The 52,431-nt window shown below is 46.3% G+C and carries 50 protein-coding genes and 1 tRNA gene; 24 read left to right on the top strand and 27 right to left on the bottom strand.

The window, feature by feature from the left end; genetic code table 11:
* Positions 1-111: 111 nt before the first annotated feature.
* The 3 genes from BMY60_RS16640 to BMY60_RS15735 are packed head-to-tail and all read right to left on the bottom strand — an operon-like array spanning position 112 to position 654.
* Positions 112-351, bottom strand: a complete 240-nt coding sequence (locus BMY60_RS16640) for a DUF2490 domain-containing protein (RefSeq protein WP_090332689.1) — start codon at positions 349-351, stop codon at positions 112-114.
* Positions 348-533 carry a DUF2490 domain-containing protein gene (locus tag BMY60_RS16635; protein ID WP_218141658.1) on the bottom strand — a complete coding sequence of 62 codons (186 nt, stop codon included), beginning with the start codon at positions 531-533 and terminating at the stop codon, positions 348-350. The genes BMY60_RS16640 and BMY60_RS16635 overlap by 4 nt, the downstream gene beginning before the upstream one ends.
* Complete coding sequence (locus BMY60_RS15735; protein WP_218141657.1) at positions 481-654, bottom strand: DUF2490 domain-containing protein; 174 nt, start codon at positions 652-654, stop codon at positions 481-483. Before BMY60_RS15735 ends, BMY60_RS16635 begins: the two co-directional genes overlap by 53 nt.
* 637 nt (positions 655-1,291) lie before the next feature.
* On the opposite strand from BMY60_RS15735, the gene BMY60_RS15730 reads away from it, so the two are divergent.
* Together BMY60_RS15730 and BMY60_RS07775 are read left to right on the top strand one after the other, a co-directional pair.
* Positions 1,292-1,453, top strand: a complete 162-nt coding sequence (locus BMY60_RS15730) for a hypothetical protein (RefSeq protein WP_177166629.1) — start codon at positions 1,292-1,294, stop codon at positions 1,451-1,453.
* 817 nt (positions 1,454-2,270) lie between these two features.
* Positions 2,271-4,694 (top strand): G8 domain-containing protein, encoded by a 2,424-nt coding sequence (locus tag BMY60_RS07775; RefSeq protein ID WP_090332683.1) that lies wholly within the window; start codon positions 2,271-2,273, stop codon positions 4,692-4,694.
* 204 nt (positions 4,695-4,898) lie between these two features.
* Here BMY60_RS07775 and BMY60_RS07770 read toward each other — a convergent pair whose 3' ends face one another.
* From BMY60_RS07770 to BMY60_RS07675, 20 genes are all read right to left on the bottom strand, one after another.
* Positions 4,899-5,426, bottom strand: a complete 528-nt coding sequence (locus BMY60_RS07770; protein ID WP_090332682.1) for a CinA family protein — start codon at positions 5,424-5,426, stop codon at positions 4,899-4,901.
* 17 nt (positions 5,427-5,443) lie between these two features.
* Positions 5,444-6,001: a phosphatidylglycerophosphatase A family protein gene (locus BMY60_RS07765; RefSeq protein ID WP_090332680.1), complete on the bottom strand. Its 558-nt coding sequence runs from the start codon at positions 5,999-6,001 to the stop codon at positions 5,444-5,446.
* Positions 5,982-6,965 (bottom strand): thiamine-phosphate kinase, encoded by a 984-nt coding sequence (gene thiL / locus BMY60_RS07760; RefSeq protein ID WP_256250756.1) that lies wholly within the window; start codon positions 6,963-6,965, stop codon positions 5,982-5,984. Before thiL ends, BMY60_RS07765 begins: the two co-directional genes overlap by 20 nt.
* A 39-nt stretch (positions 6,966-7,004) precedes the next feature.
* Positions 7,005-7,466, bottom strand: coding sequence for a transcription antitermination factor NusB (gene nusB, locus BMY60_RS07755; protein ID WP_256250755.1), 462 nt, complete (start codon positions 7,464-7,466; stop codon positions 7,005-7,007).
* 1 nt (position 7,467) lies between these two features.
* Positions 7,468-7,953 (bottom strand): 6,7-dimethyl-8-ribityllumazine synthase, encoded by a 486-nt coding sequence (ribH, locus tag BMY60_RS07750; RefSeq protein ID WP_090332677.1) that lies wholly within the window; start codon positions 7,951-7,953, stop codon positions 7,468-7,470.
* A gap of 91 nt (positions 7,954-8,044) precedes the next feature.
* Positions 8,045-9,136, bottom strand: coding sequence for a bifunctional 3,4-dihydroxy-2-butanone-4-phosphate synthase/GTP cyclohydrolase II (gene ribBA / locus BMY60_RS07745; protein ID WP_090332675.1), 1,092 nt, complete (start codon positions 9,134-9,136; stop codon positions 8,045-8,047).
* Positions 9,117-9,758, bottom strand: a complete 642-nt coding sequence (locus tag BMY60_RS07740) for a riboflavin synthase (protein ID WP_090332673.1) — start codon at positions 9,756-9,758, stop codon at positions 9,117-9,119. The genes ribBA and BMY60_RS07740 overlap by 20 nt, the downstream gene beginning before the upstream one ends.
* Positions 9,759-9,784: 26 nt before the next feature.
* Complete coding sequence (gene mltF, locus BMY60_RS07735) at positions 9,785-11,137, bottom strand: membrane-bound lytic murein transglycosylase MltF (RefSeq protein WP_090332672.1); 1,353 nt, start codon at positions 11,135-11,137, stop codon at positions 9,785-9,787.
* 88 nt (positions 11,138-11,225) lie between these two features.
* Positions 11,226-11,302 (bottom strand) — tRNA-Arg (locus tag BMY60_RS07730).
* A gap of 466 nt (positions 11,303-11,768) precedes the next feature.
* Positions 11,769-14,186, bottom strand: a complete 2,418-nt coding sequence (gene gyrB / locus BMY60_RS07725; protein WP_090332671.1) for a DNA topoisomerase (ATP-hydrolyzing) subunit B — start codon at positions 14,184-14,186, stop codon at positions 11,769-11,771.
* A gap of 39 nt (positions 14,187-14,225) precedes the next feature.
* Positions 14,226-15,341 carry a DNA polymerase III subunit beta gene (gene dnaN / locus BMY60_RS07720; protein WP_090332670.1) on the bottom strand — a complete coding sequence of 372 codons (1,116 nt, stop codon included), beginning with the start codon at positions 15,339-15,341 and terminating at the stop codon, positions 14,226-14,228.
* A gap of 229 nt (positions 15,342-15,570) precedes the next feature.
* The gene (gene dnaA, locus BMY60_RS07715; protein WP_090332668.1) at positions 15,571-16,935 is read right to left on the bottom strand and encodes a chromosomal replication initiator protein DnaA; all 1,365 of its coding nucleotides are present in this window, start codon (positions 16,933-16,935) and stop codon (positions 15,571-15,573) included.
* 82 nt (positions 16,936-17,017) lie between these two features.
* Positions 17,018-17,848 (bottom strand): pantoate--beta-alanine ligase, encoded by an 831-nt coding sequence (panC, locus tag BMY60_RS07710; protein WP_090332666.1) that lies wholly within the window; start codon positions 17,846-17,848, stop codon positions 17,018-17,020.
* 18 nt (positions 17,849-17,866) lie between these two features.
* Entirely contained in the window at positions 17,867-18,658 is a 792-nt protein-coding gene (panB, locus tag BMY60_RS07705) for a 3-methyl-2-oxobutanoate hydroxymethyltransferase (RefSeq protein ID WP_090332665.1), read from the bottom strand.
* Between the two features lie 72 nt (positions 18,659-18,730).
* The gene (gene folK, locus BMY60_RS07700; RefSeq protein ID WP_090332663.1) at positions 18,731-19,240 is read right to left on the bottom strand and encodes a 2-amino-4-hydroxy-6-hydroxymethyldihydropteridine diphosphokinase; all 510 of its coding nucleotides are present in this window, start codon (positions 19,238-19,240) and stop codon (positions 18,731-18,733) included.
* A gap of 2 nt (positions 19,241-19,242) precedes the next feature.
* The gene (pcnB, locus tag BMY60_RS07695; RefSeq protein WP_090332692.1) at positions 19,243-20,640 is read right to left on the bottom strand and encodes a polynucleotide adenylyltransferase PcnB; all 1,398 of its coding nucleotides are present in this window, start codon (positions 20,638-20,640) and stop codon (positions 19,243-19,245) included.
* A 76-nt stretch (positions 20,641-20,716) separates the two neighbouring features.
* On the bottom strand, positions 20,717-21,991 hold the full coding sequence (gene glcF, locus BMY60_RS07690; protein WP_090332661.1) for a glycolate oxidase subunit GlcF: 1,275 nt from the start codon (positions 21,989-21,991) through the stop codon (positions 20,717-20,719).
* Between the two features lie 13 nt (positions 21,992-22,004).
* Positions 22,005-23,081 (bottom strand): glycolate oxidase subunit GlcE, encoded by a 1,077-nt coding sequence (gene glcE / locus BMY60_RS07685; RefSeq protein WP_090332660.1) that lies wholly within the window; start codon positions 23,079-23,081, stop codon positions 22,005-22,007.
* 21 nt (positions 23,082-23,102) lie between these two features.
* Positions 23,103-24,554: an FAD-linked oxidase C-terminal domain-containing protein gene (locus BMY60_RS07680; protein ID WP_090332658.1), complete on the bottom strand. Its 1,452-nt coding sequence runs from the start codon at positions 24,552-24,554 to the stop codon at positions 23,103-23,105.
* Between the two features lie 19 nt (positions 24,555-24,573).
* Complete coding sequence (locus BMY60_RS07675; RefSeq protein ID WP_090332657.1) at positions 24,574-25,488, bottom strand: 2-hydroxy-3-oxopropionate reductase; 915 nt, start codon at positions 25,486-25,488, stop codon at positions 24,574-24,576.
* A 152-nt stretch (positions 25,489-25,640) separates the two neighbouring features.
* Between BMY60_RS07675 and BMY60_RS07670 the strand changes: the two genes are divergently transcribed.
* Positions 25,641-26,795: a L,D-transpeptidase family protein gene (locus BMY60_RS07670; RefSeq protein WP_256250754.1), complete on the top strand. Its 1,155-nt coding sequence runs from the start codon at positions 25,641-25,643 to the stop codon at positions 26,793-26,795.
* Positions 26,796-26,883: 88 nt separating this feature from the next.
* Positions 26,884-27,606 carry a Crp/Fnr family transcriptional regulator gene (locus BMY60_RS07665; RefSeq protein ID WP_090332654.1) on the top strand — a complete coding sequence of 241 codons (723 nt, stop codon included), beginning with the start codon at positions 26,884-26,886 and terminating at the stop codon, positions 27,604-27,606.
* A gap of 163 nt (positions 27,607-27,769) precedes the next feature.
* Here BMY60_RS07665 and BMY60_RS07660 read toward each other — a convergent pair whose 3' ends face one another.
* Genes BMY60_RS07660 through BMY60_RS07650 form a run of 3 tightly spaced genes read right to left on the bottom strand, consistent with a single transcriptional unit; the run spans position 27,770 to position 32,799 of the window.
* Positions 27,770-29,635, bottom strand: a complete 1,866-nt coding sequence (locus BMY60_RS07660; RefSeq protein ID WP_143057395.1) for a hypothetical protein — start codon at positions 29,633-29,635, stop codon at positions 27,770-27,772.
* 56 nt (positions 29,636-29,691) lie between these two features.
* Complete coding sequence (locus BMY60_RS07655; RefSeq protein WP_090332651.1) at positions 29,692-31,566, bottom strand: SLC13 family permease; 1,875 nt, start codon at positions 31,564-31,566, stop codon at positions 29,692-29,694.
* Between the two features lie 12 nt (positions 31,567-31,578).
* Positions 31,579-32,799, bottom strand: a complete 1,221-nt coding sequence (locus BMY60_RS07650; RefSeq protein ID WP_143057394.1) for a Tle-like phospholipase domain-containing protein — start codon at positions 32,797-32,799, stop codon at positions 31,579-31,581.
* Between the two features lie 104 nt (positions 32,800-32,903).
* Between BMY60_RS07650 and BMY60_RS15350 the strand changes: the two genes are divergently transcribed.
* From BMY60_RS15350 to BMY60_RS07555, 20 genes are all read left to right on the top strand, one after another.
* The gene (locus BMY60_RS15350) at positions 32,904-33,098 is read left to right on the top strand and encodes a hypothetical protein (protein ID WP_143057393.1); all 195 of its coding nucleotides are present in this window, start codon (positions 32,904-32,906) and stop codon (positions 33,096-33,098) included.
* Between the two features lie 22 nt (positions 33,099-33,120).
* Positions 33,121-34,911, top strand: coding sequence for a patatin-like phospholipase family protein (locus BMY60_RS07645; RefSeq protein ID WP_218141656.1), 1,791 nt, complete (start codon positions 33,121-33,123; stop codon positions 34,909-34,911).
* Between the two features lie 194 nt (positions 34,912-35,105).
* A complete protein-coding gene (locus BMY60_RS07640) occupies positions 35,106-35,387 on the top strand; it encodes a peptidylprolyl isomerase (protein ID WP_090332646.1) in 282 nt (93 codons plus the stop codon).
* 103 nt (positions 35,388-35,490) lie between these two features.
* Positions 35,491-37,269, top strand: a complete 1,779-nt coding sequence (locus tag BMY60_RS07635) for an ABC transporter transmembrane domain-containing protein (RefSeq protein WP_090332645.1) — start codon at positions 35,491-35,493, stop codon at positions 37,267-37,269.
* A 214-nt stretch (positions 37,270-37,483) separates the two neighbouring features.
* On the top strand, positions 37,484-37,846 hold the full coding sequence (locus BMY60_RS07630) for an ATP synthase subunit I (protein ID WP_256250753.1): 363 nt from the start codon (positions 37,484-37,486) through the stop codon (positions 37,844-37,846).
* Between the two features lie 35 nt (positions 37,847-37,881).
* Positions 37,882-38,691, top strand: a complete 810-nt coding sequence (atpB, locus tag BMY60_RS07625) for a F0F1 ATP synthase subunit A (protein WP_090332642.1) — start codon at positions 37,882-37,884, stop codon at positions 38,689-38,691.
* A gap of 318 nt (positions 38,692-39,009) precedes the next feature.
* A complete protein-coding gene (atpE, locus tag BMY60_RS07620; protein WP_090332640.1) occupies positions 39,010-39,282 on the top strand; it encodes a F0F1 ATP synthase subunit C in 273 nt (90 codons plus the stop codon).
* 33 nt (positions 39,283-39,315) lie between these two features.
* Entirely contained in the window at positions 39,316-39,789 is a 474-nt protein-coding gene (locus BMY60_RS07615) for a F0F1 ATP synthase subunit B (RefSeq protein ID WP_090332639.1), read from the top strand.
* Complete coding sequence (locus tag BMY60_RS07610) at positions 39,789-40,325, top strand: F0F1 ATP synthase subunit delta (RefSeq protein WP_090332637.1); 537 nt, start codon at positions 39,789-39,791, stop codon at positions 40,323-40,325. The genes BMY60_RS07615 and BMY60_RS07610 overlap by 1 nt, the downstream gene beginning before the upstream one ends.
* 13 nt (positions 40,326-40,338) lie before the next feature.
* A complete protein-coding gene (atpA, locus tag BMY60_RS07605; protein ID WP_090332636.1) occupies positions 40,339-41,880 on the top strand; it encodes a F0F1 ATP synthase subunit alpha in 1,542 nt (513 codons plus the stop codon).
* A gap of 3 nt (positions 41,881-41,883) precedes the next feature.
* Positions 41,884-42,771, top strand: a complete 888-nt coding sequence (gene atpG, locus BMY60_RS07600; protein WP_090332634.1) for a F0F1 ATP synthase subunit gamma — start codon at positions 41,884-41,886, stop codon at positions 42,769-42,771.
* Positions 42,772-42,795: 24 nt separating this feature from the next.
* A complete protein-coding gene (gene atpD, locus BMY60_RS07595; RefSeq protein WP_090332633.1) occupies positions 42,796-44,175 on the top strand; it encodes a F0F1 ATP synthase subunit beta in 1,380 nt (459 codons plus the stop codon).
* A 13-nt stretch (positions 44,176-44,188) separates the two neighbouring features.
* Positions 44,189-44,611, top strand: coding sequence for a F0F1 ATP synthase subunit epsilon (locus tag BMY60_RS07590; protein ID WP_090332631.1), 423 nt, complete (start codon positions 44,189-44,191; stop codon positions 44,609-44,611).
* Positions 44,612-44,839: 228 nt separating this feature from the next.
* Complete coding sequence (glmU, locus tag BMY60_RS07585) at positions 44,840-46,210, top strand: bifunctional UDP-N-acetylglucosamine diphosphorylase/glucosamine-1-phosphate N-acetyltransferase GlmU (RefSeq protein WP_218141655.1); 1,371 nt, start codon at positions 44,840-44,842, stop codon at positions 46,208-46,210.
* A 45-nt stretch (positions 46,211-46,255) separates the two neighbouring features.
* Positions 46,256-48,103, top strand: coding sequence for a glutamine--fructose-6-phosphate transaminase (isomerizing) (gene glmS, locus BMY60_RS07580; protein ID WP_090332630.1), 1,848 nt, complete (start codon positions 46,256-46,258; stop codon positions 48,101-48,103).
* Positions 48,104-48,218: 115 nt separating this feature from the next.
* A complete protein-coding gene (locus BMY60_RS07575; RefSeq protein WP_090332628.1) occupies positions 48,219-48,944 on the top strand; it encodes a YebC/PmpR family DNA-binding transcriptional regulator in 726 nt (241 codons plus the stop codon).
* Positions 48,945-48,964: 20 nt separating this feature from the next.
* Complete coding sequence (gene ruvC, locus BMY60_RS07570) at positions 48,965-49,480, top strand: crossover junction endodeoxyribonuclease RuvC (protein ID WP_090332627.1); 516 nt, start codon at positions 48,965-48,967, stop codon at positions 49,478-49,480.
* Positions 49,477-50,061 (top strand): Holliday junction branch migration protein RuvA, encoded by a 585-nt coding sequence (ruvA, locus tag BMY60_RS07565; protein WP_090332625.1) that lies wholly within the window; start codon positions 49,477-49,479, stop codon positions 50,059-50,061. The genes ruvC and ruvA overlap by 4 nt, the downstream gene beginning before the upstream one ends.
* A 12-nt stretch (positions 50,062-50,073) precedes the next feature.
* Complete coding sequence (ruvB, locus tag BMY60_RS07560) at positions 50,074-51,111, top strand: Holliday junction branch migration DNA helicase RuvB (protein ID WP_090332624.1); 1,038 nt, start codon at positions 50,074-50,076, stop codon at positions 51,109-51,111.
* A gap of 275 nt (positions 51,112-51,386) precedes the next feature.
* A complete protein-coding gene (locus BMY60_RS07555) occupies positions 51,387-51,842 on the top strand; it encodes a hypothetical protein (RefSeq protein ID WP_090332622.1) in 456 nt (151 codons plus the stop codon).
* A 158-nt stretch (positions 51,843-52,000) separates the two neighbouring features.
* On the opposite strand, the gene BMY60_RS07550 is transcribed toward BMY60_RS07555, so the two are convergent.
* Positions 52,001-52,267: a hypothetical protein gene (locus BMY60_RS07550; RefSeq protein WP_090332621.1), complete on the bottom strand. Its 267-nt coding sequence runs from the start codon at positions 52,265-52,267 to the stop codon at positions 52,001-52,003.
* Positions 52,268-52,431: the final 164 nt, after the last annotated feature.

Here is a 52,431-nt window from a genome sequence, read left to right as displayed (position 1 = left end):
GGATTACAAAAGTCCAAATCAATTTGAAGCAGAAGCAACAAAATACTCGACAAAAGTGGCTTAACTGAGGTGTCCGGTTTTACTTGACCAGGTCAGACTTATTACTGCGTATCAAAAATTCGGGAACAGATTAACAGACAAAATGTGCTGCATTGAATCCAGTCTGGATGAATTTCTTCTGTTCAAATACTGATTCAAATACCTAATCTCACCCGTGACCACCGGGCTGAACTTGTACGCAAATCCACCGAAAACACGGTTTTGATCGAAACCACTCTGAAAACCCATGTCGACATCATTGAAGTTCAGGAAGATCTCGTTTGCAATAACAAAACTGAGATTGGATACTATTGGGTACTAATCGGTATACCGAGTTTGAATAATTGGCGGAAGCAGTGCTGCACATCCGTGCTACCGGGAATATTGAAGAAGCGTTGTTCGAGACGTGTACGACTTTGAGGATTACCAAAAGAGAATTTGTCACTCCATAACAACTGCTGCCAGATACGGGCGGCCGGCAGGAATCCAACCATAACCCAGCCAGACACTGGTTTTCTCATTCAACACATAACCGATACCGGGCCTGACAATACCTTGCGCAAACCTGGAAGCGTTGGTACCGAAACACCCCAAAATTTCCTCTTGCTGTAACATTTCCCCAGGTTTGAAAATCTTCTGCATATGCTGTGGTGGCTGATGCTGTTTGCTATCAGCACAAGAATCGTTGAAACCATCATAATATTCGGTTTTTTAAGTATATATTTACTCCCATTTCCGTTCGAAGCTATTAAAGCTCGTCTTTATAAATTATGATTAAGATACGCATTATCTAAATGATTATTTATTAAATAATCATTTAGATTCATACTTCGTTACATTGCTTATTATCTACTATAAAAAACGACCGATTCCTAATTAAATCAGCCTAATAGAACCAGTAACATCTTTGACATAACACAATATTGGGCAGAGTAACGCGAAATGTTAAGGGTGCTTGTGGAAAGAACGGTCTATCCGCCTCATCCGAATTCATCCAAACTAACTATATAATTCAGATGGTTTATTTGTTCTCTTGTATGGGGGAATCATTTTCATGATATTTGAGTTTTACTGTGTTAGAATATTTTCAAGTTATGATCGAGGGAATATTTTACACGTCATATGTTGTTTATATATTCACAGATTTATTTTTTTATTCAAAGTATTAGTATATCGGATACTATAACACGATATCAGAAGCAAACGAGTGTAAATAATGGTAAGTAAATTACAGTTTCAAAAAAAGAAAAGCATGTCTCAACATGAATTTCTAGGTGATTATGGTGCGAAAAAGCAGTCAGAAGCAGTTTTGTCTGCCTCAATGATGGGGCAAGCGATAAGAATGTTCGTGCGCGATGCAAAACAGTTTTCCAGTCCTATAACGGTCACAGGCTATGAAAGCGCCAGAATCTGATTTCTATATACATCAGGTGTACCAGCTGTGCTGTTAAGTGAAAAGTCGGAATAAGCGCGCTCGGAACGTCACAAGTATAAGTGAACGCTATTTGAGGCAGAGCTAACGTATGTGCTGCAGCAGTGGTCAAATGAATGTCTGGTTTCGCCAGCATATGTGGTATCCGGCGATTTACAGTATTTCCAGGCTGTTCCACCCGCAACTGTACAGCGCTTCGAATTTCATTGCGTCAACTACACGTTACTTGACGACCTTAAAGCCGCAGCCAGCGGAAAATGTCACGTATTTGAATTTGCGAGTTATCTTGCAGAATTCTTCAACCGTTTCAATCACCGTTTTGATTTGAGATTGCTATGATATTGTTGCCATGGCCAGTAATAATAAAAAATTTGCATATAAATAAAGCAATGACATGCAACAAATAGTAAGGGTTACCATATTTAAACTGAAGCGTCTTTTGGTTAAATGTGCAAGCTCGCACTAAACTCTGGTTATTCACACGCTATCTTTTTGATTAACCCTATCAATACCGCTTTTGTATGTAACAAAATTCAAAATAACTGCCAAAAAGTTGCGTTATTAGACATTTGGTTACAGCGGATTAGTCCGTTATTGATTAAGGTATTTCTGAGGAATGATTCAATATGGCCTAGAGTTATTTGAGACTGATATCTCGCAATCTCTTTATGCAGATTATATTTTGAGATGTAAGTGTCCTTTTAAATTATTGCTGTTTATTAGTCTGCAATTTTTAACAACCTTCTAGCAAGCTGTATTAAATCTGATATTTACGGTTAATTATAGATTGGAACAACAAATGATTAAAGTTTATAAGAACATAATTATTGTAACTTTGTATGTATTATTTTTGCTTTTTTGCGGTACCCTGTCAGCACAAATTTTTACCCCCACAGACAACATTCCTGATTTTGCAGCAAATCCAACTATTCAAAGCGCCAATAGCGGCAACTGGTTTGATGCTGCTACATGGCAGCAAAACAGAGTGCCAGGTGCGGACGATGTTGTTCTGATTGAGCGGGGGCATGCTGTTCATTACAACGGTATCAATAATGCGCCTTTGGCCGTTCTTGGTGTTAAGGGAACGTTAACATTTAATACTACAATCAATACCAGAATTAAGGTTGGTACGATTTTGGTGTACCGTAAGGGCAGGTTAGATATTGGGACGTTATCAAGCCCTGTGGCTCCTAATGCCAAAGCAGAGTTAATTATTGCAGGCCGGCCTTTAGCCACTTCGCAACCCGATCCGGTGACTGGTGTTTATGATCCTGTGCAGTACGGAACCGGATTAATTGCACTTGGTGAAGTTAATATGCATGGTGACGAAATTCCGGAGACGTGGCTGAGGGTATCCCAAGAGCCTTTATTAGGACAAAATACCATCATCCTTGAATCAAGTCCTTTAGGTTGGTCGGTTGGCGATAAATTGATATTACCAGATACGCGCCAGCTTCCTATAGTCTGGCACCACTGGAGCGAACCCTTGGTTCCAGCTGAGCTGCATTTGGAAGAGGTGGAGATTGCGGGTATCAACGGAAATACGATCACGTTGACACAACCATTGCAGTACAATCATCTCGGCGGGCGTGATAGCTCGGGTACCATTGTTGGACTGCCACATGTAGGAAATCTGACAAGAAACATTGTTATACATTCGGAAAATCCAGAAGGTGTTAGGGGTCACGTAATGTTTACCGAAAGAGCAAAGGTGGACGTACGGTATGTGGCATTCGTTGATATGGGAAGGACCACCGCCGACGCGCTTGACAATACCGTCATTGAAGATGGTGTTGTAACACATATAGGTGTTAATCAGGCTGGCCGTTATTCAGTGCACATGCATCATCTCATGGGACCTGTCAACCCGGATAATACCGGCTACCAATATGTCTTTGTCGGCAATGCCATTGACAAGGGTAAAAAGTGGGGAATAGCGGTACACAATACACACTTTGGCGTGGTTGACAATAATGTTATCTACGATGTTCAGGGCGCAAGCCTCATGGCTGAGGAAGGAAACGAACGCGAGAACGAGTTCACGAATAACTTTGCAATCAAGGCAGGCACGCCTTTTACAAGCCTCCATGAGCCAAGATACGGCGGTGTGACAGGTGCAGGCAGGCCGCTTAAATTCTCTGACTACGGCTACGAGGGCTCTGCATTCTGGTATACCGGAAATGACAATATAGACACCGGTAATGTTGCAGCGAATGCAGCTTTTGCCGGCATAATGTACAACGCACGCCCACGAGGTTTTGCGAATAACCAGCCACTGGTTCCGAATGTCAGGGGTGCCGACATAAATGATTTATCTTTATGGACTGATTACAAACAAGCCTGGGCTCCATCAGTCCGGCTATCAAAAAATAATGAAGTGTACGCAAGCGCGGTGGGGCTGTGGGTCAGCTTCGCGGGTATCGTCGGCAAGATCAGCGACTATACCATGTGGAATATCAGACAGAACGGCCTATACTCTCAACGCAATGTTTCTGCTGAATACGAAAACATAACGATAGTCAGCGATCCGAATATCTCCAATCAAAACTGGAGGAGCACATACAGCAGAGGTATTGATCTCTCGGCACCAAGATATCAGGCTGGACACAACATCATACACAATTTCAGAGTTGAGGGATTTAATCTCGGCTTGGATTTACCAACTTTCCAGCAACCCGACGATCCTCAGCTCGGTGTGCTGCCGCCACATATCACAGTAATTGAAAACGGATATCTTAAAAATTTCGTAAATGTAAGAGAAAATTCGCCTATTGGGTCTACTAAAAATACGCTGCTTAGAGATATCGAGTTTTTGTTTTCTGCCGGTCCGGCGAATAAACACTTATCGGAAAATCCTGCAAATATCGTTGCCGTTTTTGGAGGCTCGTTTTCGATATCCGCTAGGACCAGGGAATCGCATCTATACATACAAAATTACAACAAACAACCAGGCGATGATTTTGAATTTTACTTTTACGAACAGGCGCCTGATTATGTCATGGACGACGTTATGGAAGATGGAAAATTCGCTAATCCGAACGATAATTGTCCTACTGTTGGTTTAACCAATCAACAGTGCTGGGATCAGCACCGAGTTGCGACGTTAAATAAAATTGCGTCATGCAGCGACACCTCCCGGTCTGAGATTCAAGGGTTTACATGTCCCATAGAAGATATTCAGTCACTTAATAATCTTTTAAATAAAATTCAACTAAACCCATAGTCTGAGAATCATATTTGCCGAAGCATTGACGAACGAATCAGATTGTAGCAATAACAAGCGGGGCAAACTTGAACGTGTCCACGTTACTAAAGTAAAAAACGTTGTTGCGCTGTTAATGATTAAAGCAGCGCAACAATACAAAACGCACTTAATTTTTATCCTGTCTGAATGTTTTTCAAATTTTGCTATGGCGCGAATCCTCTCCTACACCTTGGAGCAGGATAATAAACTTAATATTCCGTTTAACGCTTTAATAACAGATTGGCGCCGGACATATTCTCGATCACCGTTAAAACGACACGTTTCACTGGTCAAAGTGACATCTTTCAACATCCAAGCAAAACAAACGGTGCCAACCGGTTTAACCTGGCTTCCTCCATCAGGTCCCGCTATTCCGGTAATAGCGACAGTTACCTGAGCGCGGCTGTTTTTTTGCGCGCCAAGAGCCATGCCTTGTGCCGTTTCTTCTGAGACGGCGCCGTACTTTTCAAGTGTAACCAAGCTGACATTCAGTAACTCATTTTTAGAAGAATTGCTATAGGTTATAAACCCGCGCTCATACCATGCAGAACTGCCGGCTATTGCCGTAACAGATTGACCAAGCCAGCCACCTGTGCATGATTCCGCACTGGCCAGGAATAAACCTTTTTGACGGAGGCATTCTCCTACTTTCGCTGCCAAATGCGTAATAACATTTTCATTGTCACCGGATTTTGCATTGATAACGCCCATTGCCAAACCAGCATTCCTTAAAAGAAGCTTTCAAATAATACCCAGGCCTTCCACCCAGACAAGCACAATAATGTAAAAAATGCCGCTATTATATCGTCAAACATTACGCCAAAACCGCCCTTCAGACGCTGGTCGTAAAATCGAATAGGTTGCGGCTTGACGATATCAAAAAAACGGAAAAGCACAAACGCGGCAAGCTGCCAGGCCAATCCCGCTGGCGTAAAACACAATACCAGTAAAAACGCAACAGTCTCATCCCAGACAATCCCACCATGGTCAGGTACTCCCAATGCCTTACCTGTAACACCACAAGCCCAAATACCGAGAATAAAAAATACATCGATCAACAGCAACAAGTGAATAGGATCAAAATAATGATCGAGAATCCAGAATAATGGAAAAGCGATAAGCGTACCGACTGTACCCGGTGCTTTCGGGCTTAATCCGAAGCCGCCTGAAAAGGCTATAAAATAGGCTGGATGCGCACAAACAAATACGATATCTGGCTGTTCAACTGATAATTTTGTTGAGCCATCGCTTGAATTGCCATGCGTTTTAGGAAGTAAAGTGTTCATAACCTCTTTTTACCACTGTAACTTCTTTCCCTTCCGTATCAATCACTGACAGGCCGGCTCCCTGTTTGATTTCTCCAATAATTACAAGTGGAACCGGTAATGACTGTGTCATACGTTCAATTTTGCTACGGTTTTTTTTTGGTGCTGTGAAACAGAGTTCATAATCATCCCCTCCAGCAAGCAGGCATTCCAGGGCCAACGATGACGGCATATACTGCTTCATCACCGCTGAACATGGTACAGCTTCCAGATTTATTTCGGCAGCACACATTGAACTGGTCAAAACATGCCCTAGATCGGCCAGCAACCCATCAGAAATATCGATAGCACTATGTGCCAAACCAACCAGATGCTGTCCCAGATCAACACGTGCCGTTGGTGTAAGCAAAGCAGGCAAGCAAAATTCAATTTCCCGCGGAGTCAACCTTATTTCCTGCAAAAGGTGTTTGAGCGCCAGAGCAGCGTCGCCGAGATAACCCGAAACCCAGATATCATCATCCGGCTTTGCTCCGTCACGCCGTAAACAACGTTTTTTTTCAATTTCTCCGATAATCTGCACACAAATATTAAGTGCACCAGACGTAGTGTCGCCGCCAATTAGCGCAATCTGGTAAACCTGCGCCAATTCGTGAAAACCGTTTGCAAATTCATTTACCCAGGTTGCGTGCGACTCAATCAGATTCTCCGGCAGTGTTAATGAAAGCATTACCCATCGTGGCTTTGCCCCCATTGCCGCCATATCAGACAGATTGACTGCCAGTGATTTTTGACCCAGCTTATAGGGATTTGTATTTTCAAAAAAATGCCTTCCTGAAACCAGGGTATCCACCGAAACAACCAACTGCATATCCGGCGTTGGCGATATAACAGCGGCATCGTCGCCAATACCGAGCTCCACCCCCGCTACCGGACGCTTGAAATACCGCTCGATAATAGCAAATTCAGATAATTTTGATTCAGACACTTGCGCTAGCATTTGAAAATGCCGGAAAATGTATAACAATTACATCTTTGATGCGGTTTCAACAACGCGTAATTTCACTGCCAGTTTATCCAGCACACCGTTGACATATTTGTAACCGTCACTGCCACCGTAAGTCCTTGCCAGTTCGATCGCTTCGTTAATAATGGCACGATACGGCACTTCAAGAAAATGAATCAGTTCATAGGTGCTTAACAACAATATTGCATACTCAACTGGACTGAGTTCTGTTAATGATCTGTCAAGAAAAGGCTGTATTGTTTTTTCTAAATTGTTGATATCACACATGACGCCTTTGAACAGATTAGTAAAGAACAGCTCATCGGCACGGATAAACTCACCTGCCTGACGTAATTGCTCCTCAATGGAACCAGCCGAACCGCCAGCTAACCGCCACTGATAAATCCCCTGCAGTACGAATTCCCGCGCAATCCGGCGACGGCTTTTACACCTTATGGGTTTTTTCTGTACAGATGTTTGCATTTTAGTCAGCGCTGTGCTCATCCAGCTGAATCAGTAAATTACCCATTTCCACTGCTGTCCTCGCTGCATCGATACCTTTTAGACTCATGCGCTCAATTGCCTGATCCATGGTATCCGTCGTCAAAACGCCATTTGCCACAGGTATTTCCGTTTCCAATTGCACCTGTAAAATACCACGCGCCGATTCATTGGCTACCACATCAAAATGATACGTATCACCTCGTATAACAGCTCCTAGCGCTATCAAAACATCAAATTGATTTGAATATGCCAATTTTAACAACGTAGCTGGTATTTCCAGCGCGCCCGGTACCGTTAGCAGCAAAATATCCGCATCCTGTACACCAAGCTGTTTTAATTCATCTGTGCACGCACCCAGTAATCCTTCCCCTATATCTATGTTAAACCGGCTCATAACAATGCCGACACGCAAACCTTCACCATCAAGTTCCGGTTCGAATTCAAGGATATCGTCATAATAGGCCATTGCTGCTCCTTTGATTGTCTAACATTTTCTAATTTGAGAAGAATCACGCCTTGTATCAGACATCTTTCTGGTAATCCGTCTGTTAACGTGCTCAAACATCAACATAACTGGTCACTTCAAGACCGAAACCTGTTACGCTTGGCATTTTTCTGGGTGTCGCCAATAACCGCATTTTTCCAACATTCAGATCTTTCAGGATCTGCGCACCAATGCCATGATCCCGCAAATCGGACTTATTCCGATCCGAAAAACCCGACTGCCGCAATTGAATCCGTTCAATCAGCCTATCAGTACTCTCCTCGCTGCGTAATAGCACGATAACACCACTTCCGGCATCAGCTATCATACGCATGGATTCATAAATACTCCAGGAATGCGTTTTATCGCGAATATCCAGCAGATCAATAACGGACAAGGGTTCGTGCACACGCACTAATATTTCAGCATCAGGTACTATATCACCCTTTGACAAAGCAAGATGAATCATACCAACAGTCTCATCCCGGTAAGCAGTCAGAAAAAAATGACCATATACTGTTTCAATAGCGCGTTCCGCAACCCGCGTTATCAGGCTTTCCGTTAGACTACGATAATGGATTAAATCTGCGATTGTACCGATTTTTAGCTGATGTTTTTCGGCAAACGCTATTAAATCAGGTAATCTGGCCATACTGCCATCAGCCTTCAAAATTTCGCAAATAACCGATGCTGGAGTCAGACCGGCCAATCTGGCCAGATCACAACCTGCTTCAGTATGCCCTGCCCGTGCAAGTACGCCGCCTTTCTGCGCCATTAACGGAAAAATATGGCCCGGCTGAACGATATCTTTGGCTTGTGCATCCACTTTAACCGCCGCCCGTATTGTCGTTGCACGGTCAGCGGCTGAAATACCAGTCGTAACGCCGCTCGCCGCTTCAATGGACAAAGTAAAATTGGTGCCATGCGGAGAGCGATTTGCAGATACCATTAATGGCAGATTCAACTGGCGGCAGTGTTCTTCCGTTAGTGTCAAACAAATCAGTCCTCTGCCATGAGTAGCCATAAAATTAATGGCTTCTGGCGTTACAAAATCTGCTGCAAGAACCAGATCTCCTTCATTTTCTCTATCCTCCTCATCGACGAGGATAACCATCCTGCCAGACTTTAATTCAGCAATTATTTCTTCAGCGGTACTGATTTTCATTTTCCCGATTTCCTGAATGAGCTAATAAGCTTTCGACATAGCGTGCCAGCATATCCACTTCCAAATTGACCTGTAAGCCCGGTTTTAATGTATTTAAAGTCGTGTTGGACAAGGTATGCGGTATTAAATTGACGGAAAATTCATCGCTCATGACCTGGTTAACCGTTAAACTGACGCCGTTTACTGTAATTGAGCCTTTACAAGTAATATAACGCAGCAAGCGTTTTGGCGAACGAATCGTCATCAGGTAATTGCCTCCATCTTCATCTGAAGCTTCAAACCTGCAGACATCTCCGGTTGCATCGACATGCCCGCTGACAAGGTGGCCTGCCAACCGGTCAGACAAGCGCATGGCTTTTTCAAGATTTACCGGTTGGTCTATTTTGTTTAGGCCACAGGTACAACTCAATGTTTCAGGCGAAACATCTACAGTAAACAATGAATCCGGCAGTTCTGTTACAGTCAGACAAACACCGCTGACAGAAATACTGTCGCCTATCGACACATCGCTCATATCCATAGATCCTGGATAAACGACAAGACACAGACCATTTTCTCCACTCTGCTTGAGTGCATTAATCCCAATTATTTTTCCGGTTGCCTGGATAATCCCTGTAAACATCGCTTCGTTCGACAATGGCTAAATTATTAAGAATCTTCAGTTGTGACACGCTTTAGTATTTCATAGTAGGCGCGTACAGAATTGGTTAATGTCACTGCTTCATCCCCACGCGCATGACCATATTGTATTTCTTCAGCATAGTGCTGCCTGTTCAGTAACGGCAACATTTTTTTTAAATCTATCCATAAATCCGGATTTAAGTTGAAACGTTTAGCCAGTGTGCGTGCGTCGATAACTCGCCCATATCCCTGATTATAGGCGGCGAGCGCTATCCAGGTACGGTCTGGTTCCGAAACACTTTCCGGCAGCTTTTCCTTTAACAATTTTAAATAACGCGCGCCTGCAAGTATATTCCGGCGCGAGTCTGTCAGATTTTTGATACCCATTCTTCTTGCGGTTTCCCGTGTCAGCATCATGATGCCACTGACTCCGGTAGGTGACCTGGCTTTGGGGTTCCAATGCGATTCCTGATAGGCTAAAGCAGCTAACAAACGCCAGTCGATACCGGTTATGCGGGCTGCCTGAAAAAAATATTGCTTTAAGTCTGGAAGCCGTGAATGGATTTTGTTTTTGAAAAAATAAATATCGCCTGGACTGAGCTGATGATAGGGTCCATTATAACTATCCAATAACTGACCCAGCACGCCTTCTTGTTCAATTCTCTCAAAAAATTCATTGACTCTGTCAATCAGCAATTTTTCTGTGTACTTAGGAAAAATCCAGCGGCTGGCGGAGACATCCAGTTCGAAAGCGCCTCTAACCTTAGGGTAAAAATGGTTGGCTTTTTTGATATGGAAAGAATCTGCAACAGTATAGTCAATTTCACCGTTTTCCAGTTTTGTCAATAATGCCTCGCTTGACTGTGCAACAGCAGTCCATGCCAAACCAGGTACTTTCATCTTCATTTTCTGCAATTGATATTCGTGGGTCGAGCCAACCGGAACTTCAACAAGCTTCCCAACAAGCTGCTGAATGTCTCTGGGCTCAAAACGGCTTGCATTAAAGGCGATTTGATGATGCGTATGTAAATACACCGGACCTAAAATAAAGCGGGAATCTTGATTATCGGGGATATCCAAACCGATAGCAAAATGCGCCTGATGCTGTTGCAGCGCCGCTAACGCGGATTCTATTCGGGACATTATAATAAAACGAATCTCCAAGCCGATTTCTGCCGCGAACTCATTGACTAAATCATACGTAATACCAGAATAATGTCCTTCGGAGTCAATATAAAAATTATCTGTATGTACAACTGTAATAACCACTAATTCATTGGTCATTGCAAATGGCGATACCGGTTTACCGGATGGAATACACCCTGATAACAAAATGCCATAAATTGTTATCGTGGCAAACCGCTTTATCGCTGTACACATAACTTATTTAAGTACATATATATCGAATAAATAACAAATCAATCAAGCACGCAGAATAAGCAAATTTAATGTGTACAGACTAAAAAAATGGCGCGCCCAACACGATTCGAACGTGTGACCCCCGCCTTCGGAGAGCGGTACTCTATCCAACTGAGCTATGGGCGCGATATTTGACAATGGACAATGCAGCCGTGCCGATAAAGGCGAGAGCATAACCTCTTTTATTCGAGCCGTCCAATATGTATCCCATCTGTCACAGAAAATAGATTTAATTTATTCGGATCGATAAGGAATGATCAACTTGAACCAATATTACATCACTATACTTTCAAATACTTGGAATCTTTTTTGAACTGAATAGCACAATCATAACTGAGCAGTGTTTAATCTGATCTGGAGTTTTTACAAGCGTTATCTGGTTGAAACCAGGCATAAACGTGTTTTCGTTGCGGATTGACGTTTTCTCATCGGCTGGACTTGTGAAATTGGGATATTGATGATTTAGTATTCAACCCATGGCAACCTAGCTGCTCGCATCATTCATACTTGAATCTTTCATCGACTACCTACTGATACCGGCTTGACGGGCAGCAGTATGGTAAGAATTGCTATGACATAGACAGCTACATTTTTAAACGTCTATGTTGGTCGCGCGTAGCGCATTATTCTCGATAAATGCTCTACGCGGCTCAACCACATCACCCATCAATGTTGTAAAGATCTCATCCGTTAAAATACTGTCCTCAATTTGCGCGCGCAGCAGTCTTCTGTTTGCGGGATCCATCGTCGTTTCCCATAACTGTGCTGGATTCATTTCACCAAGACCTTTATAGCGTTGAATACTAACGCCTTTTTTCGCTTCGTCGAGTAACCACTCAAGTGCCTGTTTAAAGTTACTGACAAATTGTTTCTTTTCACCACGCTGAATAAATGCGCCTTCTTTTATCATTCCTGCAAACAGTTCATACGTTTTCTTAATCTGTGCATAATCACCGCTATGCAGAAATTCCTGATCCAAATGGCTAACCTGCACATTTCCGTGTGACAAACGCTCGATTCGAAGACGGTAACGCTCATTCATTTCATCATATTCTGCTTTGATTTCAGTGTCCTGAACATATTCACCAAGGCGTTTTGCACTGTTTGTCGCATTTTCTTCATTGCTTAAATCAATTTCCGGTTGATGCAGTAATGCATACATAACTAAACTATCTGTTGAACGGCTCATGCGCTCTATCACAGCCTCCGCCAGTAGATATTCTGTGGCAATCTTTTCCAATGTTTCCCCTGTTAATGGCGGCTTGTCAGTTTCCGCATAAAATTCAGCGTCAGTTAATGCCAAACTCAAAATATACTGTTTTAGTTCATAGTCATCCTTAAGATAACGTTCTTTTTTTCCGTGTTTGATTTTGTAGAGCGGCGGCTGCGCTATAAAGATATGACCCCGTTCAATCAATTCGGGCATTTGGCGGTAAAAGAATGTCAACAGCAGTGTGCGGATATGCGAACCGTCGACATCAGCATCGGTCATGATAATGATCCGATGGTATCGCAGTTTATCCGGATTATATTCATCCTTACCGATTCCCGTGCCTAATGCAGTTATCAGCGCAATAATTTCCTGTGAGGATATCAGTTTGTCAAATCGCGATTTCTCAACATTCAGAATCTTTCCCTTCAGTGGCATGATCGCCTGAAATTTCCGGTCGCGGCCCTGTTTAGCGGATCCTCCGGCTGAATCGCCTTCCACCAGGTACAGTTCACAGCGTTCCGGATTTTTCTCCTGGCAATCTGCCAGTTTTCCCGGTAAACCCATAGTATCGAGCACCCCTTTGCGGCGGGTTAACTCACGCGCTTTACGCGCGGCTTCGCGTGCTCTTGCGGCATCCAGTATTTTGTTACAGATAAGTTTGGCATCGGCCGGATTTTCTAAAAGAAATTCCGCCAGTTTCTGAGATACGATTTCTTCGACAGCAGGCCTGACTTCCGAGGAAACAAGCTTTTCTTTAGTTTGAGACGAGAATTTCGGTTCGAACAGTTTTACCGAGAGCACACATGACAAGCCTTCACGCATATCGTCACCCATTGTTTCAACCTTGGCCTTCTTCGCCAGTTCATTTTTTTCAATATAATTATTGAGCGTCCGTGTCATTGCAGCGCGCAAACCGGTCAAATGCGATCCGCCATCTTTTTGCGGAATGTTGTTGGTAAAGCACAGCACCTGTTCGCTATAGCTGTCACTCCATTGCATGGCGACTTCAACTGTAATGTTGTCTTTTAATCCCGATGTGTAAAAAATACTGGGATGCAAAACGGTTTTGGTGCGATTAATATATTCAACGAAATTTTTGATGCCGCCCGAGAAAGCAAATGTTTCTTCTTTTCCCTGGCGTTGATCGATCAACTGAATTTTTATACCGTTGTTCAGAAAGGAGAGTTCCCGCAAACGCTTGGCGAAAATATCATAGTGGTATTCGATGTTTCCAAAAATTTCCTTACTTGCCAGGAAATGTACTTCGGTACCGTGCCGCTCTGCGTCACCTACGATTTCCAGCGGCTTGACAGGTACACCCATACGAAATTCCATTTCATGAATGCCGCCGTCACGGCGTATTGTCAAATGCAGCCATTCCGACAAAGCATTGACTACGGATACACCGACCCCATGCAAACCGCCAGAAACCTTATAGGAATTATCATCAAATTTTCCACCCGCATGCAATTCAGTCATAACGATTTCTGCCGCCGAACGTTTCTGCTCGTCATCCTCTTTGATACCTGTGGGAATCCCTCTGCCATTATCATGCACGCTGACAGAATTGTCCGGATGCAGAATGACAATGATTTCATCGCAATAACCTGCTAATGCTTCATCGATAGCGTTATCGACCACTTCAAACACCATATGGTGCAAACCCGTGCCGTCACTAGTATCTCCGATATACATACCGGGACGCTTGCGTACTGCATCGAGTCCCTTCAGTATTCTGATACTGTCAGAATCATAGTCATTTTTGCTTTCAGGCAAGCTGTATTTTTCGTTATTCATGTAAGTGTATTTTTAAAGTTACATCAATGAAATAGTAGATTATATTCGCATGGGCATGATGACATACTTAAAATCATCCCGCCCAGGAATTGTGATTAAAACGCTGGATGCAGCATCGGAAAACGCAAAACGAATCGTATCCACCGATACATGATTCAAAAGATCGGTGAGATAGGTGATATTCAGGCTGTAGTCAATATCATTGTCACTATAGATTATGGCAATTTCATCAAATGCTTCCTCCTGTTCTGTATTTTTACAAATAACACCGAGTTTTTCGTTGCTGATGAGCAAACGTACGCCTTTAAGTAATTCGTTTGAATTTGAAAGAATGGAAACACGCTGCAATACATGCAGAAACGAAAGACGGTCAAGATCGAAAGTTTTATCGTTTTGAGTCGGTATAGCACGGTTAAAATTGGGATATTTTCCATCAATTACTTTCGAAAGTAATACAATATTTGAAAATGATAGTATGACTCTCTTTGAAAATATTTCTATACTGACAGGTGTTTTGTCATCTTTAAGGAGTTTGAGCAGTTCGATAACGGTTTTGCGCGGTAAAATTACCGACAAATTGACTTCGTTCGATTGTATCTGCGTCGAAGCAAACGCCAGCCGGTGTGTATCTGTCCCTACAGTGATTAATTCGCCATTTTCTACTGACAGTAAAACCCCATTTAAAAAATAGCGGATGTCCTGTTCTGCAATGGCATATTGAACATTGTTCAACAGGTTTCTGAGTGTATTTTGTGGCAAAGAGATTACTGCAGTCGATTCATTATCCTCTGTGATGGTGGGGAAATCCCCGGCAGGTAGCATTTGCAGACTGAATTGGCTATTACCCGATTTAATCTGCAGCTTTTCATCCTTTTTTAGGAATGAAACTTCGGCATCAGGATCAAGTGATCGAAGAATGTCCAGCAGTTTTTTTACAGAAACTGTCAGTGAAAAATTCTGATTTTTTCCTTTTTTAACCGTAGAAGTTGTTTCGATCTGCATTTCCGAATCAGATGTCAGAAAGCGAACCGTACCTTCGTTGTTTTCAATCAGTACATTCGACAGGATAGGAAATGTCTGCCGTTTTTCTACAATACCGGCGACCATCTGCAGTGGTTTGATCAGATTATCCCGGTTTGTTTTGATTAATATCATTTAAATAAATATTTGATAATAGCTAATAAGCTGCTAAAAAAACGTGAATAGCTATAACTATTCTTTAGTAATCAATAAATTGTGGCTATAATAACCATTGTATAACAGGCGGGTAATACGGTGAATAGTTTGTGGATAACATAAAAAAATTATTTAACTGGTCGGTTATTCACAGTTTATTAAAGAGTTATCAACAAGGTTTTCGGACATATTTGAATTTTCTTTTTATTTACCCGCGTAAAATATGTATCAGTGTATTGTAATCACGATTAATTGCGGGATCGGATGCGCGTAACGCGTTAATTTTACGATGACCATGAAGTACCGTTGTATGATCGCGTCCGCCAAATGCTTCGCCGATATCGGGCAGACTGAGCGTTGTCAGTTCCTTGGCAATAGCCATCGCCATTTGACGGGGCCTGGCCACAATGCGAGACCTTTTTTTCGAATATATTTCAGATACTTTTATTTTATAGTAATCTGCAACTGTTTTTTGAATGTTTTCGATTGAAATTTGCCGGTTTTGCACAGCGAGCAGGTCTTTCAACGCTTCTTTGGCGATTTCAAGCGTGATGTCCTGTTCGACAAATCGGGAAAAAGCCATGACCCGTTTCAACGCCCCTTCCAGTTCCCGGACATTTGAGCGAATATATTTTGCAATGAAAAAAGCAACATTTTCATCGAGTTTTAGTTCTTCCTGTTCTGCTTTTTTGATAAGAATGGCGACCCGCATTTCCAGTTCCGGCGGCTCAATGGCTACTGTTAAACCCCAGCCAAAACGTGATACCAGCCGCTCTTCTAGACCAGAAATCTCTTTGGGATAGGAGTCGCAGGTAATGATCACTTGTTTATGGGCCTCAATAAGTGCATTAAAGGCGTAAAAGAATTCCTCCTGGGTTCGGTTTTTTCCACCGAAGAACTGTACATCGTCAACGAGTAAAAGATCCAGTGAATGATAATAAAGCTTGAACTGATCGAATGATTTATGTTGATAGGCATTGACAACGTCAGAGACGTATTTTTCCGCATGTACATAGCGGATTTTCGTCTGCTTATTGCTTTCATGAATCAAATTGCCGATGGCTTGAATCAGATGGGTTTTACCGAGACCGACGCCACCATAAATAAAGAGCGGGTTATAGGCGATACCGGGTGATTCGGCCACCTGAATAGCACCTGCACGGGCTAGCTGGTTGGCTTTTCCAGTGACAAAATTATCGAAAGTGAAATTGGGATTGAGTTGGCTCGATGTTTTTTTGCTGGCTTTGGGCCGTTCAGAATGTACTGGAACAGGCGTTTTTTTTTCAACCTTGATGGGTTTTCGCTCGACCTTTGCAGGATCCGCAATTTTCAGCTGAAACTGAATTTCTCTTTCAAAATGCGCTTTCGCAATGCTTTGAATATGGGTGATAAAATTTTCCTGAACCCATTGCAACACAAAACGGTTGGGCGCAACGATCACGACCTCGATTCCGTTTTCATGGGTGTTTCCTTCAAGATGTAAAGGTTTGATCCAGGTGTTGAACTGTTGCGCATTCAATTCATTTCTAAAATGTTCAAGACAAGATAACCAAAAAGTACTAAATGACTGCATGATTCAACTATTATTAAAATTAATCGGTATCCGGCATGAACTGTTTTAAAAGAAAAGTTTTTTGCATAGTGACCGGTTTCAGTCAACAAGTAAATTCAACGTTATCTATTAACCTGGTTGTTCCAATTCTGGCAGCTGCAAGTACGGCAAGTTGCTGATCATCAGTACAGGCGGGTAACAGGGTTTGCCGATTAACAATGGAAATATAGTCAACTTGCCAACCTCTTCCTGAAAGATATTCAACAGCTTTTTTCTCTAATAGCAAAAAGTCGCGCTGACCGGATGCTGTTTCGCCAACGATAGTATTTAATGCCTGGTACAGATGACAGGCCTCTTGGCGTTCGGGTCCGTTCAAATATTGATTACGGGAGCTTAGTGCAAGACCATCCGCTGCACGAATAATTTCCGTATCCAGGATTTTAATCGGAAAATTGAGTTGTTGCACCATTAATCGAATAATATGCAGCTGTTGGTAGTCCTTTTTGCCAAAAATTGCTATATCTGGTTGAATAATATTAAAAAATTTTAATACGATTGTGGCTACACCTTGAAAAAATCGTGGACGGAATATACCTTCAAGCGTGTCGGCGACTGCGGGTAGCTGCAGCAGGATTTCCTGCTGAACGGGGAAAAGATTTTTTTCATCGGGCGCAAAAACTAAATCCACATCCAGACTACGTAACAGCTTGCAATCTGCTTCCATGGAACGGGGATATTGATTGAAGTCTTCGCTGGGTAAAAACTGGAGTGGATTGACAAAAATACTGACGACAACAAAATCAGATTTTTTTTTTGCTTTTTCAACCAGCGCCAAATGTCCAGCGTGCAGATTACCCATTGTTGGTACAAAAGCAATATGTTGTACATTTTTCAGCGTGCTGCGCAGCGCTGCTATGGTTTCGACAATTTTCAATTTTAAAATGGACTGTTATTAAAATTCGTGGATTTTGTCGGGAAACTGCCCTGTTTTAACCGCTTTGACATAGTTACGCACTGCATCCTGAATATTACTGGATTCAACCATGAAGTCTTTGATAAATTTTGCTTTATTACCCTGATACAACCCGAGCATGTCATATAAGACAAGCACTTGCGCCGTGCAATCTGCACCTGCACCGATACCGATCGTAGGAATTGATACCGTTGCAGTGATTTGTTTTGCGAGCGGTGCTGGTACTAGCTCCATCAATAACATTGCCGCGCCTGATTTTTCAAGTACCTTTGCCTCGTCTATTAACCGGTTTGCCGTTATTTCTGTATTTCCCTGAATTTTATAGCCGCCCAATTGGTGAATTGACTGTGGTGTGAGGCCGATATGTGCGCATACCGGTATGCCGCGCTGTGTTAAAAATTGAGTTGTGTCTGTCATAATGTGACCACCCTCTATTTTAACCATTTGGGCGCCTGCTGCCATGATTTGGCATGCATTTTCAAATGCGCGCTCGGGCGATAACTGTGCAGTGCCAAAGGGCATATCTGTCATGATAAAAGCTTTTTCAGCACCGCGTGCAACACAGCGCGTGTGATAAATCATATGATCCAGCGTAACAGGCAGTGTTGTGTCTTCTCCCTGAACGACATTTCCCAATGAATCGCCTACCAGCAGAACGTCAACGCCGCATGCCTCGAGCAATCGGGAAAAAATTGCATCGTAACAAGTCAGTACGGTAAATTTTTCACCATTCTGGTACAGTTTTAGTAAAGTACTGATGGAGGTTCTCATGTGGATAGCTTGATTATCGGGTATTCCATTGACAAGGGAAATGATCTTTTTTGAAACAGAAAAATCGTATTATCAGGAAAAATCCAGCCGCGTAATAATTTGATTGGAACATGCGGCAATCAGCTGGTTGATTTTACCATGTCCCGGAATGCAGCAGTCCGGCGCGATTTCCATTAATGGGTAAAGTACAAACGCGCGCTGCGTCATGCGCGGATGCGGTATCGTCAAATTTTCGCTGTTTAATTGCAACGTGTTATAAAGCAGAATATCCAGATCGAGGGTACGTGGTGCATTGCGAAACGTGCGCTTGCGTCCATGCTTGCGCTCAATGATTAATAATGCATTGAGTAGCTCGGCTGGCATCAATGCGGTATCGATTTTCGCTACTGCATTGATATAGTCAGGCTGCACCTGTTGTGCGATGGGCGCGCTTTGATACAGTGAAGAATGTTGTATTAAAGACATACCGGGTAGTGCGTCAATTTCTTCACAGGCGGAATTTATCTGCTTGTGCGGATTGTCAAGATTACTGCCCAGGGCAATATAAGCTGTTGCGGTGTATTGCGTGTTGTTTTGGGACATTGTCAGGATGCGGGTTTCTCTTTGCCGGCAGAAGCCGGGGTTTGTTTTGCGGAAGCTGCGTCTGAAGCTGGTTTACGGCGAGTGCGTTTTTTACGTTTTCTGGTTGAAGCCGGCTTGGGAATTAATTTTTCCCGATTATCCGGATCTGCGGCGACAAAACGCTTCCACCATGTTGCTAATTCTGGATCCATTTCTCCGCTTTCATTGCGCAGCAGCATGAAGTCGTAAGCGGCCCGAAAACGCGGGTGAGAAACCAGCCGGAGCGGCTTACGTCCAACGAGGGATTCGAACCGCGGCTGCATCGACCAGATTTCCGTAATAGCGGAACAGAAACGGCGCGGAATAGCAATATTTTTTTGTTGACTGGACAGCACATCATCAATCGCCTGGTACAGCGCGGTGAGCGACTGTTCGCCTGAATTCTTGTAGCTGTTCCAGGCTGCCAGCACTTCGTGCCATAACAATGCGGCAAATAAGAAAGCTGGCGATACATGCTTATTCTGTTGAATTCGCTCGTCAGTATTTTTTAGCGCAAGCGTGATGAAACGTTCTCCCAACGGCTGTTCCAGAATAACATCCAACATTGGTAACAGCCCATGATGCAGACCGCGTTGACGCAGATCGACAACACATGGGAGAGCGTGTCCCGATAGTAACAACTTGAGCATTTCATCAAATAAGCGTGCAGGGGGTACGTTTTGCAGCAACGGTGCCAGATCGCCTATGGGTTCTGCTGTACTGGGATCAATCTGCATATCCAGTTTGGCCGCCAGCCGTACTGCTCTGAGCATGCGCACGGGATCTTCCCGATAGCGGGTTACTGGATCGCCAATGATACGCAGTGTTTTGGCTTTGAGATCGGCATAACCATCGAGATAATCGTGAATTTCTTCGCTGAATGGGTCATAAAAAAGGGCATTCAGTGTGAAATCGCGCCGTACGGCATCTTCTTCCTGGCTGCCAAAAACATTATCACGCAGCAGTCTTCCATGTTGATCGATATAGTTTTTTATTTTGGATACAGCATTATCGTCGGGCAGTGGGCCACGAAATGTGGACACCTCTACTGTATCGTTTCCGCACATGACATGCAACAAACGAAAGCGCCTGCCAATAATTCGGGAACGTCTGAACAATGCGCGGGCTTGTTCGGGTGTTGCACTCGTGGCGATGTCAAAATCTTTTGGTTTGAGTTCGAGCAACAGGTCTCTGACAGCACCGCCTACGATGTATGCCGAAAAACTGGCTTTTTGCAGTCCATGTGCCACTTTTAGTGCGCATGGACTAATCAGATTGCGGTTTATCCCGTGCTTGCCAGACGGTATTATGCGTAGCTGCGCATCAGCAGTGTGAGTTATCGCGTTTCGTTTGAAAACTTGATTGAAAAATTTTCGGATCATTGCAAAATACAAAAAACACCTGCAGTGGATTATACACTGAGTCGTATGAAGAATTGGCGTGCAGGGCTTGAATTTGTCAGGTAAGGCGTGATGATTTCGTTGTATATTGATTGAACAATTGCTCATCCAGCACTTCAATCCAGTGCTTGACCGGCAGAGCCGTGCCGCTTTGCAAATGTGTCAGACAACCGATATTGGCGGTTGCGATTTTTTCCGGTTGTTCGGATTCGAGAGCGGTCACCTTATTTTGAAGCAATTGCTGCGACAGTTCAGGTTGCAGTATGGAATAGGTCCCTGCGGAACCGCAGCACAAATGACTGTCGGGCACGCTGGTGAGTTGAAAGCCGGCGGATCGCAGAATTTGCTCCGCCTGGTTGCGGATTTGCTGGCCGTGCTGAAGTGTACACGGAGAATGAAACGCAAGCCTGGTACCAACTGAACCGGTTTTGTGCTTTCTCAACAACGGCTCGAGTGTTTCCCGCTCGTTTGCCAGAATCTCGCCAATATCTCTGGTAATGGTTGAGATGCGCGCGGCTTTGTCTGCATAAGCCGGATCGTGGCGCAGGATATGACCGTATTCCTTGACTGTGACGCCGCAGCCGCTTGCTGTCATGACGATGGCTTCAATTTCATTACGTACGATATAGGGCCACCAGGCATCGATATTTTTGCGCATGGCACCCATACCTTCAGCTTGTGCGTTCAAATGGTAAGCAAGTGCGCCACAGCAGCCGGCTTGTGCAGACCGGATCAATGAAATGCCAAGGGTATCCAGAATACGGGCGGCAGCAGGATTGATGTTGGGCGACAGTGTCGGCTGTACGCAGCCGTCGAGCACTATCATTTTACGTTTATGACGCGTTGTTGGCCATTGCCGGCCGGATTTACTTGTTACCGGAACTTTTTTTTTCAAACTTGCAGGTAACAGCGGGCGTACGAACTGCCCGGTTTTGATCAGGGGCCTAAACAGCAGCGGATTCGGCAAAATCCTGCGCAACAGATAGCGCAGCAAATTTTTTCCAACGGGTCTTGTTACCTGTTTTTCGACTAAATCGCGACTGATGTCGACCAGTTCAGCATAGTGCACGCCGGATGGGCAAGTGGTTTCGCATGCGCGGCAAGTCAGACAACGGTCCAGGTGCAGTTGTGTTTTTTGGCTGACTGGTTGACCTTCGAGCATCTGCTTCATTAGATAAATGCGCCCGCGCGGACTGTCGAGTTCGTCGCCAAGCAGTTGGTAAGTCGGGCAGGTGGCCAGACAGAACCCGCAATGCACGCAGCTGCGCAGGATTGCGTCTGCTTCTTTTCCTTGCGGAGAGTTTTTAATGAAATCGGCGAGTCGAGTTTGCATGCGTAGAGTAATTTTAAAATTCTGGATAAAGACGGCCCGGGTTCAGTATGCCGGCAGGATCGAACTGTTGCTTCAACCGTTGGTGAATACCGGCCAGCGCCGGATTGAGCGGCTGAAATACCGGCGCAGCGCTGGTGTGGTTGCGGAAAAGCGTGGCGTGACCGCCGGTTTTTTGCGCTGCCAGACGTATGGAACCGGCAGTTTGTTTTTCCTGACAATTGATCCAGCGTAACGCGCCGTTCCACTCTATCAATTGTTTTGTCTGTGGAAACAATAGAGGCGGTGTGGTGGATTTGACCGACAGGCGCCACAGCGATACCGCCGGTTTAAAAAAATCGTGCGCGTGTTCGCGCACCGATTTCCAAAAAGCATCGCCTGCCGGGTATATTTCGCCGCCGAGTTGCGTCTGAGCGGCGCGAACAGCTGATTCTGCGCCGGATAAGCGCATATACAGTTGCCCGTTGATATAGCAGGTTGCGGAAATAGGCAATGGCCTGCCTGCCCAGCGATTCATATATTCAATCGCTTCCGCCTCGTTTATTTCCAGACAAACGGTCTGTTCTACAACCGGTAGCGGTAGCACTTTGAGTGAAATTTCAAGCAAAATGCCGAGTGTGCCCATTGCGCCGACCATCAGACGGGACACATCGTAGCCGGCTACATTTTTCATTACTTGTCCGCCAAAATGCAGGTCGTGTCCGGTGCCATCAAGTATGCGAACACCGAGCACAAAATCCCGTGCGGCACCGGTTGATGCGCGGCGCGGACCGGATAGTCCGGCAGCTATGCATCCGCCGAGCGTGGCGGTATCAGCAAAATGGGGCGGTTCGAATGCCAGCATCTGTTTGTGTTGATGCAACAGCGACTCAATGTCTGTCAATGGCGTGCCTGCGCGCGCAGTGATGACAAGCTCGGTCGGTTCATAATCAATAATGCCTTGATACGGTGAAACATCCAGTATCTGTGCCTGCTCTGAGGCCGGATTACCGTAAAAAGACTTGCTGCCCCCGCTTCGTATGTTCAGCGGCTGGCTGTTTTCTGCTGCTGCGCGTATGGTTGCCGAGAATTGATCGATAAGGACTTGTTGCATAGATAACCGGCGAAATTAAATTCAAAAACGGGGTAAATCAGAAAATTTTTCCGAGCCGCTGTGTACATGCATGGCACCAAGTTCCGCACAACGATGCAATGTCGGCACGGCTTTGCCCGGGTTTAGCAGTTGCTGTGGATCAAAAGCCGCTTTGATACCGTGAAACAGGCTTAGCTCATCAGGCGTGAACTGAGTGCACATCTGATTGATTTTTTCCATGCCGACGCCATGCTCACCGGTGATCGTGCCGCCGGCATGAATACACATTTCCAGAATTTTTGCACCGAATTCCTCGGTTTTTTCCAGTTCACCCGGGATATTGGCGTCGTACAGAATCAACGGATGCAGATTGCCGTCACCGGCATGAAATACATTCATACAGCGCAAGTCGTATTTACGTGACAGCGTTTCAATGCCTTTTAGCACATTTGCCAGATGTTTTCTTGGGATGGTGCCGTCCATACAGTAGTAATCCGGCGAGACCCGGCCGGCAGCAGGGAAAGCAGCCTTGCGACCAGCCCACAGACGCAGCCGTTCCACCTCGTTCTGCGATGTGGTGATTCGGGTTGCGCCGCTGGATTTCATGATGGTTTGAATGCGTTCGATTTCGTCGGCAACCTCTTCGGCGGTGCCGTCCGACTCACACAGCAGAATCGCTTCGGCACTTAAATCGTAGCCGGCATGCAAAAATGCTTCGACGGCATGAATCGTGATTTTGTCCATCATTTCCATGCCGGCTGGAATAATACCTGCAGCTATGACATTGGCTACTGCCTGGCCTGCTTTTTGAACATCTTCAAAAGTTGCCATAACGAGCTGAGCCTTTTCAGGAACAGGTATCAATCTGACAGTAATCTCGGTTACGATTCCAAGCATTCCTTCACTGCCTGTCATCAATGCAAGCAGATCATAGCCCGGGCTGTCCAGACCGTCACTGCCTATTTCCAGGCTTTCACCATCTATAGTAAGCATACGCAGTTTGAGAATATTGTGCACGGTCAAACCGTATTTCAGACAATGTACGCCACCGGAGTTCTCTGCAACATTGCCGCCGATTGAACAGGCGATCTGCGATGACGGATCGGGAGCGTAATATAAACCATGCGGCCTGGCCGCATCGCTGATGGCTATATTTCTGACACCCGGTTGAACCCGTGCCGTGCGCGTGAGCGGGTCAATTTCCAGAATGCGGTTTAATTTTGCCAGCGACACTAATACGCCTTTGGCATGCGGCAGTGCGCCGCCTGAAAGGCCGGTACCAGCGCCACGTGCAACAACGGGCGTCTGCGTAGCATGACACAGTTGCAAAATCTGGGCGATTTGCGATTGCGTTTGTGGCAGCACAACGATCATGGGCGTTTGCCGGTAAGCCGATAGACCGTCGCATTCATAGGGTTTGAGGTCTTCCGTTTCGTGCAAAACGGCATCTGCAGGTAAGATTGCACGCAGCTTGTTAATCAAATTGGTTGACATGTGTATAGTGGAAAAAAGATTATTCTGTATTTTTTGTTATTTCATGATTTGCCAGCTTTTCCAGCATTTTTACTATAGCCGAATTATCCCATTTTGCGCCGTCATGCGCGATGCAGGCATTATACAGCTCATGAACCGTTGCTGTATTGGGCAAGGCGATACCAAGCGCCGAAGCGCTCGCAAGGACAATGTCCAGGTCTTTTTGCTGCAATTCAATTTTGAATCCCGGATCAAAACGGCGTTCAATCATCCGTTTGCCGTGAACCTCCAGCACGCGCGATCCGGCGAAGCCGCCCATCAATGCCTCGCGCACTTTTTGAGGATCGGCGCCGGCTCTGGAGACAAACAAAAGTGCTTCACCCACTGCTTCAATGGTTAAGGAAACAATAATCTGATTGGCAATTTTACAGATTTGTCCCGCGCCGTTTCCACCGATCAGGGTCACCTGTTTTCCCATTAATTCGAGTACAGGTTTGACACGTTCGAAGACCGCTTTTTCCGCACCGGCCATAATGGTTAACGCAGCGTTTTGTGCGCCGATATCGCCGCCTGAAACAGGCGCGTCGACATAATCATGACCGATGTCATTGACTTTTGATGCAAATGTACGTGTTGCCAGTGGTGAAATTGTGCTCATATCAATGACGACGCGGCGTGTTGCTAGCTGACCGGAGTCAGCCCGCAATCCGGCAGCAATACCGTTCTCACCAAACAACACAGCCTCCACATCCGGCGTATCGGGCAACATCGTAATAATCATATCCGCTTGCCGTGCCACTTCCATCGGTGTTGCACATGCGATGCCGCCATTAGCTATGCAGTCGTCCGGTATGCCACTGCGTGTGTGAAGAAATACGGTATGTTCGCTTTGGAGCAGGTGCCATGCCATGGGTTTTCCCATGATGCCAAGACCGATAAAACCGATTTTTGCCATAGGTCTGTTTTGAGTACTGTTAAAAAGCAGTTGTTTGTTGTTAATTAGTATAAAGATATTCACAAAAGTTGTCTGTATGCGCGTGCCTGTATTGTGATGTTATGCGAAACGCTGTAAATTTAAGGTGAGCGCTATTCCTAGATAATAAAATGATGACAATTAATTCGCGGTTAATGCGTGACTGGTGGTATGGCGTAATGTGGCTGCTCGGCATTTTGCTGTTGAGTGGATGCCAGTCATTTTTGTCGCGGTTGGCGGATGAATCTGTTTCGGCTGTAAATACACTGCCGATGCCTTTGGCAACCCATGAATTCAGTTTCGATCCTTTCCGTGATGATGTGATTGGCAGCATCCAGGTCGTTACCGCCAGGCACGAAGATACGCTTTCAGATATTGCGAGAAGGTTCAATCTGGGGTATGAAGAGATCGTTAACGCCAATCCTGACGTTGATCCATGGCTGCCTGGAGCAGGTACTCGAATCATTATTCCCACTCAGTTTATTTTGCCGGATGCGCCGCGTGAAGGAATTGTTATCAACCTGGCAGCAATGCGGCTGTTTTATTTTCCAAAAGCTGAGGACGGAAAGCTGCAGAAGGTAATCACTCACCCGGTTGGTATCGGGCGTGTGCAATGGAAAACGCCGGAAGGCGCAACCCGGATTACCGTCAAAGACGAAAATCCAGTCTGGCGGCCAACATCATCGATTCACAGGGAGTATGCCAAAAACGGTAATCCGCTGCCTGCTGCCGTTCCGCCTGGTCCGGACAATCCAATGGGTACGCATGTATTAAGACTGGCCTGGCCGGCTTATGCCATTCATGGTACCAATAAACCGCCAAGCATAGGACTGCGTGGCAGCTTCGGGTGTATCCGTATGTATCCGGAAGATATCATCGGCTTGTTTAATGAGGTTGCCATCGGTACGCCGGTACGCGTGGTTAATCAACCCCGAATGGTTGGCTGGCGTGGCAGTCAGTTGTATATACAGGTCTACCCTGTGCTGGAAGACGACCAGCGCAATCATGACAAACTGTTCGTCAAATCAATGCGGAAAACGCGTTCTGCGCTGAAGGGGCAAATCAACGCGCGTCCTCATCAAACGCTCAACGAGAATTTACTCAATGAAGTAACTTACAATCCGCGTTCAACCGCTGTCCCGGTTACGAAAACGGAACTGTCACTGCAAAGGTATTTGGAGCAGGCTTTGCATGTACAAAACACCTTGCCGTTCAACGCAACATGGGCGGAGGATTTCAATAAAAACTTTACCACGGCAGAAATACAGGAATCCGGGCAGGTTCAATAAATCGTTTTTTGTATCGAATTGAATCGGGAAATATAATATTCAAATTTGATTAAATTGTTGCGGCAATCCTGCGGGAGGGGAAAAACAGATGCCAAACTTGCGGCAAATTTCTGTTGAACGGGCATGCGCGATGCTTTCAGCTATTCGGGAATTTCATGCGCTGTCTTCTTCTGATCTGATTGAAATTGCCAATGTCTGTCATTGGCACCGGTATGATGAAAACGAAGAAATCATTCGTTTTCATGATTGTTCGAATAGCGTGTTTTTTATCGCGCAAGGAGAAATCCGCGTCGTTTATCATTCCCTTTCAGGCCATGAAGTGATTTTGTGTGATTTACCGGCAGGCGAAATATTCGGTGAACTGACTGCGATTGATGGCCGGTCGCGTTCGGCGACCGTTCTTGCGAAAACAAGTACGTTATTGGCATCAATGACGGCAACCGATTTTATGGAGATTATTTTTTCAAATCGTTGTGTTGCCGAGGCCATTTTAAAGCGTTTGACAGGCGAAGTGCGCAGACTGACTGACCGCGTTTACGATTTCAGTACGCTTGCCGTCAGTAACCGGATACAAGCCGAGTTATTACGTATCGCCAGAAAAAATATGACCGGACCCAATACCGCTGTGATTTCACCGGCGCCGACGCATTTTGAAATTGCGAACCTGGTCAGTACGCACCGCGAGGCTGTGACGCGCGAACTAAGCGGTTTGGCCAAAAAAAAAGTTGTTTTGCGCCAAGGGCATGATTTACATATTCTCGATATCGCCAAGCTGGTGGATATGGTCAATATGGTGCGCGGGAATATTTAGCGGGCTGTTGAAAAACTATCCGTAGCTGCCGTTTCGACGTTAGTAGCGCTAACTGTGCGTTGATTGCGCATATTTGTTTTTTCTTGGCATAATATGCGCTTCATTCTTCAGTCTGGACTCAGCTGTTCTAAATCCGCTTTCGGAAGAGTCGTTATTTCCTGCTTCAATATGCGTTTGGATCTGAATCATGATCTTGCAAGCCGAGTGATTCTTCAAATTCCTGCCGTGCTTCGTCAATTGCGTCAAGAATTTGTTTTTTAAATTCATCGCGCGAATAGTGCTCTTCCAGTTTCAGCAACAGATGCTCAACGCCAAGGCCGATGGAAATGCCGCCGATGATACCGCCGAGAGCAGCACCGATCGCGGTGCCAACACCTGGGAAAACGGAACCGATGGCTGCACCGCTGGCTGCACCAGCCGCTGCACCGCCGAGCACGCTGGCCGCCTTGCCAGCGGCGACTTTAACCAATGCCTTGGCACCCAGACTGATTGCGCCTTTGGCAATGACTTTTCCGGTGACTTTTCCGGCAATCGCACCGGTAATTGCACCAGCCGCACCGATACCGCCTGAAATCAGCAAACGGCTCTCCAGATTGACGATTACACTGTTGCTGGGCGGTTCCTTGATAGCATCAAGTGGAGAATATTGAATGATTTCAGGTTGTTGCGTATCTGGTTTGATCTGGTTTTCAGCCAGTATTGTGTTGATCTTTTCCAGATATTCTGAACGCAGCTGTTCATTCTTGCGCAATGCATCTTCAATGGATTGCTGCACGGGACCGAATGCATTGCCCTGCATCAGGTAGGCTTCGAGTCTCTCAATCATCCAGCTTTCAAGCTTTCCGGTAGCCAGCGCTACGATACGTTCATATTCTCCGGGCAAGCTGTAATACCAGTCGAGATAGTCGTCCACATTTTGCGCCATCAGCATAAAACTCTGATCCGTGGTTTTTCTGAGCCGGTGAATCGATGCCTCAAGCTCGTGAACAACGTCAAGGTAAGCCTGCCGCGCTTGCGCGATGGTGCCCGGTTTGTAGTAATCGTCACCGATTTTTTCCAACGATTCGATTTTTTCAGTAACAACAACTTGTGTTTTCTGCAAATGCTCGACAACCCCGGGTGTTGAACGCAACCAGGCGTCCATATATACAGTTGACGGTACGTAAATAAACAGCATAAAAAAAGTCACCAGCGCTGAGGCTGCAGCGAGTGAACGTGGCGGAATGCGCGCAGGAATATCGACGTCTTGCAATGGCGTGAGCACGCGGCGATATTCCGACAAAGGCACCATAAAGCTGGAAATGGCCAGAGCGATATTGTAAAAAAGTACGACGCTGCCAAAAAAGACTGCAGTCAGAAAAATAATGGAGTTGAGTGAATTCAGATTACCCAGAATGTACGCTTTCAATCCTTCAATAAAACCGAGCAGGCGCGCAGCCTCCAGTATCAGGATGCTCTGGCTTGCGCCGTCGATGCCGAAGCTACGCGAATCAATGGCTTCGGTTAACGACGTATAGGATGGATAACTGCTTGCCAGCTTGATATAGAGTACATAAAACGCGGCCATCGCCAGTGCCGTTGCCCAGCGTGTCCAGATCAGGGATTTGTGCAGAGCAATGTAAGGTTTGAATTCGCGCGCCGCTAGCGGCGCAAAAACAACGTAAAAGCAGGAAAACACCGGGACGGTCAAAAGAAAGACAATCCATTCGATTTTTTGTGTAACGCCCAGATAAAACACCAGTAGAAATGTAAATGTAAGCGTCCAGAGCGCCCAGCCGATATAAGGCAGAATCCGTTTATTCAAGAACCAGTACAAAACGCCAAGGTTGCGGAATTGATTGGCGCGGTGGATACGTTGAATAGTGACCGCATAAGCCGCCGCCATATACAAAGGTATGCCGAACAAAAGCGTCATCAGCAATGCAAACCATAACTGCTGGTCTGGAATCATCCCGCCTGCATGATAAGCAAATACCAGCCAGCCGAGTGATAACACCCAAAAACTGATTATTTTGTTAATTGAAACCATGAAATCAATGTTTTCATTCTTTCCTTTCAGCCGCTGGCCGCTAAAAATCCCTGCTATTATAACGGCCAAATCCAGATAAGCATCGGAATACTCACGCCGACAACCAGAATTTCCAACGGCAGTCCCAGCCGCCAGTAATCGCCGAAACGAAAGCCGCCGGGACCGAGTATCAGTGTATTGTTTTGATGGCCGATTGGTGTCAGAAACGCGCATGAGGCGCCTACCGCGACAGCCATCAGAAAAGCGTCGGGGTTGACGCCAAGCTGATTGGCGGTGCCCAGTGCAATCGGGCACATGACCGCGGCTGTGGCTGCATTGTTCATGAGATCTGATAACGTCATGGTAACGATCAGGATCAGTCCCAATGCGATAACTGTATGCCCCTGAGCCAGGCTTTCGAGTAATCCTCGCGCGATTAAATCCGCCATCCCCGTGCTTTGCATTGCGCTTGCTACCGGTATCAGTGCAGCCAGTAAAACGATAACGGACCAGTCTATCACTTGATAGGCGCTGCGCAACGGCACAATCTGCAGAGCAGTTACCGCCAGTACACCGCACAGGAATGCAATGGCTGGTGGCAATACACCCGAAACAATAATGCCAATCGCTGACATCATGATCAGGCCGCTCAATAAAGCCTTGCGTTTATCCGGAATGCGCAGGATTCTTTCAGCAAGCGGCGCACAGCCCGTACTCTCGGCAAACTCGGCAAGCGCATCCGGTGGACCCTGCAGCAATAACACGTCGCCCGTTTTGAATTGAATGGTGCGTAAGCGCGCCATGGTGCGGCTTCCGGTACGCGATAACGCCAGTAAATTGACGCCGTATTGCGTGCGCAGCACGATTGTTCTGGGCGAACGGTTTACCAGCAGCGAAGCGGGCAGTACCACATACTCTGCCAGAATGAGTTCGCCGGGAACGGATTTGTTTTCTTTTTCATCGCTCTGTCTTTCGTCCTGTGCCGCAGCGTTTTTCGCGCTTGTTTTTGTCTCTGCGGTGTCGCCTTCGGATACTTGTTCTTCCGTTTTCGCTTCTTCCAGCACCAAGCCCAGGCTGGATAAAGCGGTGGCAAGCGGTTGTGCTTCCGCTTCGATGATCAGAATATCGTTCGCATAAATTTTCCGGCTCAGGCTTGCCGGTGTTACGCGGACATCGTTGCGCACCAGGCCCACGACCTGCGCGTCTGCCGCGTCCAGTGCTGCCTCGACTTCACGCAATCGCATGCCGACAGCTCTGCTGTCTTCAGGAACGCGCGCCTCTGTCAGGTAAGCGCTAAGATCGAAGCCTTCTGAGCCCGCGTGTTTGCGTTTCGGAACGAGCCGCCAGCCAAACAGGGTGATAAACAGTACGCCAATAACTGCAACCGTCAGACCCACTGGGGTGAAGTCAAACATAGAGAAATAGCCAAGTTCAGTTGTTTCCGCGCGAATGCCGGAAACAATCAGATTGGGTGGCGTGCCAATCAGCGTGGTCATTCCCCCCAGGATCGAACCGAAAGCAACGGGCATCAAAATTTGTCCGGAAGGCAGGTCCAGCCGCGTCGCCATCTGTAATGCAACCGGAATCAGAATTGCCAGCGCACCCACGTTGTTCATAAAACCGGAAAGCGCCGCGGCCAGACAGGTCAATGCAATTATTGATAATGTCGGTCCCGAATTAACCGGCAACAGCCATCGCGTGAGCCAGTCAACGGCTCCCGAGTATTGCAGCCCTGCACTTAAAATTAAAATGCACGCCACGGTAATCACGGCGGGATGGCTAAATCCAAGAAAAGCATCTGAGTAACTGATGAGGCCGCTTATTACACATGCCAGCAAAGTACCGATGGCAATCATGTCATGGCGCCAGCGGCCCCATAAAAACAAAGCGGCGGTTATTAGCAATATGCCGGTTATCAGCAGCTGTTCAGCCGTGAATTGGCTGCTATGCATTTACACTCAGCATTACCACCCGTCCTGATAAAGCATTAAAAGTGCGGATGCATTATCAACCAGTCTGGTGATGCTGTGACGGTTGAACCTGAGTTCATTCAGCTGGCGCAATTCCGGCGGCAGGATTTCTTTCATGTCGAAATCAAACTGTATCAGTGTCGATACATGCATGGCGTTTCGATAAAATTTGCCGGTTTCATCAGTGTTGGAAACCGGGTCGTGAATATCGCCGAGTACATGAATAATTTCATTAAGTGACACCGGTGGCAGTACGGGCGGATAATTATCGAAAAAATCATCCGGAACGGGCGCAGAATTAAAAGCGAATGCTTCCAGTCCGAGTGCGGATCCCACCGCCTGCGCCAGCCCGCCACCCAGCGAATGGCCGGTTACGATGACTTTCCTGTCCTGCGCGCGAGCGACAACATCCCGGGCATAATCCATGGCATCTTCAAACTGTGTATCGACAAGTCCAAATGTGAGCAAAGTGTCAGCAGCCGTATCCAGTGCAAGTTCTGCAAGTTCACTGAGGGAGCAGGGGAAATCGCATGTTTCCGTTCCCCGGAAGGCTAACACTACTTCATCAGTAACCGGATCATAGTAAACTCCCGCTTGCATTCCAGAATTGTTGTCTTTTGTCTCGACCAGAATCCACTGATCGACCAGTGTGTTGTCAAAGTCATAGACTGCATCAGCCAGTTTTGCGTAAGGTAGCGAGCGTCCCAGCAGATCAACGGCATGGCGTTCTTCCCTGTCGAGCATGCCGTAGGGTTTCCAGGTGACGTTGGGAATAAAATCAGGATTGATATATACTGATATTGACGCAATTTCAAATAGTGAAAGTTCTTTTTCATCCGCTAAAGCCAGATTGACCGCATAACGTTCTGTGCCGTATGTGCCTGGCACATCAACTTTGGGCAAAGTAAGCGAACCGTTAATGGTCGAAAAAAACGGGCTGTTAAGATCGGATGAATTATCCAATCCCGTATTTAGTAAACTGAATTGATTGGGGTTATCCGGGCCTGACCATGCCAGCGATGCGGTATAAAAAACCATGTCGGCCTGTTCTTCGATAATGATCTTCTGCAGGCAAAGTATGCCATTGTCTAGAATAAAAGTGGCCGGTGCAGTGTGTTCCGTACAATCAACATTCATGGCGCGAACCGGCGCGATACCGGCCAAAACAAAAAACAACCACATCAACAAGCCAATAAAACAAGAGCCTCTGTACATAATTATTTCTTTTTCCGATTTTATTCAATGACGGTTTGGGAAAATTATAACCCTGAATACGTGATGCGTGATGCGCATTTGATCGAACAATCGGCGGTTAACACATGACGGTATCCTCTAGAATGATTGCTTTGCATGGTCCGCTCAATACATCTGTAAGCGCACGGCGTACAGTGGTATTTTTAAGCGCAGTGCTCTTTATCAAGCACTATCGCTGCGTATTTATGCATGAGCTTGATCACTGCCTGAATAACTGGAAAAATACCGAAACCATTGTTCGAGGGCTATGCCGTGAATGACCAGATCGCCAGTAATCAAGTTTTGCCAATTGAACTTGGCGGGCTCAGTAACGATGATACGCAAAGAATTTTGGCCGCTGCCACGCACCGAACTTTTAAAAGCGGTGAAAAGCTGATCCGGCAAGGCGAAATCGGTACAAGCATGTTCATTATTTTATTCGGGCGGGTTCGTCTAAGCATGCTTCAGGAAGATGGCAGTGAACGGGTTGTCAATATGCTGCAGCATGGCGATCATTTTGGCGAGCTGTCATTGCTGATAGGCGGCCGCCGCGCAGCAACGGCAACGGCTGTTATGGATACTACGGTTTTGGAAATTTCCAAGCGGGATTTTTATCAGCTGGTCAAAACACTGCCGGAATTTTCGATTAAGCTCAGCCGCACTATTGGCAAATGGCTTCTGGGTGCCCAGACCCGAAAAATTGTCCGCCACAAGCACGGTATTATTGGACTGGTTCGCACAACGGAATTGACGTCATTGATTGCGCCTTCAATTGTACGTTTTTTTGCTCATAAACATAAAACAATAGAAATTTTTACAGACCGGTTGTCCTTTTGGGAATTAACTGCACACAAAAATTTTTTTTCAATCCATGCACTAAATCCATCGCACGGAAAAGCAAAATTCTTACTGGAACTGGTATCAGCCACAAAACGCTGCGACCATGTGTTTATCGATTTGTATGGCGGGCGAGTAACTGCGGAGTTGTTACTGCAATGCGAGCGTATCTGGTGGCTGATTGAACAGAATCGTCCGGTCAAAGAAGCATTTGCCGGACAGGCGGAAGAGTTACTCCAGCAGCAATTGGAACTTAAAAGCCGCATCCAGGTTGTCTGGATCCAGCCAAAATCATACAATCTGGCCGACAACTCCTTATACGTCATGCCGACACACCTTGAAGCGGTACGGTGTATCTATAGCGCGCATAACTATGAAATGCGGTCTGCTGATCTGGCGCGTCTCTATCATATTGCCAGAGACGTGCACATGGGGCTGGCGCTTGGCGGCGGCGGCGCGCATGGCCTGGCGCATATCGGCGTTATTTCGGCGTTTGAAGAACACGGACTTTATTTTGACCGCGTGGCGGGTACCAGCGCAGGCGCGATTATTGCCGTGGGGCTCGGAGCAGGATTTAATCCAAAGCATTTGTTGAGCCTGTTTAACAATGAAATGAAGCCGCCCGGAGTTATGAGCGCCATACCTAAAATGAGCCAGCTCTATTTGTGGATGCTGTTCCGGTTCGGTCTGATCGAGCAAAGACTGCGTAAATATTTAAAAGACCTGAGACTTGAGCAATTGTTATTACCGGTGCATACGATTTCCGCAGATCTCATCAGTGGCCAGGCGGTTATCCGCTCAAATGGAGAGGCAGTGAACAGTGTACTGGAAAGTATCAATTATCCGGTGTTTGGCAGGCCCATCTGGCGTAATGGCCTGGCCCTTGTTGACGGAGGCGTATTGATAAACGTGCCCAGCTCTGTTCTGAGAAAACAGCACGCCGACTATATCGTCGCCGTCGATGTCGGTACAAAATTGCACCCTACATTCGGCAAAAATAGTGCACAGACACCTGAGACAGAAATGCAGCATGTCGGATATTTTTCCACGCTAAACCGCGTTCTCGAAGTCAGTTCGCATGAACTGGCCAAATTGCATATGTCGGAAAGCGATTTTCTGTTGACCCCGGATACCTCGGCGTTTCCATTTGCTGATTTTATGCGCGGTGAACAGCTTTTTGAAATCGGCTATAACGCCGCACAACAGGTTATGCCGGAATTGAAACAACGCTATGAACGTTTTGTGGAGATGGATTAACGCCCGGTTTCTGTCAATTCGAACTTGCACATGCTGAAATTTTAGTTTCGTTTTCTGAAGTAAGGCTGCTGAAGCGGTTATTGTGAAAGCCATTTACTCGGATTGCAGGAATTATCAGGCTTTCTTTATACGAACAATGTATGTTTAAATGCTGTACCGATAATTTATTAATCAACAGGAAACAGGAGAGAGTGATGGCGAAAGCAAGTGCAAGGCATATTCTGGTGAAAACAGAGGCGGAATGTAGCGGTCTGAAGGACGAAATAGAGAGTGGCGCACAGTTTGGCGACCTGGCTGAGGAACATTCATTATGCCCTTCAGGAAAACAGGGCGGGGAACTGGGCGAATTCGGTCCGGGGCAAATGGTCAAGGAGTTTGATACCGTCGTATTCAGTGCGCCGGTCGGCGAAGTGCAAGGACCGGTTAAAACGCAATTCGGCTATCATCTTGTAGAAGTAACCGCGCGGCAGGATTGACGGATTTGCGAGCACTGGCGGCAAACAGTTGCCGCCAGCGGTGTCCGGGGAGCAGTAGGCTCCCTTTTTGCTGTTCAATTGATGGTATTTTGCATCGAAAGTGATGAATACGGCATCAAAAGACACCAGCCGTCGGCAAGCGGTTAAAATGGCGTTCGCTTTTGTTGCGCCGTATAAACGGCAGATTGTCTATAGTCTGGCAGCTTTGCTGTTTACCGCGGCGATTACCTTATCGATTGGGCAGGGCATTCGGCTGCTGATTGATCAGGGGTTTGCGACTCAGTCGAAAGATCTGCTGGGCCAGTATGTTTTGGTTTTTTTATGTCTGGTATGCGCACTGGCCATAGGCACATTTACGCGTTATTACTGGGTTACCTGGCTGGGCGAGCGTGTTGTTGCGGATATCCGTTGCAAGGTATTCAATCATCTTGTTCATTTACACCCTGGTTTTTTTGAGAACAACCGCGGCCTGGAAATCCAATCACGCTTGACGGCGGATATGACGCTGCTGCAATCGGTGATTGGCTCGTCAATTTCGTTTGCGCTGCGCAATTTGATTATGATGGTCGGCGGCATTATCTGGTTGTTTATCACTAACGCAAAACTAACGGCAATTGTGATGGTCTGCGTTCCGTTGGTGGTGGCGCCCATCTTGATTTTTGGCCGCAGAGTCCGGGGATTATCGAGAAAAAGCCAGGATAAGGTGGCCGTAGTCGGTGCCTATGTCGGCGAAATTCTCGGTCAGATTAAAACAGTACAGGCTTATAATCACCAGCCCATTGACCAGCATAAATTCTACGATTATGTCGAGAAAGCCTTTATAGTTGCAAAGCAGCGGACTATACAGCGCGCATTACTGGTGACCATGGTGATTGTGCTGGTTTTGGGTGCCGTTGGTGTCATGCTTTGGATTGGTGGTATTGATGTAATCGAAGGCCGTATCAGCGGCGGAGAGCTGGCGGCGTTTGTTTTTTACAGTGTGATTGTCGGTTCTGCGGTTGCTTCGATATCTGAGGTAATCGGTGAACTGCAGCGCGCGGCAGGTGCAGCAGAGCGGACAATGGAGTTGCTGCACGCACGGAATGAAATTACATCACCGCAAACAGCGCAGTTGCTTCCCAAGGTATCAGGCAATATCGAGATTGATCGGATATTCTTTGCCTATACGTCGCGCCTGAATAAGCCGGCAATCGACAAGCTGTCATTGCGCATTTGTGCTGGTGAAACTTTAGCGCTGGTGGGACCGTCGGGCGCCGGTAAATCAACGCTGTTTGACTTGCTGCTTCGTTTTTTTGACTGCCAAGCAGGATGTATCAGGCTGGAAGGGGTTGATATACGGAAGCTGGATCTTTTCGATTTGCGGCGGTGCTATGCGCTGGTATCCCAAAATCCTGCGTTGTTTTACGGCACCATACTTGAAAATTTGCAATACGGTAATCCGGATGCGGTACAAGACCGCATAGAGACAGCGGCAAAAGCCGCATATGCGCATGAATTTATCATGGAATTACCGCAAGGTTACCAGACTAGAATCGGTGATTTGGGGCATGGATTGTCAGGCGGTCAAAAACAGCGATTGGCGATTGCGCGTGCCATTCTGGCCGATGCGCCCATTTTACTGCTTGATGAAGCAACCAGTGCGCTGGATGCGCAAAGCGAGTTTTGGGTGCAGCAGGCCCTTAACCGGTTAATGATTAACCGCACAACACTGGTTATCGCGCATCGTTTGTCAACCGTGCAATCAGCAGACCGTATTGCAGTCCTCAACCATGGACGGTTAGAAGCACTGGGCACGCACACTGAATTAATGGCAACCAGTCAATTGTACGCACAACTGGCAACATTGCAATTCCAAACAGTGATGCAGGGAACGCGTGAATAGTGAGCTAAAAGGCTTGGGTATGGTCAGCAAATTGCCATAGAAACTCAATTAGTTGAAGATGGTTGAATCTTGGTTGACACATTATTTTTACATTGACTGAAACTATAGATCAGTATAGAATCCCGCTTTTTTTAAGCGTAGAGAAAATTATAATAAGGTCTTGTTCCAGGATAGACAGATACGCATGGCATCTTGGATAACAATTAAACCGCTTGTGATCGTTCTGCGCTGGCAGTTGTTGATTACAATTGTCATGGCATGTGCATTGGCGCTGCTGATGAACTTGCAATATGCAGTATCGGCATTTCTCGGGGGGATGGTCAGTATTATCTCCTCAGCGGCATTTGCGGTAATTGTTTCGCGTCACAAGGGTTATACCGCTGGCGGGACAATTAGAACTGCTTTGAGAGCAGAGGCCGTGAAAATTTTTTTAACAATTGCCTTGTTGTGGATTGTGTTCAAGACGTATGACAACGTGAACGCCTTTGCATTCATCGGCACTTTTATTTTAACAGTGATTGCGCACAGCTTGGCATTGTTCGTGTCAGACAGCAAAGATACAGATCACATCAACTAACTGAGTACACTCTTACTAAATATAACAGGTTGCGCATGGCAGCAGACACAGAGCTTACCCCAACTAAATATATTGATCATCATTTGACGCATATGACAGTGCAAGTCCAAGAGGGCGCGTTCTGGGCATTGCATATAGATACCTTGGTAACATCAATTCTACTCGGCATTCTGGGAATCGGGTCTGTCTGGCTCGTCGTTCGCAAAGCGACCCCCGGTGTGCCAAGCAAGCGTCAGGCTTTTATTGAGTTGATGATTGAATTTATAGACAACGAAGTAAAAAACACATTCCATGGAAACAGGCATATATTTGTTGCACCCACCGCGCTGACAATTTTTGTCTGGGTGTTGCTGATGAATACCATGGACATTATGCCAATCGACATCACGGCGTGGGTCACGGAAAATGTGTTTGGTCTGCATTACTGGAAGATTGTGCCTACGACAGATGTCAATACGACGTTTGCACTGGCGTTGTCCATTTGGTTTTTAATGATTTTTTTCAGCGTAAAGGTTAAAGGACTGGGCGGATGGATGTACGAATTGTTTTGTACGCCTTTCGGGAAGAATCCTTTGTTGTGGATTTTAAACCTGCTCTTTAATTTCATTGAATATGTATCTAAACCGCTGTCGCATTCACTGCGTTTGTTCGGCAATATCTATGCAGGGGAAATTATTTTCTTGTTGATTGGTATGTGGGCTGCAACCGGCGTGGCAGGTGCGTTTTTTGGTGCAATACTCGGTGCGGGCTGGGCAATATTTCATTTGTTGATTGTAACTTTGCAGGCATTTATATTCATGATGCTTGCGGTGGTTTATATCTCGATGGCGCATGAGTCGCACTAGGGGGTGTTAATAATTAGTGAATTATTTCTGTTGTTTCTGAAATTGTACCGGGCAAGGCATGAGAAGCGCCGTTTGGTTATTCCAGATGAGCGACGAATCACGCGGTATGGCGCCATTTCAGGAACAGCCCATAGGGCTGACATTTTGACTTCCGCTGCGTTATCATTCGTGCATGTGGCGTGACTACACCACGTCGTTCACGCTGCTTGCTGAGGGGTAAAAGAGTATCAGCAGCAACAGTTCACTAATTGTTAACATTCCCTAATTAAATATAAGTTTTTATTACAAAATCTTTAATCATAAACTAAAGGAAAAGGCATGGAGAATTTAGAGTATTTGGCATTGATTCAAGCATACACCGGGATCGGTATTGGTCTGATGATTGGATTGGGAGCTGCTGGTGCTTGTATTGGTGTGGGCGTAATGTGCAGCCGTTTTCTGGAAGGTGCCGCGCGCCAGCCTGAAATGATTCCGACTTTACAGGGTAAAGTGTTTTTGCTGCTCGGTCTGACGGATGCATCATTTATTATTGCGGTGGGCTTGGCAATGCTGTTTGCATTTGGTAATCCATTGTTGGCTGTTATTCAATAATTAAATTTTGTTTAGAACCAATATGGGTTGGTCATGAATATTAACTTTACATTAATTTCTCAGGCACTTGCGTTTTCAACATTTATCTGGTTTACAGTTAAGTTTGTCTGGCCGCCATTGTTAAAGGCAATTGAAGATCGTCAAAAAACAATTGCAGATGGCTTGGCTGCCGGAGAGCGAGGCCGCCATGAATTAGAACTGGCAAGCCAGCGGTCTACAGAAATTCTGAAAGAAGCCAAGCAACAGGCGGCCGAGATTATTCAGCAGGCAGAGAAGCGCGCCTCTGAAATTGTTGAGGAATCTAAGAGCGCAGCTAAGCAGGAAGGTGATCGTATAATTTCTGGCGCGAAAGCTGAAATAGATCACGAAATTTTCAGTGCTAAAGAAGCGCTGCGTCAACACGCCGCAGAGCTGGCAATTGCCGGCGCATCGAAAATTCTTCGCAAGGAAGTCGATGCGAAAGTACACGCAGATTTGCTGGCGTCAATTGAGGAAGATTTAAAATAATGGCAGAAGCGGTAACGGTTGCACGGCCCTATGCTGAAGCTGTATTTAAGCTGGCAGTTGCTAACAATAATTTAACAGAATGGTCGGGCATGTTACGGGATGCGGCAGATATCTCGCAACATGAGCAAATTAAGGCGCTTATTGGCAATCCGGTCGTTTCAGCGAAACAGCTCGGTGAGTTGCTGCTTGAAATCGGCAAATCCAAGTTTAATCAGGAGGGTCGTAATTTTCTGTTAATGCTGGCAGAAAATAGCAGAATCGGCGTTCTGCCACAAATCAGCCAACTTTTTGAACATCTGAAGTCGCAGCATGAAGGTATGCTCGAAGCGACTGTCGTTTCGGCATTTGAAATGGACGGTGGGCAGTTAAAGAAATTAACTGCGAGCCTTGAGCGGAAATTTAACAGGAAAATTGATGCCAAAGTCCAAGTGGATCAGGCGTTAATCGGCGGTGTTATAGTAGAAGTTGGCGATGAGATATTTGATGCTTCCATTCGCGGTAAACTACAGGCAATGGCTAGCGCCCTTAAAAGCTAGGAGTTAAAAAGAAATGCAGTTAAATCCATCCGAAATCAGTGAACTGATTAAAAATAGGATAGAAGGACTTGCTGAAACGGCAGAGGTTCGTACGCAGGGAACTATTGTTTCGGTAACCGACGGTATTGTTCGAATACATGGTTTATCGGACGTTATGCAAGGCGAAATGTTAGAGTTTCCAGGTAATACCTATGGTTTGGCACTTAATCTGGAAAGGGATTCAGTCGGTGCGGTAATTATGGGTGCATATGAGCATATTTCTGAAGGGGACACGGTTAAGTGTACCGGAAGAATCCTGGAGGTTCCCGTGGGGGAAGGTTTACTCGGACGCGTGGTTAACGCGCTCGGGCAACCGATTGATGGTAAAGGCCCTGTCACTTCTGAAAAGTCAGAACCAATTGAAAAAATTGCGCCAGGCGTGGTCTGGCGCAAGTCAGTTGATCAGCCCGTTCAAACAGGTTTGAAATCCGTGGATTCAATGGTGCCGATCGGGCGCGGTCAGCGTGAATTGATAATCGGTGACCGTCAAACAGGTAAAACAGCCGTTGCGATTGATGCAATCATTAATCAGAAAGGCCAGGACATGCTATGTATTTATGTGGCTATTGGCCAGAAGGCGTCATCGATTGCGAATGTTGTTCGCAAACTCGAAGAACATGGCGCCATGGAATATACGATTGTTGTTGCGGCTACGGCATCGGAATCAGCTGCTATGCAGTTTATTGCACCCTATTCCGGCTGCACGATGGGAGAATTTTTTCGTGATACAGGACGGGATGCGCTGATTATTTATGATGATTTAACCAAACAGGCCTGGGCATACCGCCAAATTTCACTCTTGTTGAGAAGACCGCCAGGACGTGAAGCTTATCCTGGTGATGTATTCTATTTGCATTCACGCTTGCTGGAAAGAGCTGCCAGGGTAAGTGAGGAGTATGTGGAAAAGGAAACGGATGGCGCTGTAAGAGGAAAAACGGGCTCATTAACCGCCTTGCCGATTATTGAAACGCAGGCTGGTGACGTTACCGCATTTGTGCCAACGAATGTAATTTCAATTACAGACGGACAGATCTTTTTGGAAACAGATTTGTTTAATGCCGGTATTCGGCCTGCAATTAATGCTGGCGTGTCTGTTTCACGTGTTGGTGGTGCGGCACAAACAAAAGTCATTAAAAAGCTGGGCGGCGGTATTCGTCTTGCGCTTGCCCAATACCGTGAATTGGCTGCGTTTGCACAATTTGCGTCTGATCTGGATGAAGCGACTCGGAAACAGCTTGATCGCGGTAAGATGGCTACAGAGCTGATGAAACAGCCTCAATATGCCACATTAAGCGTCTCTGAAATGGCTTTAACGTTGTTTGCAATTAACAATGGTTATTACGATGATGTTGAAGTAAATCGTGCACTTGCGTTTGAGGCGGCGCTAAAAAGTTATATTCGTGGACAACATGGATCAATTTTGGAAAAAATTGAGAGCACCAAAGAACTTGTTGCGGAAACAGAAAAACAATTAGTGACTGCGATAGAAGAATTCAAGAAAAACGGAACCTACTAAACAATGTCAGGTAGCAGAGAAATACGCAATAAAATCAAGAGCGTAAAAAATACACAGAAAATTACGCGTGCTATGGAGATGGTCGCGGCATCCAAGATGCGTAAAGCACAGGACCGCATGAAAAAGGCCAGACCGTACGGTGAAAAAATACGCAATGTTGCAGCGCATATGAGCCGGGCAAATACCGAGTATCGCCATCCTTTTTTGATTGAGCGGGATACTGTTAAACGCGTAGGTATCATCGTAATAACTTCTGACAAAGGTTTGTGTGGAGGACTGAATACGAACGTGCTTCGTCGTGTTTTGAGCGAAATAAAAACATGGCAGTCCGGGGACGAAGAAATAGAAGTTTGCTGTATAGGCAGCAAAGGCCTGGGTTTTATGAACAGGCTCAAGGCCAGTGTAATTTCTCAGGTTGTCGGATTGGGCGATACGCCGGATATGGAAAAACTGATTGGTGCAGTAAAAGTCGTTCTTGACGGTTACACCGGGGATCGCTTTGATCGCGTCTATATTTTTTATAACCGTTTCATCAATACCATGAAGCAGGAACCTGTCATGGAAAAACTGCTGCCACTCAGTGATGAGAAAATGAGATCAGGCGCGGACAGTGAAGAAGATCCTTCAAATACCGGCTGGGATTATATTTATGAACCAGAGGCAAAACCTGTAATAGATGATATTATGGTACGCTACGTAGAAGCTTTGATTTATCAAGCAGTTACGGAAAATATGGCGTCTGAGCAGTCAGCAAGAATGGTTGCAATGAAGGCCGCTTCAGATAATGCGGGTAATGTAATCGATGAATTAACGCTTGTGTATAACAAGTCTCGACAGGCGGCTATTACCAAAGAGTTGTCAGAAATTGTAGGCGGCGCAGCAGCTGTTTAAATATAAAGTATTTAGGATAAAACAATGAGTCAAGGAAAAATTGTACAGTGTATTGGTGCGGTGGTTGACGTAGAATTTGATCGTGAATCCATTCCTAAAGTCAACGATGCGTTGGTTATGGAAGGTTCTGAGCTAACTTTGGAAGTTCAGCAACAACTGGGTGATGGCGTGGTACGTACGATCGCGCTGGGTTCTTCCGATGGTCTGCGTCGTGGCATGACGGTTCAAAATACTGGAGCGGAAATTAGTGTTCCGGTTGGTATTAAAACCCTTGGCCGGATTATGGACGTTCTTGGCCGGCCCATTGACGAAATGGGTGAGATCGAATCCGAACAGTCAATGTCCATCCATCGCCAGGCACCTGCATTCGATGAGCTATCGGCTTCAACTGAGTTGCTTGAAACGGGTATTAAAGTGATTGACCTGATTTGTCCATTTGCCAAGGGCGGTAAGGTCGGTCTGTTTGGCGGTGCGGGCGTCGGAAAGACAGTCAACATGATGGAACTGATTCGTAATATCGCCATTGAACACAGCGGCTATTCTGTCTTTGCGGGCGTCGGTGAGCGTACACGTGAAGGTAATGATTTTTATCATGAGATGAAGGATTCAAATGTACTTGACAAGGTCGCACTGGTTTATGGGCAAATGAACGAACCGCCCGGAAACAGGCTTCGTGTGGCGTTGACTGGGCTGACGATGGCGGAAGCGTTTCGTGATGAGGGTCGGGATGTGCTGTTTTTCGTTGATAATATTTACCGCTATACATTGGCCGGTACCGAGGTATCGGCACTATTAGGCCGTATGCCTTCAGCTGTCGGTTATCAGCCGACGCTTGCTGAGGAAATGGGGCGCTTGCAGGAGCGTATTACATCGACAAAAACAGGATCGATTACCTCGATTCAGGCGGTGTATGTGCCTGCAGATGACTTGACCGACCCGTCGCCTGCTACGACTTTCGGTCATCTGGATGCTACCGTTGTGTTATCACGGGATATTGCTTCATTAGGTATTTATCCTGCAGTGGATCCGCTTGATTCGACTTCAAGACAGTTGGATCCTTTAGTCGTTGGTGACGAGCACTATAATACTGCGCGTGAAGTACAGCAAACATTACAGCGTTACAAGGAATTGAGAGATATTATTGCGATTCTGGGTATGGACGAATTATCTGCGGAAGATAAGCTGGCTGTTAGCCGGGCGCGTAAAATTCAGCGGTTCCTGTCACAGCCATTTAATGTGGCTGAAGTCTTCACGGGTTCACCAGGTAAGTATGTACCATTAAAAGAAACGATTAAAGGATTTAAAGGTATTGTTACCGGAGAATATGATAATCTGCCAGAGCAAGCGTTTTACATGGTAGGTGGTATCGAAGAGGCTGTAGAAAAAGCCAAAAGCATTCAATAACGGGTATAACTAAATGGGTACAGTTTTTCATCTGGATATTGTCAGTGCCGAAGAATCGATTTATTCAGGCCCTGTGGAATTCTTAGTTGCACCTGCGCTAATGGGCGAATTGGGCATTTATCCACGTCATACGCCGTTGTTGACGAAAATCAGGTCGGGAATGGTGCGAATCAAAGCGCAGTTAAAAGAAGATGAGATGGTGTACGTATCAGGCGGAATGCTTGAAGTACAGCCAGACGTGGTTACGATACTTGCCGATACTGCCATTCGTAGTAACGATTTAGATGAAGCAAAAGCGATAGAGGCAAAACGTGCCGCTGAAGATGCAATGAAGGATCGCGCTTCAGAGCTGGATTATGCGCGTGCACAAGCAGAATTGATGGAAGCAGTCGCGCAACTGGCGGCAATAGAAAAATTAAGAAAACGCAGACATTAGTACAATATCTGCCAATCTACAGTAAGGCGACAATATAGTCGCCTTTTTTTTACGCGAATACATATAAAATTGAAATTTTAAACAGTATCCCAGGTAAAAATCTTATTTCATCTCTTATAATATATAGCAACACGATTTAGCAGGTGCAGTCTTGATTTGTGAAGCAACTTCACTATTCTAATCCGCCGGTTCTGATAATTCTCGGCTTTAAAAGGAGAGTGCTTTAAGATGGCGTCTAAACTGAGTATCATAATTTTAGCTGCAGGCCTGGGTAAGCGCATGCATTCATCCTTACCTAAGGTGCTGCATGCGCTTGCAGGAAAACCCTTGCTGTCCCATGTATTGGACTTAGCCAAGAAATTATCGCCAGATCAAATATGTGTAGTGATCGGCCATGGCGGTGAACGTGTGAAAGAAATTGTAAACGATGCAAGTTTGACTTGGGTCACCCAAGAACCACAATTAGGCACTGGACATGCGGTGCTGCAAGCGCAGCCATATTTGGATCAAGAAGGCTCGACGTTGATTTTATACGGTGATGTACCATTGGTGAGCTTAGCGTCACTCGAACAGCTCATCAATTCGGCGCAGGGAAAAACATGCGGCATTTTGACTGCCGTTGTTGACGATCCTTTCGGCTACGGGCGCATTATTCGCGATGAAAATACCAATGCAATTAGTGGGATAGTTGAGCAAAAAGATACCAACCAAACGCAACAATCCATTCGTGAAATAAACACCGGGATTATGGTCATTCCCAATGCATGTTTGCATTCATGGTTACCAAAGCTCAAGGATAATAATGCCCAGCAGGAATATTATTTAACAGATATAGTAAAAATGGCGGTCGGTCAAAATGTAGCTGTTGTTTCTACACAAGCCGTACATGACTGGGAAATTCTGGGTGTTAACAGCAGGGTACAATTAGCAGAACTGGAGCGTATTTACCAGAACAACTATGCAAATAAATTGCTGGAAAAAGGGGTGATGCTGTACGATCCTGCACGGATAGATATTCGGGGTGAATTAAGATGTGGTACTGACGTCGAGATTGATGTCAATTGCATTTTTGAAGGAACTGTCATTTTAGGCGACCATGTTAAGGTCAAAGCAAACAGTATACTAAAGGACGTTACAGTTTCTGAGAAAACAGCGATACTGCCGTTCAGTCATATTGAAGATGCGAAAATCGGTGCCAATTGCAGAATTGGCCCTTATTCAAGAATACGGCCGGAAACGCAGCTTACCGACAATGTGCATATCGGTAATTTCGTAGAAGTAAAAAAAAGCCAAATTGCATCAGGCAGCAAGGTAAACCACCTCAGCTATATCGGAGATACCGCCATAGGTAACAATGTCAATATCGGTGCGGGAACGATTACTTGTAATTATGACGGTGCTTATAAACATCAAACGATTATCGAGGATAATGTTTTCATTGGTTCCGATACACAGCTTGTCGCACCCGTAAAAGTATCTTATGGTTCGACCATTGGCGCCGGATCGACGATAACCAAAGATACGCCAGAAAATGAATTAACGTTATCTAGGGCGAAACAGATCAGTATATCCGGATGGAAACGTCCGTCAAAAACATAACTATTTTTCAGATCTACATCAACTACCGGTACAGGGAAATATCGTATGTGCGGAATCGTGAGCGCTGTTGCAAATAATAATGTTGTTCCAGTTTTGCTTGAAGGCTTGCTGCGATTGGAATATCGAGGATACGACTCAGCGGGACTTGTCATTACTAATAATGGATTGCAGAGACTGCGAACCGCCGGTCGTGTTGCCGAACTGAAAAAGAAGGCTGCAGAACAAGATACATACGGACTTGCCGGTATCGCGCATACACGATGGGCGACGCATGGAGAACCTTCCGAACGTAATGCACACCCTCATTTATCCGGGGAAGAATCCAGAATCGCCGTTGTTCACAACGGTATTATCGAAAATCACGAATCGATGCGTAAACAACTGCAGGCTGAAGGCTATCAGTTTGTGTCAGATACGGATACCGAAGTCATTGCACACTTGATTGCATACAATCTAAAAAATACGGCAGACTTGTTGAAAGCGGTTTGTTTGTCGATTTCTGAGTTGGAAGGCGCGTATGCCATCGCGGTGATGGAAGAGGCAAATCCCGAACGGATCGTAGTCGCGCGTAACGGCGCTCCATTGTTATTAGGATTGGGTAATGACGGTATTTACGCAGCCTCCGATGCATCCGCATTGTTGCAGACCACCCGCAACATGATTTACCTGGAAGAGGGCGATGTTGCTGAACTGCAGAAAGATCAATACCATATTTTTGATTGTGCGGACGGTTATATCGGTCGTGAAGTAGAGCGGCCGATACATCACAGCGACCTGACAAGCGATGCGATCGATATAGGGCCATACGATCATTTCATGCAAAAAGAAATCTTTGAGCAGCCGAGCGCGGTGGCAAATACGCTGGAAATGGTTTTTAATGCCCAATCCGTTTCTCCGGGTTTGTTTGGCAGCGCATCTGAAAAAATTTTTTCCAAAACGAATAGCTTGCTTATTCTCGCCTGCGGTACCAGTTATCACGCAGGACTTGTTGCCCGCTACTGGATGGAATCCGTAGCAGGATTACCGTGCACGGTAGAAATAGCCAGCGAATACCGTTATCGCAGTCCGGTTGCCGATCCGCGAACGCTGGTCGTGGGTATTTCGCAATCCGGTGAGACTGCAGATACGCTGGCTGCAATGAATTATGCGAAACAGCTTGGACATCAGCACAGCCTGGCTATCTGCAACGTTGCTGAAAGTGCGTTGATCAGGCAGACGGATCTGCGTTTTTTGACGCGTGCTGGACCGGAAATTGGGGTTGCATCGACAAAAGCGTTTACCACACAGCTTGCATCATTACTGCTGTTAACTGTTCTGCTGGCAAAAATGCGTAACAAGTTATCTGCGGATAAAGAACGCGAGATGATCGCGGCATTGCGTCATCTGCCGGCTGCACTGCAGGCATCGTTGCAGATAGAACCCGAGGTGCAGGAATGGTCACAGCGGTTTTCAGAAAAACGTCATGCGCTGTTTCTCGGCCGCGGTGTGCACTATCCGATTGCAATGGAAGGCGCATTAAAACTTAAGGAAATATCGTATATTCACGCAGAAGCATATGCGTCCGGGGAATTGAAACACGGTCCACTGGCTCTGGTTGACAGGGACATGCCGGTTGTCGCCATAGCGCCGAACGATCAACTGCTAGGCAAGTTGAAGTCCAATTTGCAGGAAGTAAACGCCCGAGGCGGGGAATTATATGTGTTTGCGGATGCGGACACAGCTATTGAAGAAAGCGACAGTCTTCACGTTATTCGGCTGGCTGAGCATGCGGGCATTCTAAGCCCGATTTTGCATACGATACCGTTGCAGCTGCTAGCTTATCATGTTGCCCTGGTCAAGCATACCGATGTGGACAAGCCCAGAAATCTTGCGAAAGCGGTAACGGTGGAGTAGGTGATGCTGTTTTCGTGCCACTCTGACTTCATGCTGAATTCGCGACAGTATTTGCCTTTATCCAGGCTGGGCCGGGTGGTAAGATAAGCCCATCTTAAACACAGGATAAAAATCAATGGCCGGTCACAGTAAATGGGCGAATATTAAACATAAAAAAGCTGCGCAGGATGCCAAGCGCGGCAAAATTTTTACCCGTTTGATCAAAGAAATCACCGTTGCCGCCCGTATAGGCGGAGGGGATCCTAACAGTAATCCGCGTTTACGTTTGGCGATGGACAAGGCATTTGGCCAGAATATGCCCAAAGATAACGTAGAGCGTGCAATAAAACGTGGCAGCGGCGATCTTGAAGGCGTTAATTATGAAGAAATCCGATATGAAGGTTACGGGATTTCGGGCGCTGCGGTCATGGTCGATTGCATGACGGATAACCGGATGCGGACTGTGGCTGATGTCCGCCATGCATTCAGTAAATTTGGCGGTAATCTGGGTACCGATGGATCGGTCGCTTTTCTGTTCAGATATTGCGGACAGTTTATTTTTGCGCCGGGAACGTCTGAAGAAAAGCTGATGGAAGCAGCGCTGGAGGCTGGCGCTGAAGATGTCATCGGCAATGATGACGAAAGCATTGAAGTTATTACCGCGCCTTATGAGTTTGTTTCCGCAAAGGCGGCATTGGAAAACGCCGGCTTTACAGCAGAGCTGGCGGAGGTGACAATGAAACCGACCAACGAAACAGCGTTGACCGGTGACGATGCAGCGAAAATGCAAAAGCTGCTCGACGCGCTGGAAAATCTGGATGATGTGCAGGCCGTTTATACCACGGCTGTACTCGACGAATAAATTCAAGTACAGGTGAACATATTCGAATTCTAGGCATAGATCCGGGGTTGCGCATCACCGGATTTGGCGTCATCGATCGGGGCGCGCATCAACTCGCATATATCGACAGTGGGTGCGTCAAGACTGTGGAGGGCGCTTTGCCGGACCGGCTTAAACTGATCATGAGTAACCTGCGGGAAATCATTCTGGAATACCGTCCCGATCAGGTTGCAGTGGAGCAAGTGTTTGTCAATGTCAATCCCAAGTCAACACTGTTATTGGGGCAGGCAAGGGGAGCGGCAATTTGTGCGGCGGTGCTGCATAATCTTGGCGTATCGGAATATACTGCATTACAAATCAAACAGGCTGTGGTTGGAAACGGGCATGCGCACAAGGATCAGGTGCAGGCCATGGTGATACAGTTACTTAACCTTGCGGGCAGCCCGGGGAAGGATGCCGCCGATGCGCTGGCTTGTGCAATTTGCCATGCGCATGGCGGATTCGGGTTAGGGAAAATTTCATTGGGCCTGCGAATGAAACGCGGAAGACTGGTGTGATCGGCAGGCTGCAGGGTGTTCTGCTGACGAAACAGCCGCCGCAAATCGTGCTCGATGTCGGGGGTGTCGGTTATGAAATCGACGTCCCGATGAGCACTTTTTTTGATCTGCCGGGGGTGGGTGAGCAGATAATGCTGTATACGCATCTGATGGTTCGGGAAGATGCACATTTATTATTCGGTTTTGCAACCGAGACGGAACGTGAAGCTTTCCGCCAGCTGGTGAAAATTTCGGGAGTCGGTGCAAGAACTGCATTAGCGCTGTTATCCGGCATGACTGTAACGGATTTGCAGCATGCCGTTAAATCGGACGATAGTACGCGGCTGATTAAAATTCCGGGTATCGGTAAGAAGACGGCTGAGCGGTTATTGCTGGAATTACGCGGCAAGCTGGGCGCTGCTGAAGCCGATTTTACGCCTGCGGCTGAAACAGCAGATCATCACCATGACATCGTCAATGCATTGCTGTCTTTAGGCTATAATGCACGTGAAGCCGACTGGGCGGTCAAACAGCTGCCGCAGGAAGCAACTGTAGCAGATGGTATTCGCCTTGCTTTACAGCGATTGTCAAAGGATAAATAATTTCCGCTTATTATGATTGAGACGGATCGATTAATTAACGCTGCTGCAGCTTCTTCCCAGGAAGAAGTGCTGGAACGCGCGCTACGTCCGAAGCTGCTCGATGAATATGTCGGTCAGGAAAAAATCCGCAGCCAGCTGAGCATTTTTATCGAAGCTGCGCGCCGCCGCCGGGAGGCGTTGGATCATGTTTTGTTATTTGGTCCACCAGGACTCGGTAAAACCACGCTGGCGCATATCGTTGCCAGAGAAATGGGCGTGAGCCTGCGCCATACGTCCGGCCCCGTATTGGAGCGCCCTGGCGATCTGGCAGCTTTGCTGACAAATCTTGAACCGCATGACGTGCTGTTTGTCGATGAAATTCACCGCTTGTCACCGATGGTCGAAGAAATTCTCTATCCGGCACTGGAGGACTACCAGCTGGATATTATGATCGGTGAAGGTCCGGCCGCCCGCTCCGTCAAGCTCGATCTGCCGCCTTTTACGCTTGTAGGCGCAACCACGCGCGCCGGCATGCTGACGAATCCGTTGCGCGACCGCTTCGGTATTGTTTCGCGGCTGGAATTTTATACGGCTGAAGAATTGAGCAAGATTGTAGCGCGTTCAGCAGGGTTGTTAGGTGTAGAGATAACGGCGGACGGCGCACTGGAAATCGCGCGCCGCTCACGTGGCACGCCGCGTATTGCCAATCGCCTGCTGCGCCGTGTGCGTGACTTTGCCGAGGTCAAATCCAACGGACAGGTGACACAACCGGTTGCCGATGCGGCGCTGAGCATGCTGGATGTCGATGCAACCGGTCTGGATATGATGGACAGAAAGCTGTTATTGTCCGTTTTGGAAAAATTTGAAGGCGGGCCCGTTGGCGTGGATAATCTTGCCGCTGCTATCGGGGAAGAACGTGACACGATTGAAGATGTACTGGAACCGTATCTGATCCAGCAGGGATTTCTGAAACGTACGCCGCGCGGCCGTATGGCAACAATCATCGCTTATCGTCATTTCGGTCTTCCCTTACCCAGAAGCGGCATTCAGGGAGAATTATGGGAAGAATGAAAACCGTTCGTTGCCCGGTTTTATCGTTTTTGTCGTTTTAAATTATCCTGGAATTATCAGTCGGATGATGTTTAGAGCACACTGTTCTTCCTTTTTGGCAAGGCGTAATAACGTGTTGTTGCAACGAATTGCAACGCAGCAAAAAAGGAAGAACAGTGTGCTATAAGCACCATAGCGTGGCCCACCCTTCGGGTGGGTGGCATATAAAGAAATATTAGTTTTATTGTTCATAAGATTGGCCATAGTCGTAGCGGTCAACTGAAAATTTTAGGATTATGCAAGCTTATACATTGCGTTTTATTATTGCGGTTCTGTTGACGGTAGTGATCATGTTGTATTTTTATACGGACCGCGAAAAAAGTTATTACAGTCAATCGGCGGAACCTGCGGTAACACAGATTCTGGCGGAAATCACCAGCTGGGAAAAAGAACCGTTCCTCAGACATCTGGCGCCGGAAGCCAGACAGACTATTTCGGATGAGCAACTGGAGCAGCTGCTCGACCACTACCGCAGTTTCGGCAGATTTTACGCCATTGATGAACTGGACTTCTCGCGTACAGCGAGCGTATTCTCACTGTTTGGTGAAAAACGCCTGAATTATTCCGGCGTGGCGGATTATTCGACGGGACCGATCAACGTCAATATAACGCTGGTGGAACGCGACGGTTATTATCTGGTTTATAATTTTACCCTGAGCAGGGCGACAGAAGATGGATCCTGGCTTTTCTGAATTGCCGGTCTTATAAAGGTAAACTACTGGTTCTTTTTCGCAGCCTGTCCGGCCAAAGCCATTTGAATACAAGCATGGGGTTGGTGCTTTTGTCGGCCTGCAGCAAAGGAATCAACCCATCGAAGTCCTGACAAAAAACTCCGACAGGCTGATCGCATTCAAACTATCAGTACCGGACTTCCGCCTCTAGGTATAAAATCAGCACCTCCGCCTAATGGACTCTCGTCTGCAAGACGGACTTCACACTGGTTGTTTTTATGGATCATAAAGAAACGCACCTCGTTAAATTTAAAGTCCTGAACATCAATGCTTGATGGTAGAAACGCTATCTCCTGATCATCAATAAATAGACGATGCCCACTTGGTACTTTTTTTAAGCAAAGTCTATGATTTGTGCCGTTTATATTAGTGCATACTTCTGTCATAGCTATCTCCTTCTTGTGGTAAAAATTTTTAACCTAAATTCCTCAGTTAGCTGGAATCAAATGCCAACATAGCGGGAAATGAATCAAGAAATTGTGATTTCTGGGGTTTGCTGGCAATAATTTTACTGATGATATAACGCACCAAGGCTGGCCAGCGACCTGCT

It is taken from the genome of Nitrosomonas sp. Nm51 (assembly GCF_900111165.1).
GTDB lineage: Bacteria > Pseudomonadota > Gammaproteobacteria > Burkholderiales > Nitrosomonadaceae > Nitrosomonas.
Note: the sequence above shows the minus strand (reverse complement) of the source record. Positions and strands in the feature narration are given on the sequence as shown.

Coding starts and splice junctions, on each gene's coding strand:
- BMY60_RS07640 (WP_090332646.1), top strand. CDS start 35,106: ATGGCGAAAGCAAGTGCAAGGCATATTCTGGTGAAAACAGAGGCGGAA.
- ribBA (WP_090332675.1), bottom strand. CDS start 9,136: ATGAAAATCAGTACCGCTGAAGAAATAATTGCTGAATTAAAGTCTGGC.
- BMY60_RS07635 (WP_090332645.1), top strand. CDS start 35,491: ATGAATACGGCATCAAAAGACACCAGCCGTCGGCAAGCGGTTAAAATG.
- glmS (WP_090332630.1), top strand. CDS start 46,256: ATGTGCGGAATCGTGAGCGCTGTTGCAAATAATAATGTTGTTCCAGTT.
- dnaN (WP_090332670.1), bottom strand. CDS start 15,341: ATGATATTAATCAAAACAAACCGGGATAATCTGATCAAACCACTGCAG.
- glmU (WP_218141655.1), top strand. CDS start 44,840: ATGGCGTCTAAACTGAGTATCATAATTTTAGCTGCAGGCCTGGGTAAG.
- BMY60_RS07670 (WP_256250754.1), top strand. CDS start 25,641: ATGACAATTAATTCGCGGTTAATGCGTGACTGGTGGTATGGCGTAATG.
- glcF (WP_090332661.1), bottom strand. CDS start 21,991: ATGCAAACTCGACTCGCCGATTTCATTAAAAACTCTCCGCAAGGAAAA.
- BMY60_RS07775 (WP_090332683.1), top strand. CDS start 2,271: ATGATTAAAGTTTATAAGAACATAATTATTGTAACTTTGTATGTATTA.
- BMY60_RS15730 (WP_177166629.1), top strand. CDS start 1,292: ATGTCTCAACATGAATTTCTAGGTGATTATGGTGCGAAAAAGCAGTCA.
- BMY60_RS07740 (WP_090332673.1), bottom strand. CDS start 9,758: ATGTTTACAGGGATTATCCAGGCAACCGGAAAAATAATTGGGATTAAT.
- BMY60_RS15735 (WP_218141657.1), bottom strand. CDS start 654: ATGTTACAGCAAGAGGAAATTTTGGGGTGTTTCGGTACCAACGCTTCC.
- BMY60_RS07765 (WP_090332680.1), bottom strand. CDS start 6,001: ATGAACACTTTACTTCCTAAAACGCATGGCAATTCAAGCGATGGCTCA.
- gyrB (WP_090332671.1), bottom strand. CDS start 14,186: ATGAATAACGAAAAATACAGCTTGCCTGAAAGCAAAAATGACTATGAT.
- atpG (WP_090332634.1), top strand. CDS start 41,884: ATGTCAGGTAGCAGAGAAATACGCAATAAAATCAAGAGCGTAAAAAAT.
- atpB (WP_090332642.1), top strand. CDS start 37,882: ATGGCAGCAGACACAGAGCTTACCCCAACTAAATATATTGATCATCAT.
- BMY60_RS07615 (WP_090332639.1), top strand. CDS start 39,316: ATGAATATTAACTTTACATTAATTTCTCAGGCACTTGCGTTTTCAACA.
- glcE (WP_090332660.1), bottom strand. CDS start 23,081: ATGCAACAAGTCCTTATCGATCAATTCTCGGCAACCATACGCGCAGCA.
- atpD (WP_090332633.1), top strand. CDS start 42,796: ATGAGTCAAGGAAAAATTGTACAGTGTATTGGTGCGGTGGTTGACGTA.
- BMY60_RS07610 (WP_090332637.1), top strand. CDS start 39,789: ATGGCAGAAGCGGTAACGGTTGCACGGCCCTATGCTGAAGCTGTATTT.
- BMY60_RS15350 (WP_143057393.1), top strand. CDS start 32,904: ATGACGGTATCCTCTAGAATGATTGCTTTGCATGGTCCGCTCAATACA.
- atpE (WP_090332640.1), top strand. CDS start 39,010: ATGGAGAATTTAGAGTATTTGGCATTGATTCAAGCATACACCGGGATC.
- BMY60_RS07590 (WP_090332631.1), top strand. CDS start 44,189: ATGGGTACAGTTTTTCATCTGGATATTGTCAGTGCCGAAGAATCGATT.
- ribH (WP_090332677.1), bottom strand. CDS start 7,953: ATGGCCTATTATGACGATATCCTTGAATTCGAACCGGAACTTGATGGT.
- atpA (WP_090332636.1), top strand. CDS start 40,339: ATGCAGTTAAATCCATCCGAAATCAGTGAACTGATTAAAAATAGGATA.
- ruvB (WP_090332624.1), top strand. CDS start 50,074: ATGATTGAGACGGATCGATTAATTAACGCTGCTGCAGCTTCTTCCCAG.
- BMY60_RS07665 (WP_090332654.1), top strand. CDS start 26,884: ATGCCAAACTTGCGGCAAATTTCTGTTGAACGGGCATGCGCGATGCTT.
- pcnB (WP_090332692.1), bottom strand. CDS start 20,640: ATGATCCGAAAATTTTTCAATCAAGTTTTCAAACGAAACGCGATAACT.
- BMY60_RS07555 (WP_090332622.1), top strand. CDS start 51,387: ATGCAAGCTTATACATTGCGTTTTATTATTGCGGTTCTGTTGACGGTA.
- BMY60_RS07675 (WP_090332657.1), bottom strand. CDS start 25,488: ATGGCAAAAATCGGTTTTATCGGTCTTGGCATCATGGGAAAACCCATG.
- mltF (WP_090332672.1), bottom strand. CDS start 11,137: ATGTGTACAGCGATAAAGCGGTTTGCCACGATAACAATTTATGGCATT.
- folK (WP_090332663.1), bottom strand. CDS start 19,240: ATGTCCCAAAACAACACGCAATACACCGCAACAGCTTATATTGCCCTG.
- BMY60_RS07655 (WP_090332651.1), bottom strand. CDS start 31,566: ATGCATAGCAGCCAATTCACGGCTGAACAGCTGCTGATAACCGGCATA.
- BMY60_RS16635 (WP_218141658.1), bottom strand. CDS start 533: ATGGTTGGATTCCTGCCGGCCGCCCGTATCTGGCAGCAGTTGTTATGG.
- BMY60_RS07575 (WP_090332628.1), top strand. CDS start 48,219: ATGGCCGGTCACAGTAAATGGGCGAATATTAAACATAAAAAAGCTGCG.
- BMY60_RS07650 (WP_143057394.1), bottom strand. CDS start 32,799: ATGTACAGAGGCTCTTGTTTTATTGGCTTGTTGATGTGGTTGTTTTTT.
- BMY60_RS07770 (WP_090332682.1), bottom strand. CDS start 5,426: ATGGGCGTTATCAATGCAAAATCCGGTGACAATGAAAATGTTATTACG.
- dnaA (WP_090332668.1), bottom strand. CDS start 16,935: ATGCAGTCATTTAGTACTTTTTGGTTATCTTGTCTTGAACATTTTAGA.
- BMY60_RS07550 (WP_090332621.1), bottom strand. CDS start 52,267: ATGACAGAAGTATGCACTAATATAAACGGCACAAATCATAGACTTTGC.
- nusB (WP_256250755.1), bottom strand. CDS start 7,466: ATGCAAACATCTGTACAGAAAAAACCCATAAGGTGTAAAAGCCGTCGC.
- panB (WP_090332665.1), bottom strand. CDS start 18,658: ATGAGAACCTCCATCAGTACTTTACTAAAACTGTACCAGAATGGTGAA.
- BMY60_RS07680 (WP_090332658.1), bottom strand. CDS start 24,554: ATGTCAACCAATTTGATTAACAAGCTGCGTGCAATCTTACCTGCAGAT.
- BMY60_RS07660 (WP_143057395.1), bottom strand. CDS start 29,635: ATGGTTTCAATTAACAAAATAATCAGTTTTTGGGTGTTATCACTCGGC.